This is a genomic window from Amycolatopsis sp. NBC_00348, from assembly GCF_036114655.1.
GTDB lineage: Bacteria > Actinomycetota > Actinomycetes > Mycobacteriales > Pseudonocardiaceae > Amycolatopsis.
Genome location: NZ_CP107994.1, coordinates 5279209 through 5336600, shown reverse-complemented (window position 1 = coordinate 5336600; position 57392 = coordinate 5279209). Strand labels below are relative to the sequence as shown.

General features: G+C 71.4%; 58 protein-coding genes and 1 pseudogene (2 of these 59 only partly in view). 46 read left to right on the top strand and 13 right to left on the bottom strand.

Annotation, left to right across the window (positions count from 1 at the left end):
* The 4 genes from aspS to OHS58_RS22695 form a co-directional block, all read left to right on the top strand.
* Positions 1-574, top strand: partial view of an aspartate--tRNA ligase gene (aspS, locus tag OHS58_RS22710; RefSeq protein ID WP_328649742.1) — the 3' portion only. 1205 nt of this gene lie to the left of the window's left edge; only the last 574 of its 1779 coding nucleotides appear in the window; the start codon falls outside the window, past its left edge; it ends in the stop codon at positions 572-574.
* Positions 574-1521, top strand: coding sequence for a DUF389 domain-containing protein (locus OHS58_RS22705; protein WP_328649741.1), 948 nt, complete (start codon positions 574-576; stop codon positions 1519-1521). Before aspS ends, OHS58_RS22705 begins: the two co-directional genes overlap by 1 nt.
* 79 nt (positions 1522-1600) lie before the next feature.
* Positions 1601-2785 (top strand): phosphotransferase, encoded by a 1185-nt coding sequence (locus OHS58_RS22700; protein WP_326947773.1) that lies wholly within the window; start codon positions 1601-1603, stop codon positions 2783-2785.
* A gap of 792 nt (positions 2786-3577) precedes the next feature.
* Complete coding sequence (locus OHS58_RS22695) at positions 3578-4471, top strand: SGNH/GDSL hydrolase family protein (protein ID WP_328649740.1); 894 nt, start codon at positions 3578-3580, stop codon at positions 4469-4471.
* Here OHS58_RS22695 and OHS58_RS22690 read toward each other — a convergent pair.
* From OHS58_RS22690 to OHS58_RS22680, 3 genes are all read right to left on the bottom strand, one after another.
* Complete coding sequence (locus OHS58_RS22690) at positions 4443-5171, bottom strand: metallophosphoesterase family protein (RefSeq protein ID WP_328649739.1); 729 nt, start codon at positions 5169-5171, stop codon at positions 4443-4445. The genes OHS58_RS22695 and OHS58_RS22690 overlap by 29 nt on opposite strands.
* Before the next feature lie 61 nt (positions 5172-5232).
* The gene (locus OHS58_RS22685) at positions 5233-6444 is read right to left on the bottom strand and encodes a cytochrome P450 (RefSeq protein ID WP_328649738.1); all 1212 of its coding nucleotides are present in this window, start codon (positions 6442-6444) and stop codon (positions 5233-5235) included.
* A 31-nt stretch (positions 6445-6475) separates the two neighbouring features.
* Positions 6476-7171: a TetR/AcrR family transcriptional regulator gene (locus tag OHS58_RS22680; RefSeq protein WP_326954748.1), complete on the bottom strand. Its 696-nt coding sequence runs from the start codon at positions 7169-7171 to the stop codon at positions 6476-6478.
* A gap of 131 nt (positions 7172-7302) precedes the next feature.
* On the opposite strand from OHS58_RS22680, the gene OHS58_RS22675 reads away from it, so the two are divergent.
* From OHS58_RS22675 to OHS58_RS22625, 11 genes are all read left to right on the top strand, one after another.
* Complete coding sequence (locus OHS58_RS22675; protein ID WP_247049100.1) at positions 7303-8679, top strand: replication-associated recombination protein A; 1377 nt, start codon at positions 7303-7305, stop codon at positions 8677-8679.
* 100 nt (positions 8680-8779) lie between these two features.
* Positions 8780-10438 (top strand): purple acid phosphatase family protein, encoded by a 1659-nt coding sequence (locus OHS58_RS22670; protein WP_328649737.1) that lies wholly within the window; start codon positions 8780-8782, stop codon positions 10436-10438.
* 148 nt (positions 10439-10586) lie between these two features.
* Entirely contained in the window at positions 10587-10964 is a 378-nt protein-coding gene (locus tag OHS58_RS22665) for a VOC family protein (RefSeq protein ID WP_326947780.1), read from the top strand.
* Positions 10965-11078: 114 nt separating this feature from the next.
* A complete protein-coding gene (locus tag OHS58_RS22660) occupies positions 11079-11927 on the top strand; it encodes an NAD(P)-dependent oxidoreductase (RefSeq protein ID WP_328649736.1) in 849 nt (282 codons plus the stop codon).
* A gap of 128 nt (positions 11928-12055) precedes the next feature.
* Entirely contained in the window at positions 12056-12442 is a 387-nt protein-coding gene (locus OHS58_RS22655) for a DUF948 domain-containing protein (protein ID WP_328649735.1), read from the top strand.
* Positions 12439-12744 carry a hypothetical protein gene (locus OHS58_RS22650; protein ID WP_247049107.1) on the top strand — a complete coding sequence of 102 codons (306 nt, stop codon included), beginning with the start codon at positions 12439-12441 and terminating at the stop codon, positions 12742-12744. Before OHS58_RS22655 ends, OHS58_RS22650 begins: the two co-directional genes overlap by 4 nt.
* 79 nt (positions 12745-12823) lie before the next feature.
* Entirely contained in the window at positions 12824-15484 is a 2661-nt protein-coding gene (gene alaS / locus OHS58_RS22645) for an alanine--tRNA ligase (RefSeq protein ID WP_247049108.1), read from the top strand.
* Positions 15485-15548: 64 nt separating this feature from the next.
* On the top strand, positions 15549-15977 hold the full coding sequence (ruvX, locus tag OHS58_RS22640; RefSeq protein ID WP_230862612.1) for a Holliday junction resolvase RuvX: 429 nt from the start codon (positions 15549-15551) through the stop codon (positions 15975-15977).
* Positions 15974-18133, top strand: coding sequence for an endolytic transglycosylase MltG (gene mltG / locus OHS58_RS22635; RefSeq protein WP_328649734.1), 2160 nt, complete (start codon positions 15974-15976; stop codon positions 18131-18133). The genes ruvX and mltG overlap by 4 nt, the downstream gene beginning before the upstream one ends.
* Positions 18134-18149: 16 nt before the next feature.
* Positions 18150-18980, top strand: coding sequence for a shikimate dehydrogenase (locus tag OHS58_RS22630; protein ID WP_328649845.1), 831 nt, complete (start codon positions 18150-18152; stop codon positions 18978-18980).
* Positions 18981-19038: 58 nt separating this feature from the next.
* A complete protein-coding gene (locus OHS58_RS22625) occupies positions 19039-20331 on the top strand; it encodes a GrpB family protein (RefSeq protein WP_328649733.1) in 1293 nt (430 codons plus the stop codon).
* Here the strand turns inward: OHS58_RS22625 and OHS58_RS22620 are convergent.
* Both OHS58_RS22620 and OHS58_RS22615 read right to left on the bottom strand, forming a co-directional pair.
* Positions 20282-20941 (bottom strand): TetR/AcrR family transcriptional regulator, encoded by a 660-nt coding sequence (locus OHS58_RS22620; RefSeq protein ID WP_328649732.1) that lies wholly within the window; start codon positions 20939-20941, stop codon positions 20282-20284. The two genes, OHS58_RS22625 and OHS58_RS22620, sit on opposite strands and share 50 nt — an antisense overlap.
* A gap of 25 nt (positions 20942-20966) precedes the next feature.
* On the bottom strand, positions 20967-21413 hold the full coding sequence (locus tag OHS58_RS22615; RefSeq protein WP_247049113.1) for a hypothetical protein: 447 nt from the start codon (positions 21411-21413) through the stop codon (positions 20967-20969).
* Positions 21414-21526: 113 nt separating this feature from the next.
* Here OHS58_RS22615 and OHS58_RS22610 point away from each other — a divergent pair, with 113 nt between their 5' ends.
* Positions 21527-22456, top strand: a complete 930-nt coding sequence (locus OHS58_RS22610) for a D-2-hydroxyacid dehydrogenase family protein (protein WP_328649731.1) — start codon at positions 21527-21529, stop codon at positions 22454-22456.
* Positions 22457-22664: 208 nt separating this feature from the next.
* Here the strand turns inward: OHS58_RS22610 and OHS58_RS22605 are convergent, their stop codons facing one another.
* From OHS58_RS22605 to OHS58_RS22585, 5 genes are all read right to left on the bottom strand, one after another.
* A complete protein-coding gene (locus OHS58_RS22605) occupies positions 22665-24152 on the bottom strand; it encodes an alpha/beta hydrolase (protein ID WP_328649730.1) in 1488 nt (495 codons plus the stop codon).
* The gene (locus tag OHS58_RS22600; protein ID WP_328649729.1) at positions 24149-24964 is read right to left on the bottom strand and encodes a serine hydrolase domain-containing protein; all 816 of its coding nucleotides are present in this window, start codon (positions 24962-24964) and stop codon (positions 24149-24151) included. The genes OHS58_RS22605 and OHS58_RS22600 overlap by 4 nt, the downstream gene beginning before the upstream one ends.
* Positions 24965-25044: 80 nt before the next feature.
* On the bottom strand, positions 25045-25311 hold the full coding sequence (locus OHS58_RS22595) for an HPr family phosphocarrier protein (RefSeq protein WP_247049117.1): 267 nt from the start codon (positions 25309-25311) through the stop codon (positions 25045-25047).
* Positions 25312-25349: 38 nt separating this feature from the next.
* On the bottom strand, positions 25350-26588 hold the full coding sequence (locus OHS58_RS22590) for a PTS transporter subunit EIIC (protein ID WP_326947792.1): 1239 nt from the start codon (positions 26586-26588) through the stop codon (positions 25350-25352).
* Positions 26588-27373, bottom strand: coding sequence for a GntR family transcriptional regulator (locus OHS58_RS22585; protein WP_247049119.1), 786 nt, complete (start codon positions 27371-27373; stop codon positions 26588-26590). The genes OHS58_RS22590 and OHS58_RS22585 overlap by 1 nt, the downstream gene beginning before the upstream one ends.
* A gap of 101 nt (positions 27374-27474) precedes the next feature.
* Here OHS58_RS22585 and OHS58_RS22580 point away from each other — a divergent pair, with 101 nt between their 5' ends.
* Positions 27475-27855 (top strand): PTS glucose/sucrose transporter subunit IIB, encoded by a 381-nt coding sequence (locus OHS58_RS22580; RefSeq protein ID WP_326954737.1) that lies wholly within the window; start codon positions 27475-27477, stop codon positions 27853-27855.
* Positions 27852-28307, top strand: a complete 456-nt coding sequence (locus OHS58_RS22575; RefSeq protein ID WP_326947793.1) for a PTS sugar transporter subunit IIA — start codon at positions 27852-27854, stop codon at positions 28305-28307. Before OHS58_RS22580 ends, OHS58_RS22575 begins: the two co-directional genes overlap by 4 nt.
* A gap of 75 nt (positions 28308-28382) precedes the next feature.
* Here OHS58_RS22575 and OHS58_RS22570 read toward each other — a convergent pair whose 3' ends face one another.
* Positions 28383-28820, bottom strand: coding sequence for a QcrA and Rieske domain-containing protein (locus OHS58_RS22570; protein ID WP_326947794.1), 438 nt, complete (start codon positions 28818-28820; stop codon positions 28383-28385).
* A 112-nt stretch (positions 28821-28932) separates the two neighbouring features.
* Here OHS58_RS22570 and OHS58_RS22565 point away from each other — a divergent pair, with 112 nt between their 5' ends.
* The 10 genes from OHS58_RS22565 (at position 28933) to OHS58_RS22520 (ending at position 38075) form a co-directional block, all read left to right on the top strand.
* Positions 28933-29301 (top strand): hypothetical protein, encoded by a 369-nt coding sequence (locus OHS58_RS22565; RefSeq protein ID WP_247049123.1) that lies wholly within the window; start codon positions 28933-28935, stop codon positions 29299-29301.
* 4 nt (positions 29302-29305) lie between these two features.
* Entirely contained in the window at positions 29306-29818 is a 513-nt protein-coding gene (locus OHS58_RS22560; RefSeq protein WP_305879311.1) for a sigma-70 family RNA polymerase sigma factor, read from the top strand.
* Entirely contained in the window at positions 29815-30480 is a 666-nt protein-coding gene (locus tag OHS58_RS22555; RefSeq protein WP_328649728.1) for an anti-sigma factor family protein, read from the top strand. The genes OHS58_RS22560 and OHS58_RS22555 overlap by 4 nt, the downstream gene beginning before the upstream one ends.
* A gap of 586 nt (positions 30481-31066) precedes the next feature.
* Positions 31067-31669 (top strand): A24 family peptidase, encoded by a 603-nt coding sequence (locus tag OHS58_RS22550; protein WP_328649727.1) that lies wholly within the window; start codon positions 31067-31069, stop codon positions 31667-31669.
* 269 nt (positions 31670-31938) lie between these two features.
* On the top strand, positions 31939-33126 hold the full coding sequence (gene aroC, locus OHS58_RS22545) for a chorismate synthase (RefSeq protein WP_328649726.1): 1188 nt from the start codon (positions 31939-31941) through the stop codon (positions 33124-33126).
* The gene (locus OHS58_RS22540; RefSeq protein WP_247049127.1) at positions 33123-33647 is read left to right on the top strand and encodes a shikimate kinase; all 525 of its coding nucleotides are present in this window, start codon (positions 33123-33125) and stop codon (positions 33645-33647) included. Before aroC ends, OHS58_RS22540 begins: the two co-directional genes overlap by 4 nt.
* Positions 33648-33654: 7 nt before the next feature.
* Positions 33655-34764 (top strand): 3-dehydroquinate synthase, encoded by a 1110-nt coding sequence (gene aroB, locus OHS58_RS22535; RefSeq protein ID WP_326947799.1) that lies wholly within the window; start codon positions 33655-33657, stop codon positions 34762-34764.
* Positions 34761-35192 carry a type II 3-dehydroquinate dehydratase gene (gene aroQ, locus OHS58_RS22530; protein WP_328649725.1) on the top strand — a complete coding sequence of 144 codons (432 nt, stop codon included), beginning with the start codon at positions 34761-34763 and terminating at the stop codon, positions 35190-35192. Before aroB ends, aroQ begins: the two co-directional genes overlap by 4 nt.
* Complete coding sequence (locus OHS58_RS22525) at positions 35189-36106, top strand: GNAT family N-acetyltransferase (protein WP_328649724.1); 918 nt, start codon at positions 35189-35191, stop codon at positions 36104-36106. The genes aroQ and OHS58_RS22525 overlap by 4 nt, the downstream gene beginning before the upstream one ends.
* A 655-nt stretch (positions 36107-36761) precedes the next feature.
* The gene (locus OHS58_RS22520; RefSeq protein ID WP_247049131.1) at positions 36762-38075 is read left to right on the top strand and encodes a beta-xylosidase; all 1314 of its coding nucleotides are present in this window, start codon (positions 36762-36764) and stop codon (positions 38073-38075) included.
* Between the two features lie 719 nt (positions 38076-38794).
* Here the strand turns inward: OHS58_RS22520 and OHS58_RS22515 are convergent.
* Positions 38795-39169: pseudogene (locus OHS58_RS22515) on the bottom strand (B-4DMT family transporter); the annotation flags it as partial.
* Between the two features lie 133 nt (positions 39170-39302).
* Between OHS58_RS22515 and OHS58_RS22510 the strand changes: the two are divergent.
* Genes OHS58_RS22510 through nusB form a run of 3 tightly spaced genes read left to right on the top strand, consistent with a single transcriptional unit; the run spans position 39303 to position 41453 of the window.
* Positions 39303-40379 (top strand): M24 family metallopeptidase, encoded by a 1077-nt coding sequence (locus tag OHS58_RS22510; protein WP_328649723.1) that lies wholly within the window; start codon positions 39303-39305, stop codon positions 40377-40379.
* A 55-nt stretch (positions 40380-40434) separates the two neighbouring features.
* On the top strand, positions 40435-40998 hold the full coding sequence (efp, locus tag OHS58_RS22505; RefSeq protein WP_326947804.1) for an elongation factor P: 564 nt from the start codon (positions 40435-40437) through the stop codon (positions 40996-40998).
* Positions 40998-41453 carry a transcription antitermination factor NusB gene (nusB, locus tag OHS58_RS22500; RefSeq protein ID WP_326947807.1) on the top strand — a complete coding sequence of 152 codons (456 nt, stop codon included), beginning with the start codon at positions 40998-41000 and terminating at the stop codon, positions 41451-41453. The genes efp and nusB overlap by 1 nt, the downstream gene beginning before the upstream one ends.
* Positions 41454-41550: 97 nt before the next feature.
* On the opposite strand, the gene bldD is transcribed toward nusB, so the two are convergent.
* The gene (bldD, locus tag OHS58_RS22495) at positions 41551-42039 is read right to left on the bottom strand and encodes a transcriptional regulator BldD (RefSeq protein WP_020422358.1); all 489 of its coding nucleotides are present in this window, start codon (positions 42037-42039) and stop codon (positions 41551-41553) included.
* A gap of 249 nt (positions 42040-42288) precedes the next feature.
* Between bldD and pyrR the strand changes: the two genes are divergently transcribed.
* The 15 genes from pyrR to OHS58_RS22420 all read left to right on the top strand — a co-directional run.
* Positions 42289-42891, top strand: a complete 603-nt coding sequence (pyrR, locus tag OHS58_RS22490) for a bifunctional pyr operon transcriptional regulator/uracil phosphoribosyltransferase PyrR (protein WP_256474682.1) — start codon at positions 42289-42291, stop codon at positions 42889-42891.
* A complete protein-coding gene (locus OHS58_RS22485; RefSeq protein ID WP_328649722.1) occupies positions 42888-43835 on the top strand; it encodes an aspartate carbamoyltransferase catalytic subunit in 948 nt (315 codons plus the stop codon). Before pyrR ends, OHS58_RS22485 begins: the two co-directional genes overlap by 4 nt.
* A gap of 73 nt (positions 43836-43908) precedes the next feature.
* Positions 43909-45195 (top strand): dihydroorotase, encoded by a 1287-nt coding sequence (locus OHS58_RS22480; RefSeq protein WP_328649721.1) that lies wholly within the window; start codon positions 43909-43911, stop codon positions 45193-45195.
* Positions 45195-45689, top strand: a complete 495-nt coding sequence (locus OHS58_RS22475; protein ID WP_328649720.1) for a PH-like domain-containing protein — start codon at positions 45195-45197, stop codon at positions 45687-45689. The genes OHS58_RS22480 and OHS58_RS22475 overlap by 1 nt, the downstream gene beginning before the upstream one ends.
* The gene (carA, locus tag OHS58_RS22470) at positions 45686-46807 is read left to right on the top strand and encodes a glutamine-hydrolyzing carbamoyl-phosphate synthase small subunit (protein WP_328649719.1); all 1122 of its coding nucleotides are present in this window, start codon (positions 45686-45688) and stop codon (positions 46805-46807) included. Before OHS58_RS22475 ends, carA begins: the two co-directional genes overlap by 4 nt.
* Positions 46804-47964 carry an AAA family ATPase gene (locus tag OHS58_RS22465; RefSeq protein WP_328649718.1) on the top strand — a complete coding sequence of 387 codons (1161 nt, stop codon included), beginning with the start codon at positions 46804-46806 and terminating at the stop codon, positions 47962-47964. The genes carA and OHS58_RS22465 overlap by 4 nt, the downstream gene beginning before the upstream one ends.
* Complete coding sequence (locus OHS58_RS22460) at positions 47961-48572, top strand: DUF4276 family protein (protein WP_328649717.1); 612 nt, start codon at positions 47961-47963, stop codon at positions 48570-48572. Before OHS58_RS22465 ends, OHS58_RS22460 begins: the two co-directional genes overlap by 4 nt.
* Positions 48572-51886, top strand: a complete 3315-nt coding sequence (gene carB / locus OHS58_RS22455; protein ID WP_328649716.1) for a carbamoyl-phosphate synthase large subunit — start codon at positions 48572-48574, stop codon at positions 51884-51886. The genes OHS58_RS22460 and carB overlap by 1 nt, the downstream gene beginning before the upstream one ends.
* Positions 51883-52746 (top strand): orotidine-5'-phosphate decarboxylase, encoded by an 864-nt coding sequence (gene pyrF, locus OHS58_RS22450; protein WP_326947814.1) that lies wholly within the window; start codon positions 51883-51885, stop codon positions 52744-52746. The genes carB and pyrF overlap by 4 nt, the downstream gene beginning before the upstream one ends.
* 107 nt (positions 52747-52853) lie before the next feature.
* Positions 52854-53171: an integration host factor, actinobacterial type gene (mihF, locus tag OHS58_RS22445; protein ID WP_013224622.1), complete on the top strand. Its 318-nt coding sequence runs from the start codon at positions 52854-52856 to the stop codon at positions 53169-53171.
* Entirely contained in the window at positions 53168-53836 is a 669-nt protein-coding gene (gene gmk / locus OHS58_RS22440; protein ID WP_442788233.1) for a guanylate kinase, read from the top strand. Before mihF ends, gmk begins: the two co-directional genes overlap by 4 nt.
* The gene (rpoZ, locus tag OHS58_RS22435) at positions 53833-54102 is read left to right on the top strand and encodes a DNA-directed RNA polymerase subunit omega (RefSeq protein WP_005152353.1); all 270 of its coding nucleotides are present in this window, start codon (positions 53833-53835) and stop codon (positions 54100-54102) included. The genes gmk and rpoZ overlap by 4 nt, the downstream gene beginning before the upstream one ends.
* On the top strand, positions 54095-55315 hold the full coding sequence (gene coaBC / locus OHS58_RS22430; protein WP_328649715.1) for a bifunctional phosphopantothenoylcysteine decarboxylase/phosphopantothenate--cysteine ligase CoaBC: 1221 nt from the start codon (positions 54095-54097) through the stop codon (positions 55313-55315). Before rpoZ ends, coaBC begins: the two co-directional genes overlap by 8 nt.
* 93 nt (positions 55316-55408) lie before the next feature.
* Complete coding sequence (metK, locus tag OHS58_RS22425) at positions 55409-56611, top strand: methionine adenosyltransferase (protein ID WP_326947816.1); 1203 nt, start codon at positions 55409-55411, stop codon at positions 56609-56611.
* Positions 56612-56726: 115 nt separating this feature from the next.
* Positions 56727-57392 carry the 5' portion of a primosomal protein N' gene (locus OHS58_RS22420; protein WP_328649714.1) on the top strand. Its footprint extends 1452 nt past the window's final position, so only the first 666 of its 2118 coding nucleotides appear in the window; the start codon lies at positions 56727-56729; its stop codon lies off the right edge, out of view.

Here is a 57392-nt window from a genome sequence, read left to right as displayed (position 1 = left end):
CGAGATCGGCAAGCGCCTCGGCCTGATCGACGAGGACGCCTGGTCGTTCGTGTGGGTCGTCGACGCGCCGCTGTTCGCGCCGGTCGAGGACATCGGTGACGACGTCGCCGTCGGCTCCGGCAAGTGGACCGCCGTGCACCACGCGTTCACCTCGCCGACCCCGGAGTGGATCGACAAGTTCGAGCAGGACCCGGGCAACGCCCTGGCCTACGCCTACGACATCGTCTGCAACGGCAACGAGATCGGCGGTGGCTCGATCCGTATCCACCGCGGCGACGTGCAGAAGCGCGTCTTCTCGCTGATGGGCCTCGGCGAGGAAGAGGCGCAGGAGAAGTTCGGCTTCCTGCTCGACGCCTTCGCGTTCGGCCCGCCGCCGCACGGCGGCATCGCGTTCGGCTGGGACCGCATCGTCATGCTGCTGGCCAAGGCCGACTCGCTGCGTGACGTGATCGCGTTCCCGAAGACCGGCGGCGGCTACGACCCGCTGACCGCGGCGCCCGCGCCGATCACCGCGCAGCAGCGCAAGGAGGCCGGCATCGACGCGAAGCCGGCCGCCCCCGCAACGCAGAACTAATGCTGCACCTCAGGGCCGTGTGCCCGCCGGACAAGACCGCTCAGGCGCTCGACGTCCTGCGGGTACACGCCGGCACCGCGCACCTGATCGTGCACCGCGGTGCCGCCGTTTCGCCCGCGGGAGATCTGCTCGAGGCCGACATCGCGCGCGAAGCGGCGGACGAGATCGTGGACGCGCTGTGCGTGCTCGAGCTCGACCGCACCGGCGGGATCACCCTGGAGGCGCTCGACACCGCGCTGTCCGACGCCGCCGACGAGGCGGAAGAAGCCGCGCCGGGGGAGGGGGCCGACGCCGTCGTGTGGCAGGAGCTGCTGTCCCGCACCGGCGAGGAGTCGCGGCTCAACGTGACGTTCCTGGCGTTCCTCATCATCGCGTGCCTGCTCGCCGCGGTCGGTGTGCTGACCGACTCGGCGGTGACGATCGTCGGCGCGATGGTCGTCGGCCCCGAGTTCGGGCCTCTCGCCGCGCTCGCGGTCGGTCTCGTGCTGCGGCGCTGGGACCTGGTCCGGCAGGCGGGCGCGGCGCTCGCGATCGGCTTCCCGCTGGCCATCGTCGTCACGCTCGGCGGTGCGCTGCTGGTCCGGGTGACGGGCGTCTTCGGCACGCAGGCGTTCGAGCTGAAGCAGCACAACGAGGTCGACTTCGTGTTCTCGGTGGGCGTACCGTCGCTGGTCGTGGCGATGCTCGCCGGAGCGGCCGGGATGCTCGCCATGACGTCGGCGAAATCGGCCGCGCTCGTGGGGGTCTTCATCTCGGTGACCACGGTGCCGGCCGCGGGATACGCGGTCGTGGCGGCCGTGGCAGGGGAGTGGAGCAGGTGTCTCCAGTCGATCGGGCAGCTGCTCGTGAACCTTCTCGGAATCGTTGCAGCGGCGGCCGTCGTGTTGATCGTGCGCCGGAATGGGCAAGGTTCCCTGAAGGAGCTGCGTCCGCTTTCACGCGGGTGACCCGGATCCGGGCGGGATGCTCCTTGTTGTCCGGATGTCAGTAGTCATGGTTGCTCAGTCACGAGTAGGGTCGGTGACAATGACAGTCGACACCTCCTCCACCGGCGACGCTGGGGTCGGGGCAGGAGCCGAGCAGGACATCGCCGCCGCGGTCGCGGCGGGCGAGTCCGTTCTCTCGCGCCGGTTCGGCAGTGCGATCACGCTGGTTTCGCCCGAGGACCTCGCGGGCAGCGGACCGGCCACGGTCGTCCGCGCGAGAGTGGTGTCGTCGTCCTTCGCGCTGCCCCGCACGCTGGTCATCAAGCACTACCCGGACCGCCCGGCGCCGGGCGAGGAGGACTCGTTCGCCCAGGAGGCGGTCAGCTACCAGCTGTTCACGGCGCTGTCCCCGGACGAGCGGATGTGCCCGGAACTGCTGGCCCACGACGGCCGCGACCGCGTGCTCGTGCTGGAGGACCTCGGCCGCACGGCGACCCTGGAGGACAAGCTCCACGCCCGCGACTCCCGCGCCGCCGAGCGCGCGCTGCTGTCCTGGGCCCGGTCGCTGGGCCGGCTGCACGCGAACACCGCCGGGCGCGAGGCCGACTTCAACGCTCTGCTGCGCCGCCTCGGCGGACCGGCCAAGTGCGACCACGACGACGTCGACGAGATCTGCGCGCGCGTCCCGTCGCTGATCCAGGACCGGTTGGGCACCCCGGTGCCGGAAGCGGTGCTCGACGCGGTCACGCACGCCGTCGAGCAGTCCCGGTCGACGGCCTTCCGCGCGTTCAGCCCGGTGGAGCTCAGCCCCGACAACAACCTGGTCACCGGCGAGGGGGTGCGGTTCCTCGACTTCGAGTACGGCCGGGTCCGCTCGGCACTGGTCGACGCCGCCAACCTACGCCTGCCGTTCGCGAGCTGGCCGGACGCGCTGGCGCTGCCCGCGGGCATGAGCGAGGCGATGATCGCGGCGTGGCGCGCGGAGGTGGCGGGCGTGTGGCCCGCCTTCGCCGACGACGAGGCGCTGGCCGGTCACCTCACGTCGAGCGAGCTGCTGCGGGTCTGGCTGATCACGGGCGAGGAGCTGGGTGCCCTGGACCTCTCCCGCCACGCGGCCCCGGTGAGCCGCGAGGCGGCCCTGGTGACGTGGTGGCGCGACCTGGCCAAGCACGCGGGCTACGTCCGCATGACGGCGGTATCGGAGTTCTCGTCAAAGGTGGCGGCAGCCTTGGCGGCACGGCTGGGCCCGCACGCGGACCTGGCGTTCTACCCAGCCTTCCGCTGACGGGTTCGTCCGGTTCGTCCGGCCGGGCTTGCGCGGCGCAACGACCGCGATCCGGTGGCGAGATCCCCCGGGCAGACGCCGTGCGTCGGGTCGCCTGACCCGGCGTCCGACTTGGCATCTTGCTGACCCCGGCCGGACTCGTCCACGGCCCGGCCGCGTCGGCCGGCGAACAACCGGTTCTTCCGCCCAGGCCTACGCGGCTCGCCGAGCCCAGCGTGCTGTCCGGTTTCCGCTGGTCCCCACGCGAGGGGTCAGTCGGGTCAGAACCCGACGGCCAACTCACGACCGGGATACCGCTGGCCGGCGTCACGCAGGCCCGGCACTCAGCCGCCGCAAGCCAACCTCGCCGCACCAGAAGTCACACGCGCCACACCGGTACCGGTCGTGAGTGTTTAGGAGGGTTCTAACCCTCCTAAACACTCACGACCCCCAGCCGCAACGCCCCAGCGACCACACCAGCCTCGGCAACCACAAACCGCAGCCGGAACCGGCAGGTCGCCAAGGGCGGGTCCGCTCTAACCTGACTGACCACTCACGACAGGCCGCGGCAGACCCGCTTGTCCACAGCTCGACCGTGATGTGGACAAGTCGGGCGGAACACGGCTTCTCCCGGCCTTTCGGCGGGCCCCGGCGATACGCTGGATGCGGGGCCGGCCCCCAGGGAGGGTGGGGGCTACTTTAGGGGCGGCAGGCGTGGGACATTTCGGACATTCGTGAGCTGAGTGTCAAGAATTCGGCGTGGTGTCGTGGTCGCGTTACCTCGTCCTCACCGCAGGTGAGTCTCCGTGGCCGATGGTTTTGGGCGTGACCGTGACCAGCCTCGAAGTCACTCCCTGTCCCGAACCCTCCCGGCCCGCGCTCAAAGCGGTCCCGAACGTCCCAAACATCCCGGAAGTCCCGAACAGCCCGAGCCTCCCGATGCTCAGGCGAGCGCGGCGGCTTGTCGTGCTCGGGGACTCGACCGCCGTCGGACTGGGGGATCCACTGCCTCGGCGTGGGGGGTGGCGGGGTGTCGGCCCGCTGGTCGCCGCGGCGCTCGGAGTCGGGGCCGACGGCTACCTCAATCCCTCCTTCACCGGTGCCCGGATGCGCTGTGTGCTCGGCGAGCAGGTGCCCGCCGCCGTGGCGCACCGGCCTGATGTGGCGCTCGTGGTCGCCGGGATGAACGACACCCTGCGGCCCGACTTCGACGCCGGTGCCATCGCCGCCGATCTCACCGAGGTCGTGCGGCGGCTCGGTGCGGTCGGTACCACCGTCATCCCCGTCCGGTTCCACGACCACAGCAAGGTGTTCCGCCTCCCGCGGGCCCTCAAGCGTGCCCTCAGCGCCCGCGTCGCCGAGCTGAACGCGGCCATCGACGTCGTCGTCGCCCGCGAAGGCGTGCCCTGTCTGGACCTCGACCGGCTGCCCGGCGCGTACGACCTGGCGGCGTGGAGCGTCGACCGGCTGCACCCGTCCGAACTGGGGCACCGGATGCTGGCGGACGGCTTCACCGGGCTGCTCGCCGACGCCGGGTTCGACGTGCCGGAGCCGGTGAGCCTCACCTGCGGTGGCGGGGTCGAGCCGAGCGCCACGGGTCACGTGGGATGGCTGGTGCTGAAGGGGATTCCGTGGCTGTGGCGCCGCGGCCGCGAGTTCCTGCCCTACGCCGCGGTCATCATGTGGAACTCGGTCCGGACGCGCTGAACACCCGCAACGCCTCGGCGTCCGAAGCCGGGTTGCGGACGAAGAAGTCCGCCCACTGCTCGATGTCCGGATAAGCACAATGCGAGACCAGGAACCGGCACGCCGCCTCGACGTCGTACCGCGTGCGCCGCAGTTCGACGCCGTCGCCGAGCAACGCCCAGTGCGCACCCCCGGTCCCGTAAGGCATTCCGACGCTGCCGGGGTTCACGATCAGCCGCCGGTCTGCCAGCCGCGTGAACGGCATGTGGGTGTGACCGAGCACCACCGTGGCCGCAGAAACGCCGTCCAGGACCTCCGCCCAGCGCTCCAGCGAGCTGTCGACGAGCACGATCTCGGTGTCGTCGCGCGGGGTCGCGTGGCAGAACAGGATGCCGTCGAGCGTGACCGTCAGCGGGAGCGCGTCCAGGACCGGCAGATCGCCCGGACGCAGCTGCCGCGCCGCCCACGGGAAGATCGGGTCCGGCACGAACTTCCCGTCGCCGCGCGCGGACGCCGCCAGCTCGCGGTCGGCGTTGCCGCGCACCCACACCGCGCGGTCGCCCAGGGAAACCAGGCGCTCCAGGGTTTCGACGGGCATCGGCCCGGCGAGCATGTCGCCCAGCAGCACGATCCGGTCCGCCGCGACGACGTCCGGTTCGGCCAGCACCGCTTCCAGCGCCGGCAGGACGCCGTGGATGTCCGAGAGCACCGCGATCCGCATCCGCCCACCCTCGGGCACGGACGCGCCCCGGGCGAGTGGTTTCGCCCAGGGCGCAACCGGTTCAGCCCGTGGTGAGCGGCAGCTCCCGCACGCCGGTCATGTTCGGGTTCACCTGGAACTTCGGCGGCTCGCCCGGGATCGTGCGCAGCGCCGGGTAGCGGTCGAACAGGGTGTTCAGCGCCACCCGCCCTTCGAGCCGCGCGAGCGGCGCGCCGATGCAGAAGTGGATGCCGCGGCCGAACGCCAGGTGCGGGTTCGGATCGCGCAGCGGGTTGAACGTGTCCGGCTCGGCGAACACGCGCTCGTCGCGGTTGGCCGCCGCCACCCACACCATCAGCATCTGCTCGGCCGGGATCGTCGCGCCACCCAGCTGAACCTCGCGGTTCGTCGTGCGGGCCACCGCCGCGAACGGCGAGAGGTAGCGCAGCGACTCCTCGATCAGCGGCGGCACCAGGGCCCGGTCGGCGCGGGCCCGCTCGTCCCACTCCGGGTGCGTGTCGAGGCACAGCACGGCGTTGCCGAGCAGCATCGTGGTGGTGATGTGCCCGGCCAGCAGCAGCACGTTCGCGAAGTTGACGACCTCGTTGCGGGTCAGCTTCTCGCCGTCGAGCTCCGCCTCGACGAGCTTGGTCAGCAGGTCGTCGCGCGGCCGGGTGCGCCGCTCGTCGACGTGCTCGCCGAGGTACTCGACGAGCGCCTTCTGGCCTTCCAGCGACTTCTTGACCGACGCCTGGTTCTCCTCGCTCTGCTCCTTCAGCGAGAACTGCTCGGAGGAGTTGAGCAGCTTGTCGACCCAGCCCTTGAACAGGTGCCGGTCGCTCGCGGGGACGCCCAGCAGCTCCGCGATCACGATCACCGGCAACGGGTAGGCCAGGTCCTCGACCAGCTCCAGCCGGCCGGAACCGCCGGCCTCGTCGAGCATTTCGGTCGTCACCGCGGCGATGCGCGGCTCGAGGTCGGCGACGACCTTCGGCGTGAACGCGCGGCTGACGAGCTTGCGCATCTTGTTGTGCAGCGGTGGGTCCAGCTGCAGCAGGTTGCCCGCCGACATCGCCGCCAGGTCGACGTCCTCGAGCAGCTCCTTCGGCACCAGCCGGGTGGTGTCCGAGGAGTAGGTCCCCGGGTCGCGGAGGATCTCCTCGGCTTCCGGGTGCCCGTAGACGTTCCAGAACCCGAGGTCGGCCGCGTGCCGCACGCGTTCGGCCGGTTGCTTTCCCCGCAGCCAGAACTGGGATTCGTGCAGTCCCCAGGTGTCGGCGAGTGTGGTGGTCATGTCCGCCCCTTTTCCCTTTGTGGGCCCGGGATCAGCCGGGATCCTCGGTGGGATCGTGTGCGTAGATCCCCTGCCGGTAGCCCGAGACGAGCTCCTCGAGCGCCGCTGTGAGCTCCGCGGCCACCTTCGCGACCGCCGCGGGATCGGGTTCCCCTGGCGGCTCGAACGCGACGCGGATCGTGTGCGCGAGGGCGTCGGCCCGCTCCTCGATCGGGATGCCCTCGAACTTGGCGGACACCACGTCGGTGAGGTAGAAGCCGATCGACGTGGCGTTGAGCGCGTAGTCCAGGTTCGGGACGTCGGTGCGGACCAGCCCGTGCCGGCGCATGGCGTCCTCGAAGTGGCCGCTCAGCTCTTGCTGCTGCTTGCGCAGCGCCAGGTCGCCGAGCGAGCCGAACAGCTCCGCGTTGCCGCGCATCATCGCCATCACCAGCGGCCGCCGGTGGGTGGCGAGGAACGACGACGAGATCATCCGGTGCGGCAGGATCATCGCCGGGTCGGCCTTGATCCCGTCCAGGATGACCTCGGTCAGGTCGGCCGACTCCCGCATCATCAGCGCCTGGAACAGCAGTTCCTTGGTGCGCCAGTGCAGGTAGACGGTGCCCTTGCCGATGCCGGCCGCGCGCGCGATGTCGTCGACGGCCACCTTGCGGTAGCCCATGCGCAGCAGCAGCTCGCCCGCCGCGTCCAGGATGCGGTCGCCGCGCTCGCGGTTGGGATGGCTCATGCCGCTCTTCCGTCGAGGATTTGACTTGTTGACCGGATTAGCGCTTTCGGTCAACCGGTCATCACGACGGTAGCGCGCCCCCGAACCCCGGGGCAAGGGTTCTGTCGGTGGCGTCGGTTAACGTCATCCGGGTGGCACAAGACGAGCTCTTCACCGTGAACGCCGACGTGGCGCCCCCACCTGAACGCACCACGTCGAACGCGGACGAGCGGCAGGCGGACCCGGCGAGCTCCCCGCTGGCCGTGCGGATGCGGCCGCGCTCGCTCGACGAGGTCGTGGGCCAGCAGCACCTGCTGCGCGAAGGCGCCCCGCTGCGCCGGCTGGTCGAGGGCGCCGCTCCGGCGTCCGTGCTGCTCTACGGCCCGCCCGGCACCGGGAAGACGACCCTGGCCAACCTGGTCTCGATCGCCACCGGACGCCGGTTCGTCGCGATGTCGGCGCTCTCGGCGGGCGTCAAGGAGGTGCGCGGGGTCATCGAGGAGGCCCGGCGGCGCCGGCAGTACAACACCGAGAACACCGTCCTGTTCATCGACGAGGTGCACCGCTTCTCCAAGACCCAGCAGGACGCCCTGCTCGGCGCGGTCGAGGACCGCACGGTGCTGCTGGTCGCGGCGACCACCGAGAACCCGTCGTTCTCCGTCGTCTCGCCGCTGCTGTCGCGCTCGCTGGTGCTGCAGCTGCGCCCGCTGACCGACGAGGACATCACGCGGCTGATCGAGCGCGCGCTGACCGACGACCGCGGCCTCGGCGGCGAGCTGACGCTGACCGAGGACGCCCGCGCCCACCTCGTCCGGCTCGCCGGCGGTGACGCCCGCCGTGCGCTGACCGCGCTCGAAGCGGCGGCGGACGCGGCGTCGGCCACCGAGGCGAAGACCATCGACCTGCCGATCGTCGAGTCCACTGTGGACAAGGCGGCGGTGCGCTACGACCGCGACGGCGACCAGCACTACGACATCATCAGCGCGTTCATCAAGTCGATCCGCGGTTCCGACGTCGACGCCGCGCTGCACTACCTGGCCCGGATGATCGAGGCGGGGGAGGACCCGCGCTTCCTGGCCCGGCGCCTGGTCGTGCACGCCAGCGAGGACATCGGCATGGCCGACCCGACCGCGCTGCAGGCGGCGGTCGCGGCCTCGCACGCCGTCCAGTTCATCGGCATGCCCGAGGGCAGGCTGGCGCTCGCGCAGGCGACGATCCACCTGGCCACGGCCCCGAAGTCGAACGCCGTCGTCACCGGCATCGACGCCGCGCTGGCCGACGTCCGGGCCGGGCTGGCCGGCAGCGTCCCGCCGCACCTGCGCGACGGCCACTACGCGGGCGCCAAGAAGCTGGGCAACGCCCAGGGCTACCGCTACCCGCACGGCGTCCCGGAAGGCGTGCTGGCGCAGCAGTACCCGCCGGACGAGCTGGTCGGCAGGGACTACTACGAGCCGACGCAGCGCGGCGCGGAACGCCCGCTCGCCGAGCGCGTCCCGAAGCTGCGCCGGACCATCCGCGGCGAGCGGTAAAGGCGGCTTGGGAATCCCTTGGGAGAGCCCGGGGGAACTGGACGGCTGGTGTTCGCCCGGCCGACGCGATCCGGGCACGTGCGTCGGCGAGCATCCGCGCATGGAAATCCCGAGAGTCGGCGTTCCCGACGCACTGGCTGCCCGCCTCACCATGGCCGAGCAGCACGAGTACCTCTCCCGTCGCTCCCTGCTGAAGGGCGCCGCCGCCACCGGCGCCCTGCTCGCCGCCGGCCCGATGCTGCTGCCCGGCACGGCCTACGCCGACGGCGCGAAGGTCGCCCCGGCCGGGCGTCACCTCGCCTTCGGGCGCAACCCGCGCACGGACGTCCGCGTCGCCTGGCAGGTGCCGACGCGCGTGAAGAACCCCTACCTGCGCGTCGCCGAGTTCGAGCCACGCTTTCCCGGCGAGAACCCATCGGCACAGCACCACGACCGCCACGGATACCAGTGGGGGCACCGGATCCCGGCCGAGACGCGGGCGCTGCACTCCGAGGTCGCCGGGGTCATCGCGCCCTACGACCAGTACTACCTGCACGCCGAAGCGAGCCGCCTGACGCCCGGCCGCACCTACACCTACGCGGTCGGCCACGACGGTTACGACCCGGCGAACGGCGACGGCGGCCCCGCCGCGCTCTCGACGTTCACGACCGCGCCCGCACGCGGCTTCCCGGCGGGGAAGTTCACCTTCACCGCGTTCGGCGACCAGGGTGTCTCCACGACCGCGCTGGCCCAGGACGGCGCGGTCGCCAAGCAGCACCCGCGCTTCCACCTCCTCGCCGGTGACATCGCCTACGCCGACCCGAGCGGCGCGGGCCTGCCGCCCGGCCCGGTCGCCGACGGCACCCACGACCTGTACGACCCGAAGGTCTGGGACGCCTACTACAACCAGATCGAGGGCGTCGCCGCGTCCGTGCCGTGGATGGTCACGACCGGCAACCACGACATGGAAGCGCTGTACTCGCCCGACGGCTACGGCGGCCAGACCAAGCGCTGGGACTTCCCCGGCAGCGGCCCGGCCGACTGCCCGAGCGTGTACTCGTTCATCTACGGCAACGTCGGCGTGATCTCCTTGGACGCCAACGACGTCTCGTACGAGATCCCCGCCAACCGCGGTTACTCGCACGGCTCCCAGACGGCGTGGCTCAAGCGCCGCCTGCGGTACCTGCGCCTGCAGCCGGACGTCGACTTCGTCGTGGTGTTCTTCCACCACTGCGCCTACTCGACGACCAACCAGCACGCGTCCGAAGGCGGTGTGCGGGAGGAGTGGGTGCCGCTGTTCGACCAGTTCCACGTCGACCTGGTCGTCAACGGGCACAACCACATCTACGAGCGCACCGACGCGCTGCGCGGCGGCCGCGTCACGAAGAAGGTCGCCATCGGCGACACCGTCGACCCGGACCGCGACGGCACGGTCTACGCCACCTGCGGCGGCGGGGGCCGCAGCGTCTACAGCTTCCCGGTGCCGGACACCTTCGACGGCGAATTCACCAGCTACCACTGGGTGAAGGGCGGCGGGCAGGAGACGGAGACCGTCGGCTGGTCGCGGGTGCGCTACACCGGTTACTCGTTCCTCGCGATCGACGTCGAGCCGGCGTGGTTCGGCCGGAAGACCACGCTGACCGTGCGGACACTGCGCAACGACGGCGTCGAAATCGACAGATTCTCCTTGCGCCGCACCGCGGGCCTGCACACCGCGACGGGCGGCTTCGGCGGTTCCGGTGGCTCGGCTCAGGTCGGCGCGGACCCGGGCGACGCCTGAGGATCGCGGGCCCGCTCCCGCACGGCCCGTGCGGGAGCGGGCACCGAACGTGGGCCGGAGGCAGCAAGATCATCGGGTTTCGTAAGCTTCGCGGCTTGGGGCGGCCTGAACACAGGGGGGCGGCCCAGCGAAGGCAGGAGGCATCCCCGTGCCCGCGACGCTGCAGTGCATCGTCCTGGACTGTCCGGAACCCGTCGTGCTCGCGTACTTCTACCAAGCGATCATGGGCGGCGAGGTGGATCTCCCGGACCCCCGCTGGCGGGTGGACGAGGACTGGTCGACCCTGCACGTGAACGGCATGGTCCTGGGGTTCCAGCGCGCTCCCGGCCACCAGCCGCCGCGCTGGCCGGATCCGGCCCACCCGCAGCAGTTCCACCTCGACTTCGAGGTCGACAACCTCGCCCAGACGCACCACCAGGTCCTCGCGTACGGCGGCCGGCTGCTCGACCCCGACCTGGGCGGCCGGGGCTGGCGCGTCTACGCCGACCCGGCGGGCCATCCGTTCTGCCTCCTCGGCGACTACTGACCGCCGGTACTTCCGCCGCGAAGTGCTTGCCGTAGAAGCCTTCGGTGGCGCGGAACTCCCTCGCTCATCCGTCCGTGGACTGCGCGGCGGCGGGGTCTTCGGCACGATGGGCGCATGAGCATCGCGTTCCTCGGTACCGGGATCATGGGCGCCGCCATGGCGGCCAACATCGCGAAGGCGGGCCTCGACGTCCGCGTCTGGAACCGGACGCGGGAGAAGGCCGAGCCCCTCGCCGACGTCGCGACGGTGGCCGATTCGGCCGCCGCGGCGGCCGACGGCGCCGACATCCTGGTGACGATGCTGGCCGACGGTCCCGCCGTCGCGTCGGCGTTCGAAGCCGCTTCGCCCGCTTCGGGCACGTTGTGGCTGCAGATGAGCACGGTCGGCCTCGACTGGACCGACCGGCTCGCCGCGCTGGCGGTGCAAGCGGGCGTGGTGTTCGTCGACGCGCCGGTCCTCGGCACCCGGCAGCCGGCGGAGCAGGCGCAGCTGCAGGTCCTGGCGTCCGGCCCGGAGGAGGCCCGCCCGGCCGCGACGCCGGTGTTCGACGCCGTCGCGATCCGCACACGCTGGCTCGGCCCGGCCGGCCAGGGCAGCCGGCTGAAGCTGGTGCTGAACGCGTGGGTGCTGACGCTCACCAACGGCACGGCCGAGAGCCTCGGCCTCGCCGGCGCGCTGGGCCTGGACCCGGCGTTGTTCCTGGAGACGATCAAGGGCGGCGGCCTGGACGTCGGCTACGCGCACGTGAAGGGCGCGGCGATGCTGTCGGGCGACTACGAGCCGTCGTTCCCGGCGAGCCTGGCGGCGAAGGACGCCGGCCTGGTCGTCGAGGCCGCGGGCGACACCGTAGACGTGGCGGGCGCCCGCGCGGTGCTGAGCCACCTGGAGACGACGGTCGAAGCCGGCCACGGCGACGAGGACATGGCGGCCCTCTACCGGGCGGTGCTCAAGGAGCGTGGCTGAGCGGTCCACGCCCGCGGCCCCCGGTGCGGACCGTGACAGTGCGGCGGGGTGACACGGTCGGGGACCCGGCCAGGCGGTAACCTCACCAGCACCCAAGACTCCAAGTCCCAGTGAACCGAGGAGGGCCCGTGTCGGCAGGGCAGATCGCCGCGTTGATCGCCGCAGGAGCATTCGTGGTGCTGGTCGTCCTGCTGGCGATCCCGCTGATCAAGCTCGGCAAGACGCTGGACGCGGCCACCGAGGCGATCGAGCGCACCAACAGCAACACCGATCCGCTGCTGGTCGGCGCGAACCAGACGATCACCCACGTCAACGCCCAGCTCGAGCGGGTGGACGGGATCACGTCGAACGCGCAGGCCGTCACCGGGAACGTCTCCGCGCTGACGTCGGTGTTCACCGCGACGCTGGGCGGGCCGCTGGTCAAGATCGCCGCGCTGTCCTACGGGCTCAGCAAGGCGATCCGGGCGCGCAAGAAGAAGAACGCCGCCAAGGCCGCGAAGAAGGCCGCGAAGTGAAGCGGCTGTTCTGGCTCGGCGTCGGCGTGGTCGCCGGGGTCGCGCTGTCCCGCAAGGCCGCCGAAACCGCTCGTCAGGCCACTCCCACCGGGATAGCATCGAACCTGGGTGACGCCGTGCGCGAGCTGGCGGGCGCCGTGGGTTCGTTCGGCGCCGAGGTGCGCGCGGGCATGAGCGAGCGGGAGCAGGAGTTGCACGAGATGGTCGAGCAGCGGTCGGGTGTGGTGACGCCGCAGGCCTCGGGCCGGCACGCCGCCGAAGCCCGGCGGCCCGTCCGGCGAGCTCGCCGGGCGGAGGGCTGACCGGTCGCCTTCGCGACCCGGAAGCCGCTCCGCCGCCGTCGTCATCCCGCACTCCGGCACCAGCACAAGGACCTGACCCGTGGACACACACGAAATCACCGACCGTTTCCTGCGCCATTACGAGAGCAAGGGTCACACGCGCGTGCCCAGCGCGCCGCTGATCCTCGACGACCCGAACCTGCTCTTCGTCAACGCCGGCATGGTCCAGTTCAAGCCGTACTTCCTCGGTGAGGCGCCGCCGCCGTACCCGCGCGCGACCTCCGTGCAGAAGTGCGTGCGCACCCCGGACATCGACGAGGTCGGCAAGACCACCCGGCACAACACGTTCTTCCAGATGGCCGGCAACTTCTCCTTCGGCGACTACTTCAAGGAAGGCGCCATCGAGTACGCCTGGGAGCTGATCACCAAGCCCCAGAGCGACGGCGGTTACGGCCTCGACCCGAACCGCCTGTGGGCGACGGTCTACGAGGACGACGCCGAGGCGGCCGGCCTGTGGCGCAAGCTCACCGGCCTGCCCGGCGAGCGCATCCAGGTGCGCGACGGCAAGGACAACTACTGGGACATGGGCGTGCCCGGTCCCGGCGGCCCGTGCTCGGAGATCTACTACGACCGCGGTCCGGCGTACGGCCGCGAAGGCGGCCCGGTCGCGGACGAGGACCGCTACATCGAGATCTGGAACCTCGTCTTCATGCAGGACATCCGCGGCGAGCTGAGCCCCAAGCTCGGGCACAAGCCGATCGGTGAGCTGCCGAAGAAGAACATCGACACCGGCATGGGCGTCGAGCGCGTCGCGACGATCCTGCAGGGCGTCGAGAACGTCTACGAGACGGACCTGGTGCGCCCGGTGATCGGCCGCGCCGAGGAGTTCTCCGGCCGCCGCTACGGCGGCAACCACGCCGACGACGTCCGCTTCCGCGTGATCGCCGACCACGCCCGCACCGGCGTGCTGCTGATCGGTGACGGCGTCACCCCGGGCAACGACGGCCGCGGTTACGTGCTGCGCCGGCTGCTGCGCCGCATCGTCCGCTCCTCGCGCCTGCTGGGCGTGCACGAGCCGGTGCTGCAGTCGTTCGCCGCGGTCGTGCGCGACACGATGGGCCCGACCTACCCCGAGCTCGTCAGCGGCTTCGACCGGATCAACGAGGTCGTCCGGATCGAGGAGGAGGCGTTCCTCGCGACGCTGACCAGTGGTTCGCGCATCTTCGACATGGCGGCCGAGGAGACCAAGCGCGGCGGCGGTGACGTCTTGGCCGGCGACAAGGCGTTCCAGCTGCACGACACCTACGGCTTCCCGATCGACCTGACCCTGGAAATGGCGTCCGAGCAGGGCCTGAGCGTTGACGAAGACGGCTTCCGCACGCTCATGAACGAGCAGCGGACCCGCGCGAAGGCGGACGCGGCGGCGCGCAAGACCGGCCACGGCGACCTCTCGGAGTACCGGAAGGTCCTGGAGCAGCACGGCGAGACCGAGTTCCTCGGCTACTCCGACCTGCAGGCCGAGGCGAAGGTCGTCGCGCTGCTCGAAGACGGGCAGCCGGTCCGCAGCGTCTCGGCGGGCAAGAAGGCCGAGCTGGTCCTCGACCGCACCCCGTTCTACGCCGAGAGCGGCGGCCAGGTCGCCGACACCGGCGTGCTGCTCGGCGACGGCGTCGAGCTGAAGGTCCTGGACGTCCAGAAGATCGTCCCGGGGCTGTTCGTGCACCGCGTCGAGGTGCTGGACGGCGAGGTCGGCCTGGACTCGAAGGTCACCGGCTCGGTCGACGCGCACCGACGGCTGTCCATCGAGCGCTCGCACTCCGCGACCCACCTGGTGCACGCGGCGGTCCGCGGCGCCTACGGCAAGCGCGCGGCGCAGGCGGGTTCGCTGAACTCGCCGGGCCGGATGCGGTTCGACTTCACCACGCCCGGCTCGGTCTCGGCGGACGTGCTGACCGAGGTCGAGCAGGAGGTCAACGACTACCTGCAGACCGACGTGGAGGTCAACAGCTTCACCACGACCAAGGACAAGGCCCTCGAGCTGGGCGCGGTCGCGCTGTTCGGCGAGAAGTACGGCAACGACGTCCGCGTGGTCGACATGGGCGAGTACTCCCGCGAGCTCTGCGGTGGCACGCACGTGGACCGGATCGGCCAGCTCGGCCTGGTCAAGCTGGTCTCCGACGCCTCCATCGGCTCCGGCGTGCACCGCGTCGAGGCGCTGGTCGGCACGGACGCGCTGAAGTACGTCCGCAAGGAGCAGCTGCTGGTCTCGCAGCTGGCGAACACGTTCAAGGTGCCCTCGGACGAGCTGCCGGGCCGCATCGAGGACGTCCTGACCCGGCTGAAGAACGCCGAGAAGGAGATCGCCCAGCTGAAGACCCAGCAGGTGCTGGGCTCGGCGGGCGCGCTGCTCGACAAGGCGCAGGACGTCGGCGGCGTCACGGTCGTCGCCGAGGTCGTCCCGGACGTCGACGGCAACGGCCTGCGCGCGCTCGCCTCGGACCTGCGCGGCCGCCTCGGCTCGCGGCCCGGCGTGGTGGCGCTGTTCTCGCCGGCGGGTGACAAGCTCAGCTTCGTCGTCGCGACGACGAAGGCGGCCCAGGACAAGGGCGTCGCCGCGGGCAAGCTCGTCCCGTCGTTCGCGGGGAAGATCGGCGGCCGCGGTGGCGGCAAGCCCGACATGGCCCAGGGCGGTGGCACGAACCCGGCCGGCGCGGCCGACGCGGTCACGGCCCTGCGCGCGGCGATCGCCGGCATTGGTTAACCGCGGAAACCGCGGCCCGGATCGCCCCGGCCCCGGCGATCCGGGCCGCGGCCGGCGGCTCGGGGTGGATGTCGGATCCGTCCGGGTCGGGGTCGCTCTGAGCGATCCGGCGCCCGTGCTCGCGTCGCCATTGGTTACCCTCTCCCGCGATGCGACCGACGACAGTGATCTGGACCAGCTGGCCGCCCTCGTCACCGAGCACGAGGTGGTCGAGGTGATCGTGGGCTTGCCGCGCACGCTCGCCAACCGGCAGGGTCCGGCGGCCGAGCTGGCGATCGCGTATTCTGAACGTCTGGCCGGGCGCGTCGCGCCCGTGCCGGTCCGGCTGGGCGACGAGCGGCTGACCACGGTCACCGCATCCCGCATCCTCTCCCAGCGCGGGGTCAAAGGCCGCAAGCAGCGAGCGGTGGTCGACCAGGCCGCCGCCGTCGAGATCCTGCAGGCCTGGATCGACGCCGCTGCTGCGCACCGCGCCCGGGAGGGAGACCGATGAACGACGAGGAGCCTGAGCGCCCGCGAGGCCGCCGGAGGCTGCGGGAGCCGGAAGACGCGGCCCCGCCGCCGGCCCGCCCCGCGCCCCGCCGAGCCGACCCGCGTGACCCGCGGGCGGCCGAACAGCGCCGTGCGCAGCCGCAGAGCGGCTACCACGAGCTGCCCCAGCCGTCCCGCCGTCCGCAGCAGCCGAGCGACCGGCACGAGGTGCCGCCGCGGCGCGCGCAGCAGCAGCAGCCGAGCGGCTACCACGATCTGCCGCAACCGTCCCGGCAGGGCCGGCCCGCCGAACCCCCGGCCGCCGACCCGCGCCGCGACGCGCCGCCGACCGGGCGCCGTCGCCGGCTCGAACCGCCGGACGCGCTGCCCCCGGTCGACGACGAGCTCGACCCGCAGGCCCGCCGGGCCGCCCCGGCGCGCGCCGCCCACGCCCGGCACGGTCTCGACGAGGGCTCGGAGGTCCAGGCCCCCCGCCGGCGCCGCGCTCCCGAGCCGGAAGAGGCTCCCGAGCCGCCACGACGGCGTCGTCCGGCCCCCGAACCCGAAGAGGTTGCCGAGGCGCCTCGCCGGCGTCGCCCGGAGCCCGAAGAGCCGGCCGAGGCCCCGAGACGGCGTCGCGCCGCCCCGGAACCGGTCGAAAGCGAGGCTCCGCAGCGCCGTCGTGCGGCCGCCGAGCCGCCCGCCGCCGCCCAGCCGCCCGCGCGACGGTCCGTCCAGCCGGGTGACCGCCCTGCCGGCGTGCCCGCGCCCGGCGCCGAGCCGGCGCGCCGGCGTCGGCCGCCGCCCCCGCCGGTGCGCGAGGAGCCGGTCACCGACATCATCCCCGCGCAGACCGCACCGCCCCCGGCGCCCGAGCCCGTCCGCGCGCCGCGCGAGGAGCAGCCGGCCGGGGACGCCCTCTTCGCCGAGGACGAGTACGACGAGTACGCGGAGTACGACGACGACTACGACGGTGAGTACGCCGAAGACGGCTACGACGAGCCGGAGTACGAAGAGGACTACGACGACTACGAGGAAGAGCCGAAGAAGCCCCGGAAGAAGAAGGGCAAGCGCGCGCTCGGCTGGATCGCCGCGGTCGCGGTGATCGTCCTGCTCGCCGGCGGCGCCTACTACGGCTTCAACAGGTTCTTCGGCTACGAGGACTACGACGGCGCCGGCGACGGCGACGTCCTGTTCCAGGTCGACGACGGCGACTCGACGTCGGCGATCGGCGCCAAGCTGACGACGGCGGGCGTCGTCGCCAGCAGCAAGGCCTTCGTGAAGGCCGGCGCGGACAACCCGAAGCTGTCGAAGATCCAGCACGGCTTCTACGTCATGAAGTCGCACATGTCCGGGGCCAGCGCGGTCGACCGGATCGTCGCGCCGACCTCGCGGGTGGGGCAGCTGGAGGTCCGGCCGTACACGCAGTTCGACGACATCACCCAGCCCGACGGCAAGATCACGCCCGGCGTGTACAGCCTGATGGCGAAGGCGTCGTGCGCGCAGATCGACGGCAAGAGCACCTGCGTGACCACCGACGACCTGCGCAAGGCCGTCGACGGGGCGGACCTCAAGACGCTCGGCGTGCCCGACTGGGCGGTCGCCGACGCGAACAAGGCCGACCGCAAGGACCGCAGGCTGGAAGGCCTGATCGCGCCGGGCCTCTACGACGTCAAGCCCGGGGCGACCGCGCTCGAGATCATCGGCCAGCTGGTCCGCAGCTCGACCGAGGCGATCCAGAACGCCGGGCTGAGCCCGCAGTCGACCGGTCCGGGGATGACGCCGTACCAGACGCTGATCATCGCCTCGATCATCGAGCGGGAAGCGGTGAAGGCCGACTTCGGCAAGCTCTCCCGGGTGATCTACAACCGGCTGGCGATCAACATGCGGCTGCAGATGGACTCCACGGTCAACTACGTGCTGGACAAGCCGACCCTGCTGACCGACGAGACCGAGCGGATCAAGGCCGGGCCGTACAACACGTACAAGAACACCGGGCTGACCCCGACGCCGATCTCGGTGCCCAGCCCCGAGGCCATCCAGGCCGCGGTGCACCCGGTCGCGGGCGACTGGGTCTACTTCGTCAAGTGCGAGAAGAACGGCCTGTCCTGCTTCGCGGTCACCAACGACGAGCACAACAAGAACCGGGACCTGGCCAGGGATCGCGGTGTCATCTGAGCCGCGCAGGGCGGCCGTGCTGGGCAAGCCGGTGGCGCACTCGCTGTCCCCGGTGCTGCACGGCGCCGCGTTCGCCGCGCTCGGCCTGACCGGCTGGACCTACGAGCGCATCGAGACGGCCGCCGACGAGCTCCCGGCGCTGGTCGAGGGCCTCGGCCCGGAGTGGGCCGGGCTCTCGGTCACGATGCCGGGCAAGCGCGCGGCGCTGGACCACGCGGACGAGGTGACGGCGCGGGCGGCCGCGGTCGGCGCGGCCAACACGCTGGTCCGCACTGCGAAGGGCTGGCTAGCGGACTGCACCGACGTCGAGGGCGTCACCGGCGCCCTGCGCGCGGCGGGCGGGTACACGCCGTCGCCGTCGGACACGGCGATCGTGCTCGGCGCGGGTGGTACCGCGGCCGCCGCGGTCGTCGGGCTGGCGGCGCTGGGTGTGCGTCAGGTGCGGCTGGTCGTGCGGGAACCCGCGCGGGCCGGCGAAACCCTCGACGCGGCGAAGCGGGCGTCGCTCGACGTCGAGGTGCTGCGGTGGGCCGAAACGGACTTCGCGGCGCTGGCCGCCGAAGCCGCGGTGCTGGTGAACACCGTCCCGCCGGACGCGGTCCTGGCGCACGTCGCCGACCTCGCGGCCGTCGCGCACGTGCTCGACGTCATCTACCACCCGTGGCCGACGCCGCTCGCCGACGCCGTCGCCGTCCGCGGCGGCAAGCTCGCGACCGGGCTGGACATGCTGCTGCACCAGGCGTTCGGCCAGGCCGAGCACTTCACCGGCCGGCCGGCCCCGCGCGCGGCGATGCGCGACGCGCTGCGCGAAGCGACCGGGAACCTGCTGCCGCTGCCGATCGGGTAAACCGCTTGCCCCAGGTTGATATTCTGGCCGACTGCCTTGAACAAGGGGGTCTACCGGAATGACCAGTCAAGAAGCGCTGAACGACGACCAGCTCGAGAGCGCCTGGGTCGGCGGCGAGCCGCCCAAGCTCGACTCGACCGTGACGCTCGTCGACTACGACCCGGCGTGGCCGGCGGCCTTCGAGCGCGAAGCCGAGCGGATCCGCGGTGCCCTGGGGGAGCAGGTGCTCGCCCTGGAGCACGTCGGGTCGACGTCGGTGCCCGGCCTGTGCGCCAAGCCGTGCGTCGACATCTACCTCGAGGTCCCGGACTCCGACGACGAGAGCTTTTACGTCCCGGCGCTGGAAGGTGCGGGCTACCGGCTCGTCATCCGCGAGCCGGACTGGGAGAAGCACCGCTGCTTCAAGGGCCCGGACACGAACGTCAACCTGCACACGTACTCGCCGGGCAACGGCCAGGCGGCGCGCTACCGGCTCTTCCGCGACCGCCTGCGGTCGCACCCGGGGGAGCTGGAGCTCTACGCCGCGAAGAAGCGCGAGCTGGCCGCGCGGGAGTGGAAGTACATCCAGAACTACGCCGACGCCAAGACCGAGGTGGTCGAGGAGATCCTCGCCCGCGCCCGCGCCGAGCAGTACGACGACTACAGCGAGGCCTACGCCGAGCACGCCGGGAAGTCCGTCACCAACGCCCTCTACGACCGGCCCGCGATCGTGGAGCTGGCCGGGGACGTCGAAGGCAAGCGCGTGCTGGACGTCGGCTGCGCGGCCGGGCACCTGAGCGCGCTGCTGGCCGAGCGAGGCGCCGACGTCGTGGGCGTCGACGCCAGCGCGGGCATGGTCGCCGTCGCGCGCGAGAAGTTCGGCGACGTCGCGCGGTTCGAGCACGCCGACGTCTCCCGGCCGCTCGACCTGGCGGACGGCTCGATCGACGTGATCACCGCGTCGCTCGTGCTGCACTACCTGAAGGACTGGGACGCCACCCTGGCCGAGTTCCGCCGGGTCCTGAAGCCCGGGGGCGCGCTGGTGTTCTCGGTGCACCACCCCGGCGAGGACTGGCACTGGTTCGACAAGGAGAACTACTTCGAGGTCGAGCTGCTCGAAGACGACTTCGGGCTCGGCGGGCGGCCGCACCCGGTCCGGTTCTACCGGCGGCCGCTGAGCTGGATGTTCGGCGCGGTCCGCGACGCCGGGTTCGCCGTCGACCGGCTGGTCGAGCCGATGCCGGTGCCCGAGGCCGACGAAGCCGACCCGAAGTGGGCGAAGAACCTGCGGACCAAGCCGCGGTTCCTCTACTTCCGGGCGGTCAGTCCCGATTGGCCAGGTCTTGGATCAGGTCGACGATCTCCCGGCTGACGGGGCGGAACACCCGCAGCCGGGAGAGCGCGGCCAGCCGGGCGAGCAGCGGGACGCTGCGCTCGACCAGCATCCTGCTGCGCTTCTCGCCGGCCGAGCGGTCGTGCACCCAGAAGAGCACCACGCCCATCTGGAAGAGCCACAGCAGCTCGGGCAGCTGCGCCCGCAGCTCCGGGTCGAGCTTGACGTCGGAGCCGTCGACGACCTCGCGCATCAGCTCGATCGAGGCGGTGCGGGCGGCCGAGGACTCCTCGCTGAACGGGCTCAGCGGGGACTCCGGGTCGGCCGCGTTGACGAAGAACTGCGTCCCGAAGCGGTGGTAGGGCTCGGCCAGCTCGAGCCAGCACAGCAGGACCGTCTTCAAGCGGTCGGCGAAGCGGGTCTCGTGCGCGAGCTGAGCGCGGGCAGCGTCCAGGTGCAGCCGCGCGATCTCGTCGTAGAACCCCTGGATCAGCTGTTCCTTCGAGGAGAAGTAGTAGTACGCGTTCCCGACCGAGACCCCGGCCTCGGCGGCGATCGCGCGCATCGTCGTGCGGTCGTACCCGTTCTCGGTGAACAACCGCATAGCGGTGGTGACGATCAGGGACCGCGTTTCCTCGCTCTTCGGCACGGTCTGCACGTTAGCGGCGGGCACGTCAGGGCGCGGGGAAGGGCGGGACCTGCGGGCCCGGCGCGCCGGGGTAGGGCACGGGCCGGCCGGCGAACACCGGCTGCTGCGGTGCGGGAGCGGCCTTCGGGGCGAGGTGGCGGCGGCGGATGCCGTTGAACACCAGGACGTTGAACAGGTGCATCACGCCGAGCACGAGCGCGACGACACCGACCTTCACCGAGACCACCTCGAACACCTGGCGGGCGGTGCCGACGTCGGCCCGGCTGGTCAGGAAGAGCGTCACGAAGCCGAGGCTGATCAGGTAGAAGCCGACGACCAGCAGCTGGTTGACGGCGTTGGCCAGGCCGGGGCTGTCCTCGAAGACCTGGGTGAGGAAGGTGCGGCCGTGCTTGCTGAGCGTCCGGGCGACGAGCACCGTCAACGGGATGCTGATCAGCAGGTAGAGCGCGTAGGCGACAACGACGGGTTCCATGGTCCCTCCAAGTTTTGAACGTGTTCAAGACAGACTGTAGGCCTTGTTTTGAACGCGTTCAAGAGAGCGGGGTCACGTCGGCCGGAAGAGCGTCGCCGGGCTACGGTGAGATCATGCGGATCGCCATTCTCGACGACTACCAGAACGTCGCCCTCACCTTCGGGGACTGGGACTCACTGGGGGCCGACATCACGGTCTTCACCGAGCCGCTGGACGACGTCGTCGAACAGTTGCAGGGCTTCGAAGCCGTCGTCGCGATGCGCGAGCGGACCCGGTTCACCGCCGAGGTCCTCGACCGGCTGCCCGACCTCAAGCTGCTCGTCAGCACCGGCAAGCGCAACGCCGCCATCGACGTCCCGGCCGCGCGGCGCAACGGCGTCGTCGTAACCGCCACCGGCTACATCGGCGAGCCGACGGCCGAGCACACGTGGGCGCTGATCCTCGCGGCGTCGCGCAACCTGCCGCAGGAGTTCCGCTCCATGCGCGAAGGCGGCTGGCAGACGAGCGTCGGCACCATGCTGCACGGCAAGACGCTCGGGCTGCTGGGCCTCGGCCGGCTCGGCGCGGGCGCGGCGAAGATCGGGCAGGTCTTCGGGATGGAGACCATCGCCTGGAGCCAGAACCTGACGCCGGAGAAGGCCGAGCCGCACGGCGTCACCGCGGTGTCCAAAGAGGACCTGTTCGCCCGCTCGGACGTGCTGTCGATCCACCTCGTGCTCAGCGACCGCAGCCGCGGCCTCGTCGGGGCCGAGGAACTGGCGGCGATGAAGCCGGGCGCGCTGCTGGTGAACACCTCGCGCGGCCCGATCGTCGACGAGGCGGCGTTGCTGGACGCGTTGGGGCGCAAGGCGATCCGCGCGGCGATCGACGTCTACGACACCGAGCCGTTCCCGGCGGACCATCCACTGAGGACGCTCGAGAACGCGACGCTGACGCCGCACATCGGCTTCGTCACGCGGGAGGTCTACGAGATCTTCTACGGCGACGCGGTCGAGGACATCGCGGCCTACCAGGCGGGGGCCCCGATCCGCGTCATGGAGTAGGGCGTGCGGCCCGCCGGGGCCCGAGGTCCCCGCACCGGCCCGGGCGGGCCCGCACCCCTAGATGACACCACCCGGCCCGCGCTCCGGGCAGGGCCGTTGGACCCTGCCCCGCGCGGCCATCCGGCTGAACGCGTGGCGCGGGTTGGTCGTGAGTGAGAAACAGTGTTAGAACACGGTTTTTCACTCACGACCGGCGCGTCCCGTCAAGTCAGGGGAACGGCACCGTGTCCGGGGCGCAGCTCGTCCCCGCCGCCGGCACAGCCAGGTCGGTCAGGTACCGGACCACCGCCGCCGTCGCGCAGGCGCTGTGGACGTCCAGGGACGTGTGGCCGTAGCCGTCGACCACCAGGACCCGGCCGTCGCCCAGTTCCGCCGCCGTCGCCTGGGCGTTGTGCAGCGGGGTCGCCGGGTCGAACCGGTTGTTCAGCACCAGCACGGGGTTCTCGCGCGCCCGGTTCCACGGGCCGGTGTACCGGTCGGCGTCGTGGGCCGGCCAGCCGACGCACTGGGCCATCGAGAACACCGCGCCGAGCCCGAAGTACGGCTGCCGCTTGCTTTCGCTCGCCGCGAGCGCCGCGTAGCCGGCCGGGGCCGCGGGGTTGTCGGAGTCGACGCACTGGACGGCCAGGAAGCTCGGGGAGTGCGTCGGCACGTACGGGTCGAGCACCGGCGCGGCGGCGCCCGGGTCCGCCGGAAGCGCGGAAAGGGTTTCCGCCAGGCGCTTCCACCGGCCGGACTGGTACAACGCGCTGTCGATCGTCCGCATCAGCGAGGACACGCCCGGCCCGCGTGACGCGTGGGCGAAGACGCCCGCGAACTTCGCCTTCGGGTCGCCGCCGGCGAACGCGCACTTCGGCCCGGCCGCGGCGCACACCGTGAAGAACTGGTCCAGTTCCTGCTGCTGCGCGGTGGCGACGTCGGCCCGGACGTCGACCGGCTGCTGCTCCTGCCCCGGTTTCCCGGTGGCGTTCGCGACCAGGTCGAGCGTGCCGTCGAGGGTCATCGCGCGGACCTTGTCCGGGAACAGGTTCGCGTAGGTGCCGCCGAGGTAGGTGCCGTAGGAGTAGCCGTAGAAGCTCAGCGCCGGATCGCCGACGGCCTGGCGCAGCAAGTCCATGTCCCGCGCCACGTTCGCCGTCGAGAGGTGGCTCAGCAGGTCGCCGGAGCCGGCCGCGCACGCCTTCCCGGGCGCCGCACTGGCCGCGAAGAAGCCGTCCGGCTGCCGCAGCGGCGACGGGATCGCCGGCGGGTGGTCCGCACCGGGACAGCTGATCGGCGCCGACCCGCCGATCCCGCGCGGGTCGAAGCCCACCAGGTCGAACCGGGCGCGCAGCTCGTCGGGGTAGCGCGCGGCGAACCGCGTCAGCTCGCCGACGCCGTCGGTGCCCGGGCCGCCGAAGTTGAAGAACAGCGAGCCGATCCGCCGGGCCGGGTCGCTCGCCGGGAGCCGGATCACCGAGAGCGTGATCGCCTTGCCCTTCGGTTCGCGGTAGCTCAGCGGCACGGACGCGGGCGAGCACTGGAAGCCGCCGTGGCACGGCGTCCAGCGCAGCGTGGGCACGGCCGCGCCGTTGGTGCCGAGCGCCGGGGGAGCGTCGGCCGTCGTCGATTGCGGCGTCGACGACGGGGCCGGCGCGGCTTCGGGGGCGCTGCAGGCGGCGAGCAGGAGCAGTGACGCGAGGAGGAGCCGTTTCACGCGCCCAGGTCCGCCAGCACGGCGTCGGTGTAGCGCGGCCAGACGTCGGCGGCCCACGGCCCGAAGGCGCGGTCGGTCAGGGCGACGCAGGCCGCGCCGGCGTCCGGGTCGACCCAGAGGAACGTGCCCGACTGCCCGAAGTGCCCGAAGGTCCGCGGCGAGCTCGCCGAGCCGGTCCAGTGCGGGCTCTTGTGGTCGCGGATCTCGAAGCCCAGGCCCCAGTCGTTGGGTTTCTGGTGGCCGAACCCGGGCAGCACACCGGAAAGCCCGGGGAAGACGACGTTCGTGGCTTCGGTCACGGTGGCCGGGTCGAGCAGCTTCGGCGCCTGCAGCTCGGCGGCGAACGCGACCAGGTCGTCCACAGTGGACTCCGCGCCGGACGCGGGCGAGCCGTCGAGGGTGGTGCCGGTCATGCCGAGCGGCCCGAACAGGGCTTCGGCCTGGTACCGCGCGAACGGGATGCCGGAGTGCTCGGCCAGCGCGTCGGCCAGCTGCTCGAACCCGGCGTTGGAGTAGAGCCGGCGGGTGCCCGGCGCGGCCATCGCCTTGTGCGCGTCGAACGCGAGCCCGGAGGTGTGGGACAGCAGGTGCCGCACGGTCGACCCCTCGGGGCCGGCCGGGGTGTCGAGCTCGACGACGCCCTCTTCGATCGCGATCAGCGCCGCGTAGGCGGTCAGCGGCTTGCTGACCGAGGCCAGCCGGAACTTCCGCGTGGTGTCGCCGTGGCGGCCCACGACGGTCCCATCCGCGGTCACCACCGCCGTCGCGGCGTTGTCCACCGGCCACTCGTCGATCAGGCGCACGCTATCCATGCGTCCACCCTACGAAACGCCGCGAAGGCCCCCGCACCGGTGTCGGGTTCCGGTGCGGGGGCCTTCGCGGTGGGTGTTACTCAGGCGTCGAGGTCGGTGGCGACCAGCTGGGCGACCGCTTCCACGGCCTCCTCGGCGCCCTCGCCCTCGGCGCTGATGACGACCTCGTCACCGTATCCGGCGGCGAGTGTCATCAGGTTGAGCACGCTGCCGGCGGCCACCGGGGTTCCCCCGGCCTTGGCGATCTGCACCGCGACGGGCTGCGCCGCGGCCGCCTTCGCCACCAGCGCGGCCGGCCTGGCGTGCAGGCCCACCTTGCTCGCGACGGCGACGCGTTTCTCCGGCATGTTCGTCCTCTCGCTACGGGGTTACGTCGTTCTCGATGTTACTTCGCGGCCGTCGCATCGAGGTCGGCCTGGACGGCTTCGTCCTCGCGACCCGGCGTGCGCAGGTTCCACTTGGTGATCACGAAGCGGAACACCACGTAGTAGATCACCGCGTAGACGAGCCCGATCGGGATCAGCAGCCACGGCTTCTGCGCGGCCGGGGCGTTGAAGTTGAGCAGATAGTCGATCGCGCCGGCCGAGAAGTTGAAGCTCTGGTGGATGCCCAGCGCGTTCGTCAGGGCCAGCGAGGTGCCGGTCATGACCGCGTGGAACAGGTACAGCGGCCACGCCACGAACATGAACGAGAACTCGATCGGCTCGGTGACACCGGTGAGGAACGAGGTCAGCGCGCCGGCGATCATGACACCGCCGACGACCTTCTTCTGCGCCGGACGGGCCGTCTGCCAGATGGCGAGGGCCGCGGCGGGCAGCGCGAACATGAAGATCGGGAAGAAGCCCGTGGTGAAGGCACCCGCCGACAGCTTGCCCGCGACGAAGTTGTTGATGTCGCCGCCGTCGAAGATGAACCACACCGGCACGTTGAGCAGCTGGTGCAGACCGACCGGGATCAGCAGCCGGTTCAATGCGCCGTAAATGCCGCCACCCACGATCGGGGAGGCGGTGACCGCGTCACCGGCGGCCTGGATGCCCTGGTCGACCCAGTGGAAGACCAGGCCGAAGATCACGCCGAGGATCACCATGACCAGCGCGGTGATGATCGGGACGAACCGGCGGCCGCCGAAGAACGCCAAGTAGGCCGGCAGCTTGATGCGGTGATAACGCTGCCACAGCAACGCCGCCACGATGCCGACGACGACGCCGGCGAGTACGGAGTAGGGCCACTTGATCGGCGCGAGCTCGGTCGCGCCGGCCTTGTAACCGGGGAGGTCGGTCAGCGGGGCGAACACCTGGATGACGGCGCTGAAGACGAAGAAGCCGACAACGGCGGCGACGGCGGTCGAGCCGTCACCCTTGCGGGCGAAGCCGACGGCGATGCCGACCGCGAACAGCAGGGGCAGCCAGTTGAACAGCGTGCCACCCGCGGCGCCCAGCACCGAGGCGACCTTGTTCCAGCCCAGGCCGTCCTTGCCGAGCATGTCGTCCTGCCCGAAACGCAGCAGGATCCCTGCCGCCGGGAGCACGGCGATCGGGAGCATGAGGCTACGGCCGAAGCGCTGAAGACCGGCAAGACCGCTGCCGCTCTTCTTCGTCGCCCCTTCCGCGGTGGTGGAGCTCATCAGGAACCTCCATAGTGGGGTGGGGTACCGGATTCCGGGGTGTTCCGGTCCAACTGCATGGTCACCTGGTAGTGATCTCCCCGGTACCAGGACGTGATGTCTTCGATCGGGTCGCCGTTCGCGCTGGAGACCCGGCGGAACACGAGCAGGGGACTGCCGGCGCGCATGCCGAGCAGCCGGGCCGTCTCGCGGTCCGCTCCTTCGGCCCAGACCGTCTGCCACGCCTGGTCGGGACGCACGTCGTACGTCTCGGCCAGCTGCGCGTAGAGCGACTGGGTCAGGTCGAGCTCGAGCAGGCCGGGAGCCCGGCCCGCGTGGTACCAGCCGCGTTCGACGGCGAGGGGTACGCCGTCGGCGTGGCGCAACCGCACGAGGTGGTGTGCGGTGGAGCCCTCGGCCAGGCCGAGGGCGTGCGCGGAGGCGGTGGGTGGGACCTCGGTGGCCGCGGAGACCACCTCGGTCGTCGGGGTCAGCCCCCGCCGCCGCATGTCGTCGGTGAACGACATCAGGTAGAGCTGCAGTTCCATCCGCCGGGCCGCGGTGAAGGTGCCCTTGCCGCGGACCCGGGCGAGCAGGCCCTCCTCGACCAGCTTGCCGATCGCCGACCGGACCGTGAGCCGCGACACGCCGTAGCGCTGCGCCAGCTCGCGTTCCGACGGGATCGGCGCGCCCGGCGGGAGCTCGCGCTCCACCGTGCGGCGGAGGATCTCCCGCAGCTGGGCGTGCTTGGGCGTGGGCCCGTTGACGACCCGGTCGGGTGGCGGGACGTGCGCGGCCGCGCTCATCGGCGTCACCCTCCTCGTTCTCGGTCCCCGGGGACCGGTGCTCGCGTCCGGTCCGGAACATTGGTACGTTCCGGTCTAGACCAATGATCTGATGGGGCAGGATGCTCCGCCGCGCGGACGGGTGTCAACCCACCGTTATCCGTTCGTGGCCCGCGGCGGCGTGCATGCCGACGAACGGCGTAGTACAGGTGGACACGCGGTTCGCGTCAGGTTGGGAACAAACAGTGAACAAGGAGACCGCGATGGCGGATGACAGGCCGGAAAAGATCCTCGCGGCACTCGGCGGCGCGGGCAATCTCACCGAGGTCGAGGGCTGCATCACACGGCTGCGGTGCGAGGTCGAGGACATGGGCCTCGTCGACGAGGCGGCCCTGAAGAAGGCCGGCGCGATGGGCGTCGTCAAGATGGGGAGCACGGCGCTGCAGGTGATCGTCGGGCCGGAGGCGGACACGATCGCCAGCGACATCGAGGACCTGCTGTGACCCTGGAGATCCTCAGCCCGGTCGCCGGGCACGTGGTGGCGATCACCGAGGTCCCGGACCCGGTGTTCGCGCAGGCCATGGTGGGTCCGGGCATCGCCGTCCAGCCGACGGGTGGCCGCGCGGACGCGGTTTCGCCGGTCGACGGCACGATCAAGACGCTGCACCCGCACGCCTTCGTCGTCCAGACCGACGACGGCCAGGCCGTGCTCGTGCACCTGGGGATCGACACGGTGAAGGAGAAGGGCGAGGGCTTCACGCTGCACGTCGTCAAGGACGAGCAGGTGCGGGCCGGGCAGCCGATCGTCAGCTGGGACCCGGAGGCGGTGACCGCGGCGGGCTACTCGGCGATCGTGCCCGTCGTCGCGCTGGACGCCGGCGCGGAAGTGCTGTCCGGATTGGACGGCGACCGCGACGTCACGGCGGGCGAGCGCCTGTTCGCTTGGGACGCCTGAGTCGCCTTTGTCACACACGAAGGGCCCTTGTGGACGATCACCGTCCACAAGGGCCCTTCGCTGTCTCCCGGCCCGTCAGCCGGTGACGACCTTCCCGTTCTCGACCTTCACCGCGACGGCCGGCAGCGGCTTGTTCGCCGGCCCCTGCTTGACCTCGCCGGTGAGGGCGTTGAACACCGAGCCGTGGCACGGGCAGACCAGGTCGGCGCCCTTCGGCGCGACGGTGCAGCCCTGGTGCGTGCAGATCGCGCTGAACGCGGCGACGGCCGAGTCGGAGGTGCGGGCCACGATCACGTCGGAGCCGTCCGGCGCCTTGGCCGCCTTGGCCTGGCCGACCGGGACGTCGGCGAGCGCCACGAGCGGGGTACCTGCGGCGATGGGCGCCTGAGCGGTTCCCGACTTCGAGTCGTCCGAGGATCCACAAGCGGAAAGCGCGACGGCGCCCACGGCGACACCGGCGACTGTGGCACCGGTGGTGAGGACGGTGCGGCGGGAGTGCAGTTCGGCAGTCATGCCTCTTAAACGAGATCGACATCGCTTCGGTTCAATTCCCACCGGGGCGGGTGAACCGGAACGCCCCCTGTTCCGTGTATTACCCGAGTGGGTGTGGAGCGGAGGAACGATCATGGTGGGTTGGGTTCTGCGGATCGTCACGGCGGTGGCGCTGCTGGGTTCGGCGGGTGTGCACTACGTGCTGTGGACGGAGGACTACCCGGGCATCGTCGGCCCGCTGTTCCTGCTGGACGCGATCGCCGGGCTGGTGCTCGCGATCGCCGTGCTGGCCTGGCGGCACTGGCTGCCCGCGCTGGGCGCGTTCGGTTTCGGGGCGCTGACGCTCGGTGCGTACGTGCTGGCCGCGACGGTCGGCTTCGCCGGCAACCACGACCAGTTCAACAGCCAGCCGGAGTACTGGGGCGTGATCACCGAGGTGATCTGCATCATCGGCGGGCTGGCGCTGATGGTCGTGAAGGACCGGCGCAAAGTCGCGGTCTGACCCCGTGGGCGAAGTCGCGGAGGACGCGCTGATGCGCGCGCTGCACGAGGAGCACGCGGCCGCGCTGTGGTCGTACGCGCTCCACCTGACCTCCGGGGACCGGATCCGCGCCGAGGACGTCGTCCAGGAGACACTGCTGCGGGCCTGGCGGTCGACGACGGTGCTGGACCAGTCCCAGGGCTCGGCGCGGGCGTGGCTGTTCACGGTCGCCCGGCGGATCGCCATCGACGGCTGGCGCTCGGCGTCGGCGCGCTCGGAGGTGATGACCGACCAGCCGCCGGAGCGGGCCGTCGCGGACGGCACCGACCGCGCCGTGCAGGGCTGGCTGGTCGCCGAAGCGCTCGCGGAGCTCTCGGAACGGCACCGCGAGGTGCTGGTGCTGTGCTACTTCCAGGGGTATTCGGTCGCGGACGCGGCGGTGCGGCTGGGGGTGGCCGAGGGGACGGTCAAGTCGCGCACGCACTACGCGTTGCGCGCGCTGCGCCTGGTGCTCGAGGAGAGGGGGGTGACCCAGTGAGTGAAGACCCGTTCGCGACGTTCGACGCCGCGTACGTGCTCGGGGCGCTGTCCCCCGAGGACCGCCAGCGCTTCGAGCAGCACCTGCGCGGCTGCGAGCGCTGCGCGGCCGCGGTGCGTGAACTGGCGGGGCTGCCAGGGCTGCTCGCCCAGAGCGGCCCACCGCAGGTCAGCGCGGTAGTTGACGCCGGTCCGCCACCGCCGGACCTGCTGTCGTCGGTGCTGAAGCGCGTGCGCCGCGGCCGCCGAATCCGCAACGCGGTGACGTCCCTGTCGGCCGCGGTGGCGGTGGCGGCGTGCGTGGCGCTGGGAGTGGTGGCGGCGTTACCCGCGCCCGCTGCTCCGGCTCCCGGCCTCGGCCCGCAGCCGCTGGCGCTGACGGCCCTGGGCCAGTTCCCGGTCCGCGCCGACGCACGCCTGGGCGTCCACGAGTGGGGCACCGAAGTCGACATGTCATGCAGCTACACGGGCGGCCGCAGCGGCGGCGACTACGCCCTGGTGGCGATCGGCCGCGACGGCAAGGAGACGCAGCTGGCAACGTGGAAGGCCCTGCCGGACAACACGGCCCGCATCGTGGTGGGTACGGCGCTGAAGACCCCGGACATGGCGGCGCTGGAAGTCCGAGGCGGAAGCGGACGAGCGTTGCTGCGGCTGAGTTTGTGAGCTCGTGAGGCTTCGGTGGCTCATCCGGGACGCAGGGGGTCCCGGATGAGCCACCTTCCGCAGGGTCTTTCGTGTCCACGGCTCGTCATCCGGTGCGGTCACACCGGTCCGGCCACCCAGGCACAGTCCGGTCGCACCTGGTGACCGGCTGCACTTGGCCACCCTGCTCGGCCCGGCCGCACCTGGCCTCCGCACTTCCTGCCGGCCCCGTCCGGTCGCCTTGTTCTGCCGCACCCGATCGCCCAGCCCTGTCACCAGCAGGCTCAGGGCAGCTCAAACGCTCGCTTCGATCGGCCGCTCCCTCGGCCGTTCGCAGCTTCCGAAGGCCATCGTGAGTGCTTCGCAGGGCCTTCAGAGCATTGGCCCAGCCCAGCCACAACCTCCGGCACTCTCTCGCCCGCCCGTTTCGCCGGTCGTGAGTGGTAATTCGGGTTAGAACCCGAATTACCACTCACGACCCGCGACCTGTGCCGCCGTGCCCAAGCTGTCGCCCACAGGAGTGAAACCCGCGCCGGAACGTCGCGAACGGACCGTTCGTGACGCCCGGCATTTGCCCTGGTCAACTTGCCCGCAGCAGGCTGGTGAGGTGATCTTCTTCCTCGTCGCAGCCATCGCAGTCTCCGTGCCGATCGCGGCCTGGGCCCTGAGGCGCGCGGCCGCCCCGATCCCGGTCGTCACCGCCGCCGGTCTGACCACCCTCGGCGCCACGGCCGTCGCCGTCCGCTGGCTGACCGGTGGCTGGCCCGGCTGGTGGCTGCCGGTCCCTGCACTGCTGACCGTCTTCGCGGTCCCGCTGGCCCTCGCCGACCTGCGCCACCTCCGGTTGCCCGACGTGCTGACCCTGCCCGCGTACCCCCTCTTCGGCGTCGCGATCGGCGCGGCCGCGCTGGGCGGCGGCGGACCGTCGCTCGCCATCCGCGCGGCGGTGGGCGCACTCCTGTTCGGCGGCGCACACGCGGCGATCCACCACCTCGCCCCGGCCGGCCTCGGCGCGGGCGACGTGAAACTGTCCGGCAGCTTGGGCGCCGTCCTGGGCGCGGCGGGCTGGCCCGCCCTGATCCTGGCGACGCTCGCGGCCGCGCTGATCACCCTCGCCATTGCGGCTGTCAGCCGGAAGGACCGTGTCCCGCACGGACCGGCCCTCCTCGCCGCGGCGTGGCTGTGTGTGCTGTTCCCGCTCGCGTTGTGACGGTCCGGCCCCTTGCCATGGTCTGGCGACGCTCGCGGTGTCGGCAGGCCCGCGTCCCCGGCCTCCTCGCCCGGGGCCTGGCTGTGCGTGTTCTTCCCGCTTGCGTCGTGACGGGATCACGCCACCCGTCCCGCACCCCGCCGCGGCAACCCTTCGGCGGAGTGGCCATCCGCCGTCCGGATGTGTGCGCTTGTCCCTTCCTGCTGTCTCTGCGGGAGGGGCCGGGGCGCTGCTCCGGTCCCCTCGGCGCCCGTGACAGGATTGAGGACATGTTGCGCTGGATCACCGCAGGTGAATCGCACGGACCCGCGCTGGCCGCCGTGCTCGAAGGCATGCCCGCCGGGGTGGAGGTCACCACCGCCGACGTCACCGGGCAGCTGGCCCGCCGCCGGCTCGGGTTCGGGCGCAGCCCGCGGATGGGCTTCGAGACCGATCACATCGCCTTCCTCGGCGGCGTCCGCCACGGGCTCACCCAGGGCGGCCCGATCGCCGTGCAGATCGAGAACGCCGAGTGGCCCAAGTGGGAACAGGTCATGGCGGCCGACCCGGTCGACCCGGAGATCCTCGAAGGCCTCGCCCGCAACGAACCGCTCACCCGGCCGCGGCCGGGCCACGCGGACCTGCCGGGCATGCAGAAGTACGGGTTCGACGAGGCGCGCCCGGTCCTGGAGCGGGCGAGCGCGCGGGAGACCGCGTCGCGGACCGCGCTGGGCACCGTCGCGCGGAACTACCTGCGGCAGCTGCTGGGCGTCGAGATCCTCAGCCACGTCGTGTCCATCGGCGGCGCGGACGCGCCCGAAGGCCCGCTGCCGGTCGCCGCGGACCTGCCCGCCATCGACGAGAGCCCGGTGCGCGCCTTCAGCCAGGAAGGCACCGACGCGATGGTCGCGGAGGTCGACGCCGTGCGGAAGGCGGGCGACACCGTCGGCGGCGTGATCGAGGTCATCGCCTACGGCCTGCCGCCGGGCCTCGGCTCGCACGTCCACTGGGACCGCCGGCTCGACGCGCGGCTGGCCGGCGCGCTGATGGGCGTCCAGGCGATGAAGGGCGTCGAGGTCGGCGACGGCTTCACCACCGCCCGCCGCTGGGGCAGCCAGGCGCACGACGAGATCGACCGCGGCTCCGGCCCGGTCGGCGTCACCCGCCGGTCCAACCGCGCGGGCGGCCTGGAGGGCGGCATCACCAACGGCGAACCGCTGCGCGTGCGCGTCGCGATGAAGCCGATCTCGACCGTCCCCAAGGCACTGTCCACTGTGGACGTCCGGACGGGTGAGCCCGCGGTCGCCATCCACCAGCGTTCCGACGTCTGCGCCGTGCCGCGCGCCGGGGTCGTGCTGGAGTCCGTGGTGGCGCTGATCCTCGCGGACGCCGCACTCGAGAAGTTCGGCGGCGACTCGCTGATCGAGAGCAAGCGCAACGCCGAGGCGTACCTGAAGGCCCTCGAGGAGCGCTGGTGAGCCCGCGCGCGGTCATCGTCGGCCCGCCGGGCTCGGGCAAGAGCACCGTCGGGCCGCTGCTGGCGGAGACGCTCGGCCTGGTCTTCCGGGACAGCGACGCCGACATCGTCGCCCGCACCGGGCGCAGCATCTCCGACATCTTCGCCGAAGACGGCGAAGCCGCTTTCCGCGCGCTGGAAGAGGAAGCGGTCACCACCGCGCTGGCGGAGCACAGCGGAGTGCTCTCGCTCGGCGGCGGCGCGCCGCTCACGCCGGGCACCCGCGCCCGGCTGGCCGCGCACACCGTCGTGTTCCTCAACGTCGGCCTCGCCGCCGGGGTGCAGCGCACCGGGCTGTCGAGCGCGCGGCCGCTGCTGGCCGGGGTGAACCCCCGCGCCACGTTCAAGAAACTGCTCGACGAGCGCGTGCCGGTCTACCGCGAGGTCGCCACCGTCGAGGTCGTCACCGACGACCGGACCCCCGCCGAGATCGTCGCGGACCTCGCCGCGGGGCTCGTCGTCCCCGCCGAAGCCAAGGAGTGAGTCACCCGTGTCCGAACCGGTGCGCATCACCGTCGCCACCGCCCGCCCCTACGACGTCGTGGTCGGGCGCGGCCTGCTCGGCGAGCTCACCGCGCAGCTGGCCGACGCCTCCAAGATCGCGCTGATCCACCCGCCGACGCTGACCACCACCGCCGAGGCCATCCGCGAGGAGCTGGTCGCGGCCGGCCTCGACGCGCACCGCGTGGAAATCCCGGACGCCGAGGACGGCAAGGCCCTCACCGTCGCCAGCTTCTGCTGGGAGGTGCTCGGCCGGATGGGGCTGGACCGGCGCGGTGTCGTCGTCGGCCTCGGCGGCGGCGCGGTCACCGACCTCGCCGGGTTCGTCGCGGGCACCTGGATGCGCGGCGTCCGGCTGGTCAACGTGCCGACGACGCTGCTGGGCATGGTCGACGCCGCCGTCGGCGGCAAGACCGGCATCAACACCGAGGCGGGCAAGAACCTCGTCGGGGTGTTCCACGAGCCGAGCGCGGTGTTCGTCGACCTGGCGACGCTGGAGACGCTGCCGCCGAACGAGCTGGTCGCCGGGATGGCCGAGGTCGTCAAGACCGGCTTCATCGCCGACCCGCGGATCCTCGAGCTGATCGAGGCCGACCCTTCGGCCGCGCTCGACGCGACCGGCGACGTGCTGGCCGAGCTGGTCCGCCGGTCCATCCAGGTCAAGGCCGACGTCGTGGCCGCCGACCTGCGCGAGTCCGACCTGCGCGAGATCCTCAACTACGGCCACACGCTCGGTCACGCCATCGAACGCCGTGAGCGCTACCGGTGGCGCCACGGCGCCGCGGTGAGCGTCGGCCTGGTGTTCGCCGCCGAGCTGGCGCGGCTGGCCGGGCGGCTCGACGACGCCACGGCGGAGCGGCACGCGGCCGTCCTGAAGCTGCTCGGGCTGCCGACGACGTACGACGCCGACGCGCTGTCCCAGCTGCTGGAAACCATGAAGGGCGACAAGAAAACCCGCTCCGGCGTGCTGCGGTTCGTCGTCCTCGACGGCCTCGGCAAGCCCGGCCGGCTCGAGGGCCCGGACCCGTCGCTGCTCGCCGCCGCGTACTCGGCGATCGCCGCGGACGCCCCTAAGAGTGGCGGGAGCGTGCTGCTGTGAAGGCGTTCGTGTTCAACGGCCCCAACCTCGGGCGCCTCGGCAAGCGCGAGCCGTCGGTCTACGGCTCGACGACTCACGACGACCTCGCGGCGCTGTGCGTGAAAGCCGGCGAGGAGCTCGGGATCGAGGTCGAGGTCCGGCAGACCGACCACGAAGGCGAACTGGTCGGCTGGCTGCACGAAGCCGCCGACGGCGGCAACCCGGTGGTCCTCAACGCCGGCGCCTGGACGCACTACTCGATCGCGGTGCGCGACGCCGCCGCGCAGCTGTCCGCGCCGCTGATCGAGCTGCACATCTCGAACGTCCACAAGCGCGAGCAGTTCCGGCACCACAGCGTGCTGTCGGACATCGCGACGGCGGTGATCGCGGGCCTCGGCGTCGACGGCTACCCGTTGGCGTTGCGCTGGCTCGCCGCCCACCCGGCATGAGCCTGCCGACGCTGACCACCGCGCGGCTCACCCTGCGTCCGCTGGTCGAAGCCGACCGCGAGAGCGTCGTGAAGGTGTTCTCCGACCCGGAGATGAGCCGCTACTTCGCCGCGGACTTCTCCGACCCGGCCGCGGCGAGCGAGATGGTGGACCGCCGCCTGGCCTACGACGGCCCGGCCGGCCAGGGCCACTGGGTGATCGAGCGCGACGGCGAGGTCATCGGCGTCGCGCACCTGCGCCCGTCGTCCGAACTACCGGGCGGCGTGCCCGAGCTGGGCTACTACGTCGCGAGCGCGCACGCCGGGCAGGGCCTCGCGTCCGAGGCCGCTCGCGCGGTGCTGGACCACGGGCTCGACGGCCTCGGCCTGCCCGCGGTCTGGGCACTGGTGCACGAGAACAACGCGGCGAGCCGGAAAGTGGCCGGGCGCTTGGGTTTCCTCGACGTCGGCAGCGGCGTCCACTACGGCGACCTGCACCGCGTGCTGGTCGCGCTGCCCGCCACCCACGGGCGCCCGCACCACATCGAACTGTGGGTACCGGACCTCGCGGCGGCCGAGCGAAGCTGGGGCTGGCTGCTGGGCGAACTGGGCTGGCGCGAGTTCCAGCGCTGGCCCGCCGGAGTCAGCTGGCGCTTGGGTGCCACCTACCTGGTGGTCGAGGCATCACCGGCCATGAGCGCACCGAACCACGAGCGCACCCGCCCCGGCTTGAACCACCTGGCACTGCACGTGGACACGCGCAAGCAGGTAGACGACCTGGCGTCCCGCGCACCCGACCACGGCTGGAGCCCGCTGTTCGAGGACCGCTACCCACACGCGGGCGGCGACGCCCACTACGCGGCCTACCTGGAGAACAACGCCGGTTTCGAGGTCGAACTGGTCGCGATCGAAGGCCCATCACCCAAGCGAACCTGACCCAGCCACCCGAGCCGCCAGGCGGCCGGGGTGCCGCGGGCGGGTCAGATGGCGAGCCCGCTGGCCAAGATAGTGGCTCGGCCGGGCAGGCGACGAAGGCCGCCGGCCGAGGGAATCGACCTCGCCTCAAGGCCGGGACAGCCGTCCGCCCGGTGCTTGACTCCGCTGGGACAAGTGGCGAATGCCCGCCCATCGAGCCCGGGGGCCAGATGGTCCGGCCGGCCAAAGGGCGTCGCTCATCGGCGAGGCCGGTCCGGTCGATGGGCCCGCCGATCGAGCGTCGTGACCTGGCCGGACCGGCGGCCGTCCGCGGGCCGGTGATCGAAAACCGCTGGCGAGAGCCTTGTGACTAACGATCTTCAAGCGTCAACCGGCCGCGATCGGGGGACCGTCGACGGGGAGTGTCCTCACTCGGGTGGGTTGGGTCTCGCTACACTTCGGCGTCGTGAGCCCGTTTCGTCGTGGGGGTCGGCGACCCGCTCGTGCCCTTCTCGCCGGCGTGCTGGCCGGGCTCCTGCTCGCGGGCTGTACCGAGGGTTACGCCCAGCCTCAAGCCGCCGGGGACAAGCCCGCCATCGCGGGGGGTCAGACCGCCGATCCGTCCCGGCCCACCGATGTCAAGCTCGCTTCGGGTGACCCCCGGCAGAGTGGCGGTGTGATCGCCGCCGGGGGCGCGGATGCCGTCTACAACTACGGGCCCACCGTGATGCTCGACCGCGGGCAGACCCGGATGTGGTGGTGCAGCCAGTACGGCGGCGCCGGCCCGCCCGGCGACGACATCCTCTACGCCCAGGCGCAGTCCATGGACGGCCCGTTCACCGGGCCCGGCGGCGGCATCCCGGCCGCCGTCTTCTCCGGTGCGCCCGGGAACTTCGACGGCATGCACACCTGCGACCCGTCGGTGCTGCGCGTCGGCTCGACTTACTACCTGTACTACACCGGCGCGGCGGGCGACCACGCGCTCGGCAACGCCGTCGGGCTCGCGACCAGCCCCGACGGCGTCCACTGGACCCGCGCGGCCGGCGGGAAGCCGATCCTCGGGCCGTCGCACGACGTGCACCGCGCCAACGTCTACGGCGCCGGCCAGCCCTCGGCCGTCTACCTCGACGGCTGGTTCTACCTGATGTTCACCGACACCACCGGCCGCGCCGCGGGCTGGAACGGCGCCGGGCAGTTCGTGCTCCGCTCGCACGACCCGGCGTTCGCCGCCGGGGTGCAGGCGCTCGACGTCGGCGGATTCGTGCCGGTGGCGTCGACCGCCACGCCGCGCACGCGCTCGGTGGTCGACGGCTTCAGCGCCGACCTGATGTGGGCCGGCGCGCTCGACGCGTGGGTCATCGCGCACGAGACCGACGACGGCACCACGCTCACCTTCTGGACGGCCGACTTCACCGAGCACCCGTTCCAGCCGGTCGTGATCGCCGGACCGTGGAAGGAAGGGCCGGGCCTGGTCCGCCGCTCGGACGGTCACGCGCCGCTGTCGACGGCCGACCCGTGCGACCGGGTGCCGTTCGACGTCGTGCGCGCCACCGCGATCGGCGGGGCGGCCGCGCCGACCGGCCTGCGGCACTACGGTCTCGACCTGCTCGGCAGCCAGGCCTGCGGGAACCCCGGCCGGGTGGCCGCGACGTTCGACGGCGTCACCATGCCGTCCCCGGAACGGACGATGGACCTGGTCCGGGCCGGGAAGCGGGTGCGGGTCGACCGGCGCGTGGTGGCGCTTTCGCTGGCCGGCGAGCTGCTGGACAAGGCGCCGCCCGCGGTGGCGGTGCTGCCGGTCGCGGCGCGGCTCGGCTCGGGCGCCGAAGCGGTGCAGACACCCGGACGCGGGTTCGCGCTGGTCCTCGACGACCACCGCCTGTGGCGGGTACCGGACGGCGGCGTGGCGCTGAACAACGGCTCACCACCGCACACGGTCACGACGGCGCAGTGGGACGGCTACGCGCCGGGCCCCTCACTCGGCGGCTGAACCCGGCGAGACGGCGCAACGCCGGGTTGCGGACGGCCGAGCCGGGCCCTGCCAGGACGGGGCCGCCCGGGCTGAGCATTGGCGGACTCGGCGGTGCCGGGTTCAGTGGTGCTGGGGCCTGCTTCGCCGGGGCGGCCGCGGCTGGGTCGCCCGGCTTGAGCACCGGCGGCCTCGACGGTGCCGGGCCGAACGGTGTCGGCCTGAGCGCTCGCGGACTCGGCCGCGCCGGACGGAGTGCCGGCGGGCTCGTCAGTGCCGGACCGAGTGCGGCCGGGCCGTGGGCGGCTGGCTTGAGCGCCGGCGGATTCGGCGGTGCCAGGTTCAGTGGTGCTGGGGTCTGCTTCGCCGGGGTAACCGGGCCGTGGACGGCTGGCTTGCGTGCCGGCGGATTCGGCAGCACCGGACTCAGTGGTGCTTGCCTCGCCACGGCGGCCCCGGCTGAGCCGAGAGAGGCGAGGCGCGCTGCCGGACTCGGCGGAATCGGCTGGGACACGGCTGAATTGCGTGGTCTCGGCTTCTGCGTCGCCCGGGCGACCGCGGCCGGGCCGCGGGCGGCGGGGAGCGTCGGCGGGCTGGCTGGTCTGAGTACCGCCGGGTTCGGACTCGTCGGGCCGCGGGCGCCCGGAGCGAGCGACGACCGGTTCGGCATCGGCGGATCCAGCGCGGCCAGACCGAGCGCGGCGGGAAGCGGCAGCGGGCTCGACCGCATCGGACTCGGCGTCCTCAGGCTGCGTGCGGCCACCGATGCGTCCGCCGACGAACAACCCCAGCCCCGCCGGGATCAGCACCAGCAACGCCGAGAACGCGGCCCCGCCCGTCAGTGCGCCGCCCAGTTCGGAAACGCCCGTCTGGTCCACGAACACCGCGCGTCCGATGACGTACAGGATCCCGGCGACCGGGCCTGCGATCAGCGCCGAGATGAACCAGACCTTGCCTCGCTCGGGCAGGTCGCGCCAGGCGTCCAGAGCGCTCCACAGCGCGGCGGCCCCGACGAGGACGGCGAGGGCGATCGAGATGACCAGCGTCTGGTCCGTGGGGTGGTAGACCGCGTACTTGGCCAGCAGGGTGATGGCCGCGCCGTGCAGCACCGCCATCCCGAGTCCGCGCAACACCCAGGCACTCATCCTGCGGATTCTAGGCCGCCTACTGGCGAGTCGCTTAGCGGCCGGCGCGAGGCCGGGGACGGAACCGACGAAGGTCCCACCCCGCCCCCACTAGGGTGGGGAAGTGCCTGAAACCCATGGACGCCGCCGCGCGGCGCTGCGGGACTCGCTCACCGACGCGGGCCTCGACGCGCTGCTGGTCACCGACCTGCTGAACATCCGCTACCTCACCGGGTTCACCGGTTCGAACGCCGCCGTGCTGCTGTACGCGGGCGGCGACGACAAGACGCTCTTCTGCACCGACGGCCGCTACACCACCCAGGCCGCCGCCGAGGTGCCCGACCTCGAGACCGTCGTCGACCGGGCGAGCGCCGCCGCGCTCGTCAAGGGCGTCGCGAAGGACTGGAAGGTCGGCTTCGAGAGCCAGCACGTGAGCGTCGAGGAGTACGAAGCCTTCCGGACGCACACGGACCTCGTCCGGACCCCCGGGCTGATCGAGGCCCTGCGGCTGGTCAAGGACGACGCCGAGGTCGAGGCGCTGCGGCAGGCGTGCGCCGCGGCCGATCGCGCGCTCGACGACCTGGTGGCCACCGGCGGCCTGCGGCCCGGGCGGACCGAGCTGGACGTCGCCCGCGACCTGGAGAACCGGATGCTGGAGCACGGCTCGACCGGGCCGAGCTTCGCCTCGATCGTGGCCACCGGCGCGCACTCGGCCATCCCGCACCACCGGCCCACGCACGCCGAGCTGAAGCGCGGCGACTTCCTCAAGCTGGACTTCGGCGCCACCGTCGACGGCTACCACTCGGACATGACCCGCACCTTCGTCCTCGGCGAGCCCGCGGACTGGCAGCGGGAGGTCTACGACCTCGTGTACACCGCGCAGGCGGCCGGGGTCGACGCCGTCGCGCCGGGCGCCGAGGTGTCCGAAGTGGACGCCGCGGCGCGGAAGGTGATCGCGGACGCGGGTCACCGCGAGCACTTCGCGCACGGCCTCGGACACGGCGTCGGCCTGCAGATCCACGAGGCGCCCAGTCTCGCCGCCACGGGCGTCGGTACACTGTCCGCCGGTATGGCGGTCACCGTCGAGCCCGGCGTCTACCTCGCGGGGCGCGGTGGCGTGCGCATCGAGGACACGCTCGTCGTGCGGGCTGGGGAACCCGAACTCCTCACCCTGAGCACCAAGAACCTCGTGGTCGTCTGACGGCGGCCCCGAACCGAAGATCGACCCGAAGATCGACACAGGAGACTGCAAGCTCGTGGCCACGACCAACGACCTGAAGAACGGGCTCGTCCTCAACCTCGAGGGCCAGCTGTGGACCGTCACCGCGTTCCAGCACGTGAAGCCGGGCAAGGGCGGTGCCTTCGTGCGCACGACGCTCAAGCACGTGCTCACCGGCAAGGTGGTCGACAAGACGTTCAACGCGGGCACGAAGGTCGAGACGGCCACGGTGGACCGCCGGAACATGACCTACCTGTACAAGGACGGCCAGGACTTCGTGTTCATGGACGGCGACACCTACGACCAGATCACCGTGCTGGCCGCGGTGGTCGGCACCAACGCCGACTACATGCTGGAGAACACCGAGGTCCAGGTCGCGGTGCACGAGAACGAGGCGCTCTACGTCGAGCTCCCGACCTCGGTCGAGATCCTCATCCAGCACACCGACCCGGGCCTGCAGGGCGACCGCTCCACCGGCGGCACCAAGCCGGCGACGCTGGAGACCGGCGCGGAGATCCAGGTCCCGCTGTTCCTGTCCACCGGCGAGAAGATCAAGGTCGACACCCGCGACGGCCGTTACCTGGGCCGCGTCTCCAGCTGATGCCGACGTCGAAGCCCCACCCGAACCGCGGCGGCGCGATCAGCCGCAGGCAGGCGCGCCGCCGTGCCGTGGAAATGCTCTACGAGGCCGCGCAGCGCGACACCGATCCGGTGACGCTGCTGGCCGACCGCGTCGGCGCGACCGAGGTCGACCCGATCGGGGACTACACGATCAGCCTGGTCGAGGGCGTCACCGCCCGGCGCGCGCAGATCGACGAGCTGCTGGCCGAGCACGCGCAGGGCTGGACCGTGGAGCGGATGCCGAAGGTCGACCTCGCGGTGCTGCGGGTCGGGGTCTACGAGCTGCTCTGGGCCGAGGACGTGCCGGACCCGGTCGCCATCGACGAAGCCGTCGGCTTGGCGAAGGAACTGTCCACGGACGACTCGCCGCGCTTCGTCAACGGCGTGCTGGGTCGGATCGGCACGATCGCCGACCGCCTGCGCGCGGTGCTCTGACGGAAGAACACTGGTGTGCTGATGCCCCCCGACGGCTCAGTGAGCGTCTCCGGTGCCCCACCGGGGAACGCTCACTGCGTCGGCAGCACACAGTGGATCAGTCTTCTTTGGCGGGACGGGCCTCGGGCGGGAGGACACCCCAGTCGATGAGCTGCTCGGTCAGCTCGCCCGGCGTCATGTCGTAGATGATCGCCAGGGACCGCAGGTCCTCGGTCCGGATCGAGAGCACCTTGCCGTTGTAGTCGCCGCGCTGGCTCTGGATGGTCGCCGCGTAGCGCGCCAGCGGGCCGACCTTCTCCGCCGGCAGCTGCTGCAGGCGCTCCAGGTTGATCACGATCTTGGTGGCGGGCTCCGCGCCGGACGGGACCCGGCCCTCGGGCAGCAGCTCGACCACCGGTACGCCGTAGAAGTCGGCCAGCTCGGCCAGCTTCTGCACGGTGACGGCACGGTCGCCACGCTCGTACGAGCCGACGACGACGGCCTTCCAGCGCCCACCGGACTTCTGCTCGACCCCGTGCAGGGACAGGCCCTGCTGCTGGCGGATCCCGCGGAGCTTGGCCCCGAGCGCCTTGGCGTAATCGCCCATCTGGTCGTTCTCCGTTCTTCACCCCTCTCCCGGTCGGGGTGACCGGTCCAGGGGACTCTGAGAGTCGAATACTCAGAGTAATGGTTACGCATTGTTGTCACCAGGTCAAGCAGCAGCTTGTCGCGAATCACGCCACACCACCCGTAAGGCTGAGCAAAGTGCCTGCTACTGTCGGTGCGAAAGCCCCGACCAGCAGGGGAACAGACGTCCTTTAAGGACCCGTCCGGTGAGGCGGGGAAGGAGTCCGCAGTGTCGTCACGACCCCGTGACGCGGCTGGTTCGGCCGGGGAGCGCGAGCTCCTGACGGCCGGCGACGTCGCGCGCACGATCGCCCGAATGGCCCATCAGGTCATCGAAAAGACCGCGAACGGTGCGGAAAGCACTACCCCGCCCGTGTTGCTGGGAATTCCCACCCGCGGCACCCCCCTCGCGACCCGCCTCGCCGGCAAGATCGGCGAGTTCTCCGGAGTCCGCCCGCCGACCGGCGCCCTCGACGTCACCCTCTACCGGGACGACCTGCGCCGCCGCCCGCCCCGCGCGCTCGAGCAGACGCAGCTGCCGCCCGGCGGGATCGACGACCGGGTGGTGATCCTGGTCGACGACGTCCTGTTCTCCGGCCGCACGATCCGGGCCGCGCTCGATGCCCTCCGTGATCATGGCCGCCCCCGCGCGGTGCAGCTGGCGGTGCTCGTCGACCGAGGTCACCGTGAGCTGCCGATCCGCGCGGACTACGTCGGCAAGAACGTGCCCACCGCCCGCACCGAGGGCGTGTCCGTCCTGCTGGCGGAGATCGACGGCCGCGACTCGGTGCTGCTCCGCGCAAGCGAAGAAGTCCCTGGAGAAGATTCGTGAAGCACCTGCTCGCCACGGACGGGCTCGACCCGGCGCTGGCCACGGCCGTGCTGGACACGGCCGACGAGCTGAAGCACACGCTGCTCGGCCGCGAGGTCAAGAAGCTGCCGACGCTGCGCGGCCGCACCGTGATCACCCTGTTCTACGAGAACTCGACGCGCACCCGGGTGTCGTTCGAGATCGCCGGGAAGTGGATGAGCGCCGACGTGATCAACGTCTCGGCGTCCAGCTCCTCGGTCAACAAGGGAGAGTCCCTGCGGGACACGGCGCTGACGCTGGCCGCCGCGGGCGCCGACTGCGTGATCGTCCGGCACCCCGCCAGCGGCGCGGCCCAGCGGCTGTCGGAGTGGCTGGCCGAGCCCGGCACGTCGGTGGTCAACGCCGGCGACGGCACCCACGAGCACCCGACCCAGGCGCTGCTCGACGCGGCGACGCTGCGGGAGCGGCTCGGGTCCTTGAAGGACCGTCGCATCGCGATCGTCGGCGACGTGCTGCACAGCCGCGTCGCCCGCTCGAACCTGCACCTGCTTTCGGCCCTGGGCGCGGAAGTGGTGCTCGTCGCGCCGCCGACGTTGCTGCCTTACGGCGTCGAAAGCCTGCCGGTGACCGTCTCGCACGACCTCGACGCCGAGCTGCCCGCGGTCGACGCGGTGATGATGCTGCGGGTCCAACAGGAACGGATGGCTGGCGGGGGCCCAGGGCAGAGCTTTTTCCCTTCCGCACGCGAGTACTCGATCGCCTACGGCCTTTCGGAACGGCGGCAGAAGCTGCTGCCGGACCACGCGGTCGTGCTGCACCCCGGCCCGATGCTGCGCGGGATGGAGATCGCGAGCGCGGTCGCCGACTCCTCGGCCTCGGCCATCACCGAACAGGTCCGCAACGGCGTGCACGTCCGGATGGCGGTCCTCTACCACCTCTTGGCCAGTGAAGGAGCCGCCGCGTGAGCGAGCCTGCGAGCGAACCATTCGGCACAGCGCTTTGTGCTCAGCAGGCGCCGAGCGTCAGCGAGGTGCGCGCGTGAGCACCCTGATCAAGGGCGCCCGCCCCTACGGCGAGGGTGATCCCGTCGACGTCCTCGTCGAGGACGGCGTGATCACCGCGATCGGCGCCGTGGACGTCCCCGAAGACGCCGAAATCATCGAAGCCGCGGGCCAGGTTCTCCTCCCCGGCTTCGTCGACCTCCACACCCACCTGCGTGAGCCCGGCCGTGAGGACACCGAGACGATCGACTCCGGCTCGGCCGCGGCGGCGCTCGGTGGCTACACCGCGGTGTTCGCCATGGCCAACACCGATCCGGTCGCCGACAACGCCGTGATCGTCGAGCACGTGTGGCGGCGTGGGCAGCAGGTCGGCCTGGTCGACGTCCACCCGGTCGGCGCCGTCACCGTCGGGCTCAAGGGCGAGCGGCTCGCCGAGCTCGGCACGATGGCCGCGTCGCAGGCGCGGGTGAAGGTGTTCTCCGACGACGGCCTCTGCGTCGCCGACCCGCTGCTGATGCGCCGCGCGCTGGAGTACTCGACCGCGCTGGACGTCGTCATCGCGCAGCACGCCGAGGAGCCGCGGCTGACCGTCGGCGCCCAGGCGCACGAGGGCGAGCAGGCCGCGCGGCTCGGTTACACCGGCTGGCCCGCCGCGGCGGAGGAGTCCATCGTGGCGCGCGACTGCCTGCTCGCGCTGCACGCCAACGCGCGGCTGCACGTCTGCCACGTGTCCACTTCGGGCACCGCGGACGTGCTGCGCTGGGCCAAGGACCGCGGCACGAAGGTGTCGGCCGAGGTCACGCCCCACCACCTGCTGCTCACCGACGAGCGCCTGGCCACCTACGACCCGGTGAACAAGGTGAACCCGCCGCTGCGGACCCAGTCCGACGCCGAGAAGCTGCGGGCGGCGCTGGCGGAGGGCGTCATCGACTGCGTCGCCACCGACCACGCCCCGCACGCGGTGCAGGACAAGGACACGGAGTGGGCGGCCGCGCGGCCGGGCATGCTCGGGCTGCAGACGGCACTGTCCATCGTGGCCGAGACGATGGTCCGCACCGGGCTGCTCGACTGGCGCGGCGTCGCCCGCGTGCTGAGTGAGCGCCCGGCCGAGATCGGGAACCTGGCCGACCACGGCCGGCCGATCGCGGTGGGCGAGCCGGCGAACCTGGCCCTGGTCGACCCGGACGCCGAGTGGACGGTCCGGGGTGCCGAGCTGGCCAGCATCGCGGCCAACACCCCGTACGAGGGAATGCGGCTGCCCGGCGTGGTGACCGCGACGCTGCTGCGCGGGCGGGTCACCGCCCGGGACGGGAAGATCTGCTGATGGAACGCCTGTGGCTGGTGCTGGCGATCGTCGCCTTCTTCCTGCTGTGCCTGTGGGGCATGTACCTCGGCTGGCGCCGCAAGGCGCGCTCGCAGAGCGTGCGGGTGCCGCCGTTCGAGCAGATCCCCGCCGAGCCGGGCGAGGCCCTGCTCGAATCCACCGGCGTCTACATCGCGACGACGATCGCGGGGGAGTGGCAGAACCGGGTCGTCACCCGCGGTGCAGGCCTGCGCTCCGGCGCGGTCTGGCGGCTGCACGAAAGCGGCGTCGCGGTCGAACGCGGCGGTGCCCCCGACTTCTGGATCCCGCGTGACGCCGTCACCGGGGTCCGGCAGGACTCGAAGATCGCCGGGAAGGTGATGGGCACCGACGCCCTGCTGGTCATCACCTGGCGCGCCGGCGAAACCGAGCTCGACACCGGGTTCCGCGGTGACGAACTCGACGACTATCCACACTGGATCGAAGAGCTGAAGATCAAGGGAGGTGCCCAGTGAACGCGCGCGCTCAGGCCGCACTGGTGCTCGAAGACGGCCGGGTGTTCCGCGGCGCGGCGTACGGCGCGCGGGGGCGGAGCCTCGGTGAGGCGGTGTTCTGCACCGGGATGACCGGCTACCAGGAGACGCTGACCGACCCGTCCTACCACGGGCAGATCGTGGTGCAGACCGCACCGCAGATCGGCAACACCGGCTGGAACGACGAGGACGACGAGTCCTCGAAGATCTGGGTCAACGGCTACGTGGTGCGCGACCCCGCGCGCACGCCGTCCAACTGGCGCTCGAAGCGCACCCTGGACGACGAGCTGGTGAACCAGGGGATCGTCGGCATCGCCGAGGTCGACACCCGCTCGCTGACGCGGCACCTGCGCGAGCTCGGCGCGATGCGCGCCGGGGTCTTCTCCGGTGACGCGCTGGGCACGGTCGAGGAGATGGTCGCCGAGGTCCTCGCGAGCCCGAAGATGGAGGGCGCGGACCTGGCCGGCCAGGTCTCGACGCCGAAGCCGTACGTCGTCTCGCCTTCCGGTGAGACGCGCTTCCGCGTCGTGGCGCTGGACCTGGGCATAAAGTCCAACACCCCGCGCCAGATGGTCAAGCGGGGCATCGAGGTGCACGTGCTGCCCTCGTCCGCGTCGCTGGAAGACGTCCTGGCGGTGGAGCCGGACGGCGTGTTCCTCTCCAACGGCCCGGGCGACCCGGCCACCACGGTGCACGCCACCGAGCTGACCAAGCAGGTCCTCGGCCGCGAGATCCCGCTGTTCGGCATCTGCTTCGGCAACCAGGTCCTGGGCCGCGCGCTCGGGCTGGGGACGTACAAGATGCGCTACGGCCACCGCGGCATCAACATCCCGGTGATCGACGTCGTGACCAAGCGGGTGGCGATCACCGCGCAGAACCACGGCTTCGCCCTCGAAGGCGAGCCCGGGCAGCGCTTCGAGTCCCCCTTCGGCGCGGCCCAGGTAAGCCACTACTGCGCGAACGACGGCGCGGTCGAAGGCCTGAGGGCGTTCGACGTCCCGGCGTTTTCGGTGCAGTACCACCCCGAAGCGGCGGCCGGCCCGCACGACGCCGCCCCCCTGTTCGACGATTTCGTGACGCTCATGGAGAAGCGGTCGTGACCCTCACGACCGGCATCGAGCGGCTCCGGATCCGGAACTACCGGGTGCTCCGGGACATCGAGCTGGACGGCCTGACGCCGGTGACGGCGTTGCTGGGCCCGAACGGCAGCGGCAAGTCCACCGTCTTCGACGCCCTGGACTTTCTCTCCGAGTCATTCCGCGGTGGGCTCCGCACAGCGTGGGAGGAGCGCGGGGGTGCGGCCGACATCGTCACCCACGGTGCGGCCGGGCCCGTCGAGATCGAATTGACGTGCAACGTCGAAGGTGCGATGGGCGAATATCGGCTGGTCATCGAGCACGAAGATGACGAGCCGGTAGTGGCCGAGGAGAAGCTGACTTGGCGGCCAGCGGGCGCCGAGGCGCCTACTGAGGCGCTGGACATCCGGGGTGGCACCGGCAAGGTTGCCGGTCTGGGTGCGATCGGGGAGCAGCTCGTGCTGGCCACCCCGGATCTGCTCGGTGTGAGTGTGGTCAGCCAGCTCGCCACTGCGGCCGAGGTTGGCAAGTTCCACCGGTTCATAGCCGAGATCGGCCTCTCGGACCTGAATCTCGACGCGATGCGCAACGGAGCGAAGGACGACAAGACGTCCCGGCTCAAGCCGGACGGCCGAAACGTGGGGGCCATCGTCCAGCGCCTCCGTGCCGGGCTTCCCCGGGAGTGGGAGGACCTTCGGGCTTCGCTGCGGAGGTACGTCCCGGGATTCGAAGACATCGAACCGTTCCAGCAGGGCAACGGCGCCTGGATCGTCCGGCTGCGCGAGCAGGGCAAGGAAGACCTCATCGCCCCGGAGAACATCTCCGACGGCACGCTGCTGCTGCTCGGCTACCTGGTGGCATTGCGCACGGACACGTCGGTCCTCCTGCTCGAAGAACCGGAGAACCAGGTCCACCCGCGCCTCCACTACTCGCTCGCCGAAGACGCGCGCGGTGCGCGCGCCGACCAGGTCATCGTCGCGACTCACGCGCCTCGCTTCGTCGATGCGTTGCGACCGGACGAGGTCTGGACGTTCGCCCGGGGACACGATGGCTACGCAGAGGTCAAACGAGCCTCCGACGAAGCGGCCGTCGTCCGCATGGTCGAATCGGGCGGAGCGCTCGGCGATCTGTGGACCGAGGGGTACTTCCGGTTCGGTGACCCGCTCGGGGAGCGCCCGTGACCGTTCTCGCCCCCTGCCGCCTCGAAGTGCTCGTCGAGGAACCGTCCGCGGAAGAGGCGTTGAAAACTCTTCTCCCGAAGATCGTTCCCGGTGTCGCCTTCGAGATCATTCCCTTCAACGGGAAGAGCGATCTGCTGCGCAAGCTGCCCGTCCGGCTCCGGGACTACACCTACTACTGGGCCGAAACGGGCCTGCGGATCGTGGTCCTGCTCGACCGGGATGACGACGACTGCGCCGAGCTCAAGAACCGTCTTGTCGAGATCGCGCGCGAAGCGGGGCTGCCCGCTGACGCGACGCTGTTCCGCATCGTGATCGAGGAACTCGAAGCGTGGTTTCTCGGCGACGTGCCCGCGCTGCACGCGGCCTACCCCAAGGTGCCTCCGAGCCTGGGAAGCCAGACGAAGTTCCGCGACCCGGAGAACGTCTCCGGCGGTGCGTGGGAGGGCTTGGAGCACGTGCTGCAGAAGCACGGCTACCACCGGAAGGGCCTCCAGAAGGTCCGGGCGGCGAGCGAGATCACGCCCCACATGGACATCGAGAACAACCGATCCAAGAGCTTTCAGGTCTTCCGCGACGGTCTGCGGCGCCTGGTGAAAGAAGGAAACTGATGCCGAAGAGGACGGACATCCAGCACGTGCTGGTGATCGGCTCCGGGCCGATCGTGATCGGGCAGGCCGCGGAGTTCGACTACTCCGGTACCCAGGCCTGCCGGGTGCTGCGCAGCGAAGGCCTGCGCGTGTCCCTGGTGAACTCGAACCCGGCCACCATCATGACCGACCCCGAGTTCGCCGACGCGACCTACATCGAGCCGGTGACGCCGGACTTCGTCGAGAAGGTCATCGCGGTGGAGCGGCCGGACGCGATCCTGGCCACCCTCGGCGGGCAGACGGCGCTCAACTGCGCCGTCGCGCTGCACGAGCGCGGGGTGCTCGCCAAGTACGGCGTCGAGCTGATCGGGGCCGACATCGACGCCATCCAGCGCGGTGAGGACCGGCAGAAGTTCAAGAACATCGTCGCCGAGGTCGGTGCCGAGACCCCGCGAAGCCGCGTCTGCACCACGATGGACGAGGTGCGCGACACCGTCAAGGAGCTGGGTCTCCCGGTGGTGATCCGGCCAAGCTTCACCATGGGCGGGCTCGGGTCCGGCATGGCGCACACGCCCGCGGACCTCGAGCGGCTCGCGTCCACCGGCCTCGACGAGTCGCCAGTCACCGAGGTGCTCATCGAGGAGAGCGTGCTCGGCTGGAAGGAGTACGAGCTCGAGCTGATGCGCGACCGCAGCGACAACGTCGTGGTCGTCTGCTCGATCGAGAACGTCGACGCGATGGGCGTGCACACCGGCGACTCGGTCACCGTCGCGCCGACGATGACCCTCACCGACCGCGAGTACCAGGTGATGCGCGACGTCGGCATCGACGTGCTGCGCGCGGTCGGCGTCGACACCGGCGGCTGCAACATCCAGTTCGCGATCAACCCGGAGGACGGCCGGATGGTCGTCATCGAGATGAACCCGCGGGTGTCGCGCAGTTCCGCGCTGGCGTCGAAGGCGACCGGCTTCCCGATCGCCAAGATCGCCGCGAAGCTCGCCATCGGCTACACGCTCGACGAGATCACCAACGACATCACCAAGGCGACCCCGGCGGCGTTCGAGCCGACGCTGGACTACGTCGTCGTCAAGATCCCGCGGTTCGCCTTCGAGAAGTTCCCGGGCGCGGACCCGACGCTGACCACGACGATGAAGAGCGTCGGCGAGGCGATGTCGTTCGGCCGCAGCTTCCCCGAGGCGCTCGGCAAGGCGATGCGGTCGATCGAGACCAAGGCCACCGGGTTCTGGACGCTGCCCGACCCGGAAGGCGCCACGCTGGAGTCCACTTTGGACGCTCTGCGCGTGCCGCACGAGGGCCGGCTCTACGAAGTGGAACGCGCGCTGCGCCTGGGCGGCACCGTGCAGCAGGTGCACGAGGCCTCCGGCATCGACCCGTGGTTCATCGACCAGATCGCGCTCATCGGCGAGGTGGGCGCGGAAGTCCGCGACGCGCCCGTGCTGGACGGCGACCTGCTGCGCCGCGCCAAGCGCACCGGCCTGGCCGACCGCCAGATCGCCGCGCTGCGCCCGGAACTGGCCGGCGAGGACGGCGTCCGCGCGCTGCGCCACCGCCTCGGCGTGCGGCCGGTGTTCAAGACCGTCGACACCTGCGCGGCCGAGTTCGCCGCGAACACGCCGTACCACTACTCGGCCTACGAGTCCGACCCCGAGGCGCAGACCGAGGTCGCGCCGCAGACCGAGAAGCCGAAGGTGCTCATCCTCGGCTCCGGCCCGAACCGGATCGGCCAGGGCATCGAGTTCGACTACTCCTGCGTGCACGCGGCGATCGCGTTGCGGGAGGCCGGGTTCGAGGCCGTCATGGTCAACTGCAACCCGGAAACCGTGTCCACCGACTACGACACCTCGGACCGGCTGTACTTCGAGCCGCTGTCCTTCGAGGACGTCCTCGAGGTGGTGCACGCCGAGCAGGTGTCCGGCACGGTCGCCGGCGTGATCGTCCAGCTCGGCGGCCAGACCCCGCTCGGCCTGGCCAAGCGCCTCGCGGACGCCGGGGTGCCGGTGGTCGGCACGCCGCCGGAGGCGATCCACCTGGCCGAGGACCGCGGCGCGTTCGGCGAGGTGCTCAGCGAGGCCGGGCTGCCCGCGCCGCGCTACGGCACCGCGACGTCGTTCGAAGGCGCGAAGCGGATCGCCGACGAGATCGGCTACCCGGTCCTCGTGCGGCCGTCCTACGTCCTCGGCGGGCGCGGCATGGAGATCGTCTACGACGAGCAGACCCTCGCCGGCTACATCGGCCGCGCCACCGAGATCAACCCCGAGCACCCGGTGCTCGTCGACCGGTTCCTCGACGACGCCATCGAGATCGACGTCGACGCCCTCTACGACGGCGAGGAGCTCTACCTCGGCGGCGTCATGGAGCACATCGAGGAGGCCGGGATCCACTCCGGCGACTCGTCGTGCGCGCTGCCGCCGATCACGCTCGGGCACACCGACCTCGAAGCCGTCCGCCGCTCCACGGAGGCGATCGCGCGCGGTGTCGGCGTCCGCGGGCTCCTCAACGTCCAGTACGCGCTGAAGGACGACGTCCTCTACGTCCTGGAGGCCAACCCGCGCGCGTCGCGGACGGTGCCGTTCGTGTCGAAGGCGACGGCGGTGCCGCTGGCCAAGGCCGCCGCGCTGATCATGACCGGCTCGACGATCAAGGACCTGCGCGGCAGCGGCGTGCTCCCGGCCGAGGGTGACGGCGGCCGGATGCCGGCCGACTCGCCGGTCGCGGTGAAGGAGGCCGTGCTGCCCTTCCACCGCTTCCGCACGCCCGAAGGCCACGGCGTCGACTCGCTGCTGGGCCCGGAGATGAAGTCCACCGGCGAGGTGATGGGCGTCGACGTCTCCTTCGGCAAGGCGTTCGCCAAGTCGCAGAGCGCGGCCTACGGTTCGCTGCCGACGTCCGGGCGTGTGTTCGTGTCGGTCGCCAACCGCGACAAGCGCTCGCTGGTGTTCCCGGTGAAGCGCCTGGCGGACCTCGGGTTCGAGATCCTCGCGACGTCCGGCACCGCGGAAGTGCTGCGGCGCAACGGAGTCGCCTGCACCGTGGTGCGCAAGCACTACGAGGGTTCGAGTGAGGCCGAGCCGAACATCGTCGACCTCATCCTCGCGGGCGGCGTCGAGATGGTCATCAACACGCCGTACGGCAACAGCGGCCCGCGGATCGACGGCTACGAGATCCGCACCGCCGCGGTGTCGCGCGACATCCCGTGCGTGACCACCGTGCAGGGCGCCGCGGCGGCCGTGCACGGCATCGAGGCGCTCATCCGGGGCGACATCGGCGTCAAGTCCCTGCAGGAGCTGCAGGCGGCGCTGAAGGCGAAGTCGTGAGCGCCCAGGAGCGGTTCGGGGCGCGGCTGGCGAAGGCCGTCGCGGCCCGCGGTCCACTGTGCGCCGGGATCGACCCGCACCCGGGCCTCATCGAGGCCTGGGGGCTCCCGGTGGACGTCTCGGGCCTGGAACGGTTCGCGCTGTCCGCCACCGAGGTCCTGGCGGCGCACACGGCGATCGTGAAGCCGCAGTCGGCGTTCTTCGAAAGTTTCGGCGCCGCGGGTGTCCGGGTGCTGGAACGGGTGGTGGAAACGGCGCGCGAAGCCGGCGCGCTGGTGCTGCTGGACGTCAAGCGCGGCGACATCGGCTCCACGATGGCGGCCTACACGGCGGCGTACGTGGCCGACGGCGCGGCCATCGCGGCGGACGCGATCACCGTTTCGCCGTACCTCGGGTTCGGCTCTTTGGCCCAATGCGCGGAGACGGCGGTGTCCGCGGGGCGCGGCGTCTTCGTGCTTGCGCGAACTTCGAACCCGGAAGCGGCGGCCGTGCAGAACGCGCGGCTGCCCGACGGACGCACCGTGGCACAGGGAATCGTCGATTCCGCGGCGGCGTTCAACGACGGAGCGGAGCCGTTCGGCGATGTGGGTGTCGTCGTCGGCGCGACGGTTTCGCCGGGCGAACTCGATCTCTCGCGGCTCCACGGACCCGTGCTGGCGCCCGGTTTCGGGGCCCAGGGAGCCACTGTGGCCGATTTACGGGCCGTCTTTGGTGATACAGCCGGGGCTGGACTGCCTGGAGTGCTGCTACCTGCATCGTCCCGTGACCTGCTGCGTCACGGACCGGAGCAACCCGCTTTGCGCCAAGCGGTCGAACGTGTCGCCGAACTGCTGGCCGACCCGCAGGAAAACGGCCAATAGCAGGCCTCGGAAGCGGGTCCCACCAGCCACCCCCGCATTGTGGCCGGTGCTCACGGGTGGGTACCGTCGCGTCACCCACCCAGATTTGAGAACTACCGGAGGAAAACGTGGCACTTCCCCAGCTGACAGAGGAACAGCGCGCTGCGGCGCTGGAGAAGGCCGCCGCTGCTCGCAAGATCCGTGCTGAGCTGAAGGAGCGGCTGAAGCGGGGCGGTACCACTCTGGTCGACGTGCTGAAGCAGGCCGAGGAGAACGAAGTCCTCGGCAAGATGAAGGTTTCGGCTCTGCTCGAGGCCCTTCCGGGCGTCGGCAAGGTCCGCGCTCAGCAGACCATGGAACGACTGGAGATCGCCCCCAGCCGTCGTCTCCGCGGCCTCGGCGACCGGCAGCGCAAGGCGCTGCTGGCCGAGTTCAGCGGCGAGTGAGCGGCGTCGGTCAGGACAACCCGGCGAGCCGGGGCGCCGACCGCGGCAGTGAGCCGGTGACGGGGGACCTCTCCCGGCACCGGCTCACGGTCGTATCGGGGCCGTCCGGAGTCGGGAAGTCGAGTGTGGTGGGCGAACTGCGGAAGCTGGAGCCCGACATCTACTTCAGCGTCTCGGTCACGACGCGCAAGCCGCGTCCCGGCGAGATCGACGGGGCGCACTACCACTTCGTCGATCGCGTCGAATTCGACGCGATGGTCGCCGAGGGCCGGCTGCTGGAATGGGCCGAGTTCGCGGGCAACTGCTACGGCACCCCGCGCGAGCCCGTCGAGAAGGCGCTCGCCGACGGCCGGCCGGCGATCCTGGAGATCGAACTCCAGGGGGCTCGTCAGGTCCGCGTGGCGATGCCGGAGGCCCGGCTCGTGATGCTGATGCCGCCGTCGTGGGAAGAACTGGTCGGCCGGCTCACCGGGCGCGGCACCGAGAGCGAGGCCGCGGTGCAGACCCGGCTGGCGGAAGCGGAGCGTGAGCTGGCCGCCGCCGGGGAGTTCGACGAGCGCCTCGTCAACGCCGACGTGCGAGAGGCCGCTGAGCACTTGCTAAGCTTGATTACCGGTGCGCAGTTTGCCGCCGGTAGACCAGAGGATTCGGAGCACCACGAGTGACGACTCAGGCGACCCTGCACGAAGAGCTCGAGGGCATCACCAACCCGCCGATCGACGACCTCCTCGAGAAGGTCAGCTCGAAGTACGCGCTGGTGATCTACTCGGCCAAGCGTGCCCGCCAGATCAACGACTACTACGCCCAGCTGGGCGAGGGCCTGCTCGAGTACGTCGGCCCGCTCGTCGAGCCGGGCCCGCGCGAGAAGCCGCTCTCGATCGCGCTGCGCGAGATCCACGGTGGCCTGCTCGAGCACACCGAGGGTGAGTAGCCCCCGCGTCGTCCTGGGCGTGGGCGGCGGCATCGCCGCCTACAAGGCCTGTGAGGTCCTGCGCGGACTGACCGAATCCGGTCACGACGTCCGCGTGGTACCCACCGAAGCCGCGCTGAACTTCGTCGGCGCGGCCACCTTCGAAGCCCTCTCCGGCCACCCGGTGCACACCGGCGTGTTCACCGAGGTGCCCGAGGTGCAGCACGTCCGCGTCGGCAAAGAGGCCGACCTCGTCATCGTCGTCCCGGCCACCGCGAACCTGCTCGCGAAGGCCGCCCACGGCATCGCGGACGACCTGCTGACGAACACCCTGCTCACCGCCCGGTGCCCGATCGCCTTCTTCCCGGCGATGCACACCGAGATGTGGGAGCACCCGGCGACCCGCGACAACGTCGCGCTGCTGCGGTCCCGCGGCCTGGTCGTCGCCGAGCCCAACTCCGGTCGGCTGACCGGCGTCGACACCGGCAAGGGCCGGCTGGCGAACCCCGCCGAAATCGTCGATCTCGCCCGGCTGCTGCTGGCCAAGCCCGGCGCCCTGCCGCGCGACCTCGAAGGCGTCCGCGTCGTCATCTCAGCGGGTGGGACGCGTGAGCCGCTGGACCCGGTCCGCTACCTGGGCAACCGCTCGTCCGGCAAGCAGGGCTACGCGCTGGCCCGCGTCGCCGCGCAGCGCGGCGCCGAGGTCACCCTGGTCGCGGCGCACACGGTCGCGCTGCCGGACCCGGCGGGGAGCACCGTGAAGCACGTGTCGACCGCCGAGGAGATGCGGGTCGCGGTGCACGAGGCGGCCGCTTCGGCCGACGTCGTCGTGATGGCCGCCGCCGTCGCCGACTTCCGGCCGGCGAACCGGGCCGAGGTCAAGATCAAGAAGTCCGACGACCAGCCGGACCCGGTCATCACCCTGGACCGCAACGCCGACATCCTCGCCGAGCTGGTGCGGAACCGGCGCAGCGGGCAGGTCGTCGTCGGGTTCGCCGCCGAGACCGGTGACGAGCACGGCAGCGTCCTCGACCACGCCCGCGTGAAGCTCAAGCGCAAGGGTGCCGACCTGCTGATGGTCAACGCGGTCGGCGACGGCAAGGCGTTCGGCACCGAGGACAACTCGGGCTGGCTGCTGGCCGCCGACGGCACGGAAATCCCTATACCTCTGGCTCAGAAGTCGGAGCTCGCGTCCACCCTGTGGGACGCTGTGGTGGGCTTCATGAAGCATTGACTGTCCCCCGAGCGATAGTCAGTACGCTTGCACAGGTAAGGGGTGCCTAAGTTTCGGGGCATCCGACGACAAGGTGAGGAAGTGACGGCCACCGTGACCGCGTCTAGCAGCAGATTGTTCACCTCGGAGTCGGTGACCGAAGGGCACCCCGACAAGATTTGCGACGCCATCAGCGACTCGATCCTGGACGGGCTGCTGTCGAAGGACCCGCGCAGCCGCGTCGCGGTCGAGACCCTGATCACCACCGGGCAGGTCCACGTCGCCGGTGAGGTGACGACCGAGGCCTACGCCGACATCCCGACGATCGTGCGGGACGTGATCCTGCGGATCGGGTACGACTCGTCGGCGAAGGGGTTCGACGGCAACTCGTGTGGCGTCAACGTCGCGATCGGCTCGCAGTCGGCCGACATCGCCCAGGGCGTCGACACCGCGTACGAGTCCCGCGTCGAGTCCGACGAGGACGAGATCAACCGCCAGGGTGCGGGTGACCAGGGCCTGATGTTCGGTTACGCGTGCTCCGACACCCCGGAGCTGATGCCGCTGCCGATCGCGCTGGCGCACCGGCTGTCGAAGCGGCTGACCGCGGTCCGCAAGGACGGTGTGCTGCCGTACCTGCGTCCGGACGGCAAGACGCAGGTGACCATCGAGTACGCCGGTGACCAGCCGGTGCGGCTCGACACCGTGGTCGTGTCCTCGCAGCACGCCGACGGCATCGACCTGGACAAGATGCTCAGCGTCGACGTCAAGGAGCACGTCGTCGGCCCGGAGCTCGAAGACCTGGGCATCGACACCTCCAGCGCGCGGCTGCTGGTCAACCCGACCGGTCGCTTCGTGATCGGTGGTCCGATGGGTGACGCGGGGCTGACCGGTCGCAAGATCATCGTCGACACCTACGGCGGCATGGCCCGTCACGGTGGTGGCGCGTTCTCGGGCAAGGACCCGTCGAAGGTCGACCGTTCCGCCGCGTACGCCATGCGCTGGGTCGCCAAGAACGTCGTTGCCGCCGGGTTGGCGACGCGGACCGAGGTGCAGGTCGCGTACGCGATCGGCAAGGCGGCTCCGGTGGGGTTGTTCGTCGAGACCTTCGGCACCGAGACGGTCGACCCGTCGAAGATCCAGCAGGCCATCACCGAGGTGTTCGACCTGCGGCCGGCCGCGATCATCCGCGATCTGGACCTGCTGCGCCCGATCTACGCTCCGACCGCCGCGTACGGCCACTTCGGCCGTCCGGAGCTGAACCTCCCCTGGGAGAGCACCGCCCGTGCCGCGGACCTGAAGTCGGCCGCGGGAGCCTGATCCGTTTGCCGTGAAGGGCACCTTCAGGGACATATAAGCCCTGAAGGTGCCCTTCACGGCGTTCTGGCGTCGGGGCTGTCGGAGTCTGTCAGTGGGGTCTGGTAGAGATCTCCGGGTGAGCAGTTCCGAGCCCGCCGCCCTCTGGGAGCTTCCCGAGGGGCCGCCGCCCGCCGCCGCGAAAGCCGCGGTGCCGTCGCGTGCCCGGAAGAAGCCGTCGAAGGCGCCGAAGCCGGGGGAGAAGGCGAAGGGCGCCCAGCAGCCCGCGCCCGAACGGTCCGTGGCGCGGATCGTCGTCGACATCCCGCTGGCGCACCTCGACCGCACCTTCGACTACCGCGTGCCGGAGAAGCTGCACGAGACCGCCGTGCCCGGCTGCCGGGTCCGCGTCCGGTTCGCCGGGCAGCTGGTCGACGGCTACCTCGTCGAACGCGCCGAGACGACCGACTACGGCAGCAAACTGGCCTTCCTCGACCGCGTCACCTCCGCCGAACCGGTGCTGACGCCGTCGTTGCACGCCCTCTGCCGCGCGGTCGCCGACCGCTACGGCGGCACGCTCTCGGACGTCCTGCGCCTCGCGATCCCGCCGCGGCACGCGAAAGTCGAAGGTGAGCCGCCCGCTCCGACAGCCGCGTTCCCGGAGACGCCCGACAGCACGGCCTGGGCGCGTTACCAGCGTGGCCCGGCGTTCCTGGAGGCGCTGGCCGAGGGGAAGCCCGCGAACGCCGTCTGGCAGGCCCTGCCGGGCGAAGACTGGCCGCGCCGGCTGGCCGAGGCCGCGGCG

Bases quoted from the DNA above. Each gene is read 5' to 3' on its own strand.
- OHS58_RS22705 (WP_328649741.1), top strand. From the start codon at position 574: ATGCTGCACCTCAGGGCCGTGTGCCCGCCGGACAAGACCGCTCAGGCG.
- OHS58_RS22700 (WP_326947773.1), top strand. From the start codon at position 1,601: ATGACAGTCGACACCTCCTCCACCGGCGACGCTGGGGTCGGGGCAGGA.
- OHS58_RS22695 (WP_328649740.1), top strand. From the start codon at position 3,578: ATGGTTTTGGGCGTGACCGTGACCAGCCTCGAAGTCACTCCCTGTCCC.
- OHS58_RS22690 (WP_328649739.1), bottom strand. From the start codon at position 5,171: ATGCGGATCGCGGTGCTCTCGGACATCCACGGCGTCCTGCCGGCGCTG.
- OHS58_RS22685 (WP_328649738.1), bottom strand. From the start codon at position 6,444: ATGACCACCACACTCGCCGACACCTGGGGACTGCACGAATCCCAGTTC.
- OHS58_RS22680 (WP_326954748.1), bottom strand. From the start codon at position 7,171: ATGAGCCATCCCAACCGCGAGCGCGGCGACCGCATCCTGGACGCGGCG.
- OHS58_RS22670 (WP_328649737.1), top strand. From the start codon at position 8,780: ATGGAAATCCCGAGAGTCGGCGTTCCCGACGCACTGGCTGCCCGCCTC.
- OHS58_RS22660 (WP_328649736.1), top strand. From the start codon at position 11,079: ATGAGCATCGCGTTCCTCGGTACCGGGATCATGGGCGCCGCCATGGCG.
- mltG (WP_328649734.1), top strand. From the start codon at position 15,974: ATGAACGACGAGGAGCCTGAGCGCCCGCGAGGCCGCCGGAGGCTGCGG.
- OHS58_RS22625 (WP_328649733.1), top strand. From the start codon at position 19,039: ATGACCAGTCAAGAAGCGCTGAACGACGACCAGCTCGAGAGCGCCTGG.
- OHS58_RS22615 (WP_247049113.1), bottom strand. From the start codon at position 21,413: ATGGAACCCGTCGTTGTCGCCTACGCGCTCTACCTGCTGATCAGCATC.
- OHS58_RS22610 (WP_328649731.1), top strand. From the start codon at position 21,527: ATGCGGATCGCCATTCTCGACGACTACCAGAACGTCGCCCTCACCTTC.
- OHS58_RS22600 (WP_328649729.1), bottom strand. From the start codon at position 24,964: ATGGATAGCGTGCGCCTGATCGACGAGTGGCCGGTGGACAACGCCGCG.
- OHS58_RS22595 (WP_247049117.1), bottom strand. From the start codon at position 25,311: ATGCCGGAGAAACGCGTCGCCGTCGCGAGCAAGGTGGGCCTGCACGCC.
- OHS58_RS22590 (WP_326947792.1), bottom strand. From the start codon at position 26,588: ATGAGCTCCACCACCGCGGAAGGGGCGACGAAGAAGAGCGGCAGCGGT.
- OHS58_RS22585 (WP_247049119.1), bottom strand. From the start codon at position 27,373: ATGAGCGCGGCCGCGCACGTCCCGCCACCCGACCGGGTCGTCAACGGG.
- OHS58_RS22580 (WP_326954737.1), top strand. From the start codon at position 27,475: ATGCTCCGCCGCGCGGACGGGTGTCAACCCACCGTTATCCGTTCGTGG.
- OHS58_RS22570 (WP_326947794.1), bottom strand. From the start codon at position 28,820: ATGACTGCCGAACTGCACTCCCGCCGCACCGTCCTCACCACCGGTGCC.
- OHS58_RS22565 (WP_247049123.1), top strand. From the start codon at position 28,933: ATGGTGGGTTGGGTTCTGCGGATCGTCACGGCGGTGGCGCTGCTGGGT.
- aroC (WP_328649726.1), top strand. From the start codon at position 31,939: ATGTTGCGCTGGATCACCGCAGGTGAATCGCACGGACCCGCGCTGGCC.
- OHS58_RS22525 (WP_328649724.1), top strand. From the start codon at position 35,189: ATGAGCCTGCCGACGCTGACCACCGCGCGGCTCACCCTGCGTCCGCTG.
- nusB (WP_326947807.1), top strand. From the start codon at position 40,998: ATGCCGACGTCGAAGCCCCACCCGAACCGCGGCGGCGCGATCAGCCGC.
- bldD (WP_020422358.1), bottom strand. From the start codon at position 42,039: ATGGGCGATTACGCCAAGGCGCTCGGGGCCAAGCTCCGCGGGATCCGC.
- OHS58_RS22475 (WP_328649720.1), top strand. From the start codon at position 45,195: ATGGAACGCCTGTGGCTGGTGCTGGCGATCGTCGCCTTCTTCCTGCTG.
- carB (WP_328649716.1), top strand. From the start codon at position 48,572: ATGCCGAAGAGGACGGACATCCAGCACGTGCTGGTGATCGGCTCCGGG.